Annotated in this window: 47 protein-coding genes and 2 tRNA genes (2 of these 49 only partly in view); 28 read left to right on the top strand and 21 right to left on the bottom strand. The window is 61.1% G+C overall.

Going from position 1 to position 57,671, the window contains the following annotated elements; all coding sequences use genetic code 11:
* The 5 genes from purL to ACWHXD_RS25425 all read left to right on the top strand — a co-directional run.
* A protein-coding gene (gene purL / locus ACWHXD_RS25445) for a phosphoribosylformylglycinamidine synthase (RefSeq protein WP_032895414.1) crosses the window boundary here: on the top strand, nucleotides 1–3,198 show its 3' portion. 699 nt of this gene lie to the left of the window's left edge; only the last 3,198 of its 3,897 coding nucleotides appear in the window; its start codon lies beyond the left edge, outside the window; its stop codon occupies nucleotides 3,196–3,198.
* 4 nt (nucleotides 3,199–3,202) lie between these two features.
* Nucleotides 3,203–3,514: a YqfO family protein gene (locus ACWHXD_RS25440; protein WP_044268045.1), complete on the top strand. Its 312-nt coding sequence runs from the start codon at nucleotides 3,203–3,205 to the stop codon at nucleotides 3,512–3,514.
* A 270-nt stretch (nucleotides 3,515–3,784) separates the two neighbouring features.
* Nucleotides 3,785–4,231 carry a hypothetical protein gene (locus tag ACWHXD_RS25435; RefSeq protein ID WP_032895416.1) on the top strand — a complete coding sequence of 149 codons (447 nt, stop codon included), beginning with the start codon at nucleotides 3,785–3,787 and terminating at the stop codon, nucleotides 4,229–4,231.
* A 1,017-nt stretch (nucleotides 4,232–5,248) separates the two neighbouring features.
* Complete coding sequence (locus tag ACWHXD_RS25430; protein ID WP_032895417.1) at nucleotides 5,249–5,512, top strand: DUF6124 family protein; 264 nt, start codon at nucleotides 5,249–5,251, stop codon at nucleotides 5,510–5,512.
* A gap of 277 nt (nucleotides 5,513–5,789) precedes the next feature.
* Nucleotides 5,790–6,074, top strand: a complete 285-nt coding sequence (locus ACWHXD_RS25425; protein ID WP_032895418.1) for a hypothetical protein — start codon at nucleotides 5,790–5,792, stop codon at nucleotides 6,072–6,074.
* A gap of 72 nt (nucleotides 6,075–6,146) precedes the next feature.
* Here the strand turns inward: ACWHXD_RS25425 and nagE are convergent, their stop codons facing one another.
* From nagE to ACWHXD_RS25390, 7 genes are all read right to left on the bottom strand, one after another.
* Nucleotides 6,147–7,844 carry an N-acetylglucosamine-specific PTS transporter subunit IIBC gene (gene nagE, locus ACWHXD_RS25420; RefSeq protein WP_138762246.1) on the bottom strand — a complete coding sequence of 566 codons (1,698 nt, stop codon included), beginning with the start codon at nucleotides 7,842–7,844 and terminating at the stop codon, nucleotides 6,147–6,149.
* 26 nt (nucleotides 7,845–7,870) lie between these two features.
* On the bottom strand, nucleotides 7,871–10,381 hold the full coding sequence (gene ptsP, locus ACWHXD_RS25415) for a phosphoenolpyruvate--protein phosphotransferase (protein ID WP_138762306.1): 2,511 nt from the start codon (nucleotides 10,379–10,381) through the stop codon (nucleotides 7,871–7,873).
* A gap of 30 nt (nucleotides 10,382–10,411) precedes the next feature.
* Nucleotides 10,412–11,434, bottom strand: a complete 1,023-nt coding sequence (locus ACWHXD_RS25410) for an SIS domain-containing protein (protein WP_138762247.1) — start codon at nucleotides 11,432–11,434, stop codon at nucleotides 10,412–10,414.
* Entirely contained in the window at nucleotides 11,415–12,521 is a 1,107-nt protein-coding gene (gene nagA, locus ACWHXD_RS25405; RefSeq protein ID WP_138762248.1) for an N-acetylglucosamine-6-phosphate deacetylase, read from the bottom strand. Before nagA ends, ACWHXD_RS25410 begins: the two co-directional genes overlap by 20 nt.
* A gap of 22 nt (nucleotides 12,522–12,543) precedes the next feature.
* The gene (locus ACWHXD_RS25400; protein ID WP_032895423.1) at nucleotides 12,544–13,290 is read right to left on the bottom strand and encodes a GntR family transcriptional regulator; all 747 of its coding nucleotides are present in this window, start codon (nucleotides 13,288–13,290) and stop codon (nucleotides 12,544–12,546) included.
* A 262-nt stretch (nucleotides 13,291–13,552) separates the two neighbouring features.
* A complete protein-coding gene (locus ACWHXD_RS25395; protein ID WP_138762249.1) occupies nucleotides 13,553–14,056 on the bottom strand; it encodes a L,D-transpeptidase family protein in 504 nt (167 codons plus the stop codon).
* Between the two features lie 36 nt (nucleotides 14,057–14,092).
* Nucleotides 14,093–14,641 carry an NUDIX hydrolase gene (locus tag ACWHXD_RS25390; RefSeq protein ID WP_057975073.1) on the bottom strand — a complete coding sequence of 183 codons (549 nt, stop codon included), beginning with the start codon at nucleotides 14,639–14,641 and terminating at the stop codon, nucleotides 14,093–14,095.
* Nucleotides 14,642–14,788: 147 nt separating this feature from the next.
* Here ACWHXD_RS25390 and ACWHXD_RS25385 point away from each other — a divergent pair, with 147 nt between their 5' ends.
* From ACWHXD_RS25385 to purT, 5 genes are all read left to right on the top strand, one after another.
* Nucleotides 14,789–15,391, top strand: a complete 603-nt coding sequence (locus ACWHXD_RS25385; RefSeq protein ID WP_098950462.1) for a CoA pyrophosphatase — start codon at nucleotides 14,789–14,791, stop codon at nucleotides 15,389–15,391.
* Nucleotides 15,392–15,427: 36 nt separating this feature from the next.
* The gene (locus tag ACWHXD_RS25380; RefSeq protein ID WP_032895426.1) at nucleotides 15,428–15,952 is read left to right on the top strand and encodes a gamma carbonic anhydrase family protein; all 525 of its coding nucleotides are present in this window, start codon (nucleotides 15,428–15,430) and stop codon (nucleotides 15,950–15,952) included.
* Nucleotides 15,949–16,164 carry a DUF1289 domain-containing protein gene (locus tag ACWHXD_RS25375; RefSeq protein ID WP_003193973.1) on the top strand — a complete coding sequence of 72 codons (216 nt, stop codon included), beginning with the start codon at nucleotides 15,949–15,951 and terminating at the stop codon, nucleotides 16,162–16,164. Before ACWHXD_RS25380 ends, ACWHXD_RS25375 begins: the two co-directional genes overlap by 4 nt.
* 125 nt (nucleotides 16,165–16,289) lie before the next feature.
* Complete coding sequence (locus ACWHXD_RS25370; protein WP_003193971.1) at nucleotides 16,290–16,757, top strand: preQ0 transporter; 468 nt, start codon at nucleotides 16,290–16,292, stop codon at nucleotides 16,755–16,757.
* 70 nt (nucleotides 16,758–16,827) lie between these two features.
* Nucleotides 16,828–18,009, top strand: coding sequence for a formate-dependent phosphoribosylglycinamide formyltransferase (gene purT, locus ACWHXD_RS25365; RefSeq protein ID WP_017139720.1), 1,182 nt, complete (start codon nucleotides 16,828–16,830; stop codon nucleotides 18,007–18,009).
* A gap of 45 nt (nucleotides 18,010–18,054) precedes the next feature.
* Here purT and ACWHXD_RS25360 read toward each other — a convergent pair whose 3' ends face one another.
* From ACWHXD_RS25360 to ACWHXD_RS25350, 3 genes are all read right to left on the bottom strand, one after another.
* Nucleotides 18,055–19,365, bottom strand: a complete 1,311-nt coding sequence (locus tag ACWHXD_RS25360; protein WP_138762250.1) for an MFS transporter — start codon at nucleotides 19,363–19,365, stop codon at nucleotides 18,055–18,057.
* Nucleotides 19,366–19,747: 382 nt separating this feature from the next.
* A complete protein-coding gene (locus ACWHXD_RS25355) occupies nucleotides 19,748–20,986 on the bottom strand; it encodes a transporter associated domain-containing protein (RefSeq protein WP_138762251.1) in 1,239 nt (412 codons plus the stop codon).
* Between the two features lie 12 nt (nucleotides 20,987–20,998).
* The gene (locus tag ACWHXD_RS25350) at nucleotides 20,999–21,811 is read right to left on the bottom strand and encodes a cytochrome C assembly family protein (protein ID WP_003193966.1); all 813 of its coding nucleotides are present in this window, start codon (nucleotides 21,809–21,811) and stop codon (nucleotides 20,999–21,001) included.
* A 232-nt stretch (nucleotides 21,812–22,043) separates the two neighbouring features.
* Here ACWHXD_RS25350 and ffh point away from each other — a divergent pair, with 232 nt between their 5' ends.
* The 6 genes from ffh (at nucleotide 22,044) to ACWHXD_RS25320 (ending at nucleotide 26,111) form a co-directional block, all read left to right on the top strand.
* Nucleotides 22,044–23,420: a signal recognition particle protein gene (gene ffh / locus ACWHXD_RS25345; RefSeq protein WP_003193965.1), complete on the top strand. Its 1,377-nt coding sequence runs from the start codon at nucleotides 22,044–22,046 to the stop codon at nucleotides 23,418–23,420.
* A 250-nt stretch (nucleotides 23,421–23,670) separates the two neighbouring features.
* Nucleotides 23,671–23,922 (top strand): 30S ribosomal protein S16, encoded by a 252-nt coding sequence (rpsP, locus tag ACWHXD_RS25340; protein ID WP_003175899.1) that lies wholly within the window; start codon nucleotides 23,671–23,673, stop codon nucleotides 23,920–23,922.
* A gap of 5 nt (nucleotides 23,923–23,927) precedes the next feature.
* Nucleotides 23,928–24,464, top strand: a complete 537-nt coding sequence (rimM, locus tag ACWHXD_RS25335) for a ribosome maturation factor RimM (protein ID WP_003175898.1) — start codon at nucleotides 23,928–23,930, stop codon at nucleotides 24,462–24,464.
* On the top strand, nucleotides 24,446–25,219 hold the full coding sequence (trmD, locus tag ACWHXD_RS25330) for a tRNA (guanosine(37)-N1)-methyltransferase TrmD (RefSeq protein WP_153475158.1): 774 nt from the start codon (nucleotides 24,446–24,448) through the stop codon (nucleotides 25,217–25,219). The genes rimM and trmD overlap by 19 nt, the downstream gene beginning before the upstream one ends.
* 45 nt (nucleotides 25,220–25,264) lie before the next feature.
* Entirely contained in the window at nucleotides 25,265–25,615 is a 351-nt protein-coding gene (rplS, locus tag ACWHXD_RS25325) for a 50S ribosomal protein L19 (RefSeq protein WP_003175895.1), read from the top strand.
* Nucleotides 25,616–25,697: 82 nt separating this feature from the next.
* A complete protein-coding gene (locus tag ACWHXD_RS25320; RefSeq protein ID WP_003193963.1) occupies nucleotides 25,698–26,111 on the top strand; it encodes an acyl-CoA thioesterase in 414 nt (137 codons plus the stop codon).
* On the opposite strand, the gene ACWHXD_RS25315 is transcribed toward ACWHXD_RS25320, so the two are convergent.
* Nucleotides 26,112–27,920, bottom strand: a complete 1,809-nt coding sequence (locus ACWHXD_RS25315) for a cation:proton antiporter (protein WP_032895429.1) — start codon at nucleotides 27,918–27,920, stop codon at nucleotides 26,112–26,114.
* A 107-nt stretch (nucleotides 27,921–28,027) separates the two neighbouring features.
* Here ACWHXD_RS25315 and xerD point away from each other — a divergent pair, with 107 nt between their 5' ends.
* From xerD to ACWHXD_RS25285, 6 genes are all read left to right on the top strand, one after another.
* The gene (gene xerD / locus ACWHXD_RS25310; RefSeq protein ID WP_098950464.1) at nucleotides 28,028–28,924 is read left to right on the top strand and encodes a site-specific tyrosine recombinase XerD; all 897 of its coding nucleotides are present in this window, start codon (nucleotides 28,028–28,030) and stop codon (nucleotides 28,922–28,924) included.
* Between the two features lie 148 nt (nucleotides 28,925–29,072).
* On the top strand, nucleotides 29,073–29,804 hold the full coding sequence (locus tag ACWHXD_RS25305; protein ID WP_005791088.1) for a thioredoxin fold domain-containing protein: 732 nt from the start codon (nucleotides 29,073–29,075) through the stop codon (nucleotides 29,802–29,804).
* 128 nt (nucleotides 29,805–29,932) lie between these two features.
* Nucleotides 29,933–31,237, top strand: a complete 1,305-nt coding sequence (locus ACWHXD_RS25300; protein WP_032895431.1) for a homoserine dehydrogenase — start codon at nucleotides 29,933–29,935, stop codon at nucleotides 31,235–31,237.
* Between the two features lie 67 nt (nucleotides 31,238–31,304).
* Nucleotides 31,305–32,714: a threonine synthase gene (gene thrC, locus ACWHXD_RS25295; RefSeq protein ID WP_032895432.1), complete on the top strand. Its 1,410-nt coding sequence runs from the start codon at nucleotides 31,305–31,307 to the stop codon at nucleotides 32,712–32,714.
* Between the two features lie 189 nt (nucleotides 32,715–32,903).
* Nucleotides 32,904–36,476 carry an ATP-binding protein gene (locus ACWHXD_RS25290; RefSeq protein WP_138762307.1) on the top strand — a complete coding sequence of 1,191 codons (3,573 nt, stop codon included), beginning with the start codon at nucleotides 32,904–32,906 and terminating at the stop codon, nucleotides 36,474–36,476.
* A 764-nt stretch (nucleotides 36,477–37,240) separates the two neighbouring features.
* Nucleotides 37,241–38,485: an EAL domain-containing response regulator gene (locus ACWHXD_RS25285; RefSeq protein ID WP_032895433.1), complete on the top strand. Its 1,245-nt coding sequence runs from the start codon at nucleotides 37,241–37,243 to the stop codon at nucleotides 38,483–38,485.
* On the opposite strand, the gene ACWHXD_RS25280 is transcribed toward ACWHXD_RS25285, so the two are convergent.
* Complete coding sequence (locus ACWHXD_RS25280; RefSeq protein ID WP_138762252.1) at nucleotides 38,454–39,116, bottom strand: response regulator; 663 nt, start codon at nucleotides 39,114–39,116, stop codon at nucleotides 38,454–38,456. The two genes, ACWHXD_RS25285 and ACWHXD_RS25280, sit on opposite strands and share 32 nt — an antisense overlap.
* A 207-nt stretch (nucleotides 39,117–39,323) precedes the next feature.
* Here ACWHXD_RS25280 and ACWHXD_RS25275 point away from each other — a divergent pair, with 207 nt between their 5' ends.
* Entirely contained in the window at nucleotides 39,324–39,608 is a 285-nt protein-coding gene (locus ACWHXD_RS25275; RefSeq protein ID WP_020301357.1) for a DUF3509 domain-containing protein, read from the top strand.
* A 170-nt stretch (nucleotides 39,609–39,778) separates the two neighbouring features.
* Here the strand turns inward: ACWHXD_RS25275 and ACWHXD_RS25270 are convergent, their stop codons facing one another.
* Entirely contained in the window at nucleotides 39,779–40,978 is a 1,200-nt protein-coding gene (locus ACWHXD_RS25270; protein WP_499084788.1) for a CaiB/BaiF CoA transferase family protein, read from the bottom strand.
* Nucleotides 40,979–41,115: 137 nt separating this feature from the next.
* Between ACWHXD_RS25270 and ACWHXD_RS25265 the strand changes: the two genes are divergently transcribed.
* Together ACWHXD_RS25265 and recJ are read left to right on the top strand one after the other, a co-directional pair.
* The gene (locus tag ACWHXD_RS25265) at nucleotides 41,116–41,658 is read left to right on the top strand and encodes a YaeQ family protein (RefSeq protein WP_003193952.1); all 543 of its coding nucleotides are present in this window, start codon (nucleotides 41,116–41,118) and stop codon (nucleotides 41,656–41,658) included.
* A gap of 146 nt (nucleotides 41,659–41,804) precedes the next feature.
* Complete coding sequence (gene recJ / locus ACWHXD_RS25260; protein WP_003193951.1) at nucleotides 41,805–43,514, top strand: single-stranded-DNA-specific exonuclease RecJ; 1,710 nt, start codon at nucleotides 41,805–41,807, stop codon at nucleotides 43,512–43,514.
* Between the two features lie 139 nt (nucleotides 43,515–43,653).
* Here the strand turns inward: recJ and ACWHXD_RS25255 are convergent, their stop codons facing one another.
* The 4 genes from ACWHXD_RS25255 to ACWHXD_RS25240 form a co-directional block, all read right to left on the bottom strand.
* Nucleotides 43,654–44,934, bottom strand: coding sequence for a virulence factor family protein (locus tag ACWHXD_RS25255; protein ID WP_138762253.1), 1,281 nt, complete (start codon nucleotides 44,932–44,934; stop codon nucleotides 43,654–43,656).
* Nucleotides 44,934–47,576, bottom strand: a complete 2,643-nt coding sequence (gene mprF, locus ACWHXD_RS25250) for a bifunctional lysylphosphatidylglycerol flippase/synthetase MprF (RefSeq protein WP_003193949.1) — start codon at nucleotides 47,574–47,576, stop codon at nucleotides 44,934–44,936. The genes ACWHXD_RS25255 and mprF overlap by 1 nt, the downstream gene beginning before the upstream one ends.
* Before the next feature lie 280 nt (nucleotides 47,577–47,856).
* Nucleotides 47,857–47,933: transfer RNA gene (locus ACWHXD_RS25245), tRNA-Met, on the bottom strand.
* 165 nt (nucleotides 47,934–48,098) lie between these two features.
* Nucleotides 48,099–48,175 (bottom strand) — tRNA-Met (locus ACWHXD_RS25240).
* Between the two features lie 278 nt (nucleotides 48,176–48,453).
* Between ACWHXD_RS25240 and dinB the strand changes: the two genes are divergently transcribed.
* Both dinB and ACWHXD_RS25230 read left to right on the top strand, forming a co-directional pair.
* Nucleotides 48,454–49,512, top strand: a complete 1,059-nt coding sequence (gene dinB, locus ACWHXD_RS25235; protein ID WP_138762254.1) for a DNA polymerase IV — start codon at nucleotides 48,454–48,456, stop codon at nucleotides 49,510–49,512.
* A 204-nt stretch (nucleotides 49,513–49,716) separates the two neighbouring features.
* A protein-coding gene (locus ACWHXD_RS25230; protein WP_192901687.1) for an IS3 family transposase occupies nucleotides 49,717–51,269 on the top strand; the annotation gives its coding sequence in 2 pieces (ribosomal slippage) (nucleotides 49,717–50,179 and nucleotides 50,179–51,269; 1,554 coding nt in all).
* A 571-nt stretch (nucleotides 51,270–51,840) separates the two neighbouring features.
* Here the strand turns inward: ACWHXD_RS25230 and ACWHXD_RS25225 are convergent.
* The 4 genes from ACWHXD_RS25225 to ACWHXD_RS25210 form a co-directional block, all read right to left on the bottom strand.
* Nucleotides 51,841–52,794 carry a hypothetical protein gene (locus tag ACWHXD_RS25225; protein WP_138762255.1) on the bottom strand — a complete coding sequence of 318 codons (954 nt, stop codon included), beginning with the start codon at nucleotides 52,792–52,794 and terminating at the stop codon, nucleotides 51,841–51,843.
* Between the two features lie 20 nt (nucleotides 52,795–52,814).
* Nucleotides 52,815–54,530 carry a proline--tRNA ligase gene (locus ACWHXD_RS25220; RefSeq protein WP_032895438.1) on the bottom strand — a complete coding sequence of 572 codons (1,716 nt, stop codon included), beginning with the start codon at nucleotides 54,528–54,530 and terminating at the stop codon, nucleotides 52,815–52,817.
* 214 nt (nucleotides 54,531–54,744) lie between these two features.
* Complete coding sequence (locus ACWHXD_RS25215) at nucleotides 54,745–56,286, bottom strand: AmpG family muropeptide MFS transporter (protein WP_138762256.1); 1,542 nt, start codon at nucleotides 56,284–56,286, stop codon at nucleotides 54,745–54,747.
* Nucleotides 56,287–56,329: 43 nt separating this feature from the next.
* Complete coding sequence (locus ACWHXD_RS25210; protein WP_192901644.1) at nucleotides 56,330–56,692, bottom strand: MGMT family protein; 363 nt, start codon at nucleotides 56,690–56,692, stop codon at nucleotides 56,330–56,332.
* Between the two features lie 144 nt (nucleotides 56,693–56,836).
* On the opposite strand from ACWHXD_RS25210, the gene ACWHXD_RS25205 reads away from it, so the two are divergent.
* Nucleotides 56,837–57,671: the 5' portion of a DUF481 domain-containing protein gene (locus ACWHXD_RS25205; protein WP_098950472.1), read on the top strand. The gene runs 173 nt beyond the window's last position; the window shows 835 of its 1,008 coding nt (coding positions 1–835); its start codon is at nucleotides 56,837–56,839; its stop codon lies off the right edge, out of view.

The following is a 57,671-nucleotide window of genomic DNA, read 5'->3' as shown; positions in this document are numbered from 1 at the left end:
AGTCTGTTCGGCATGATCAAGAACACCTACGTGATGCACAGCGAAGGTGTTCTGTCGGCTTATAAGGACAACGCCTCGGTGATCGTCGGCTCCGTCGCCGGCCGTTTCTTCCCCGACCCTGAAACCCGCCAGTACGGCGCGGTGCAGGAGCCGGTGCACATCCTGATGAAGGTTGAAACCCACAACCACCCGACCGCGATTGCCCCATTCCCGGGCGCTGCTACCGGTTCCGGTGGCGAAATCCGCGATGAAGGTGCCACCGGCCGTGGCGCCAAGCCCAAGGCGGGCCTCACCGGTTTCACCGTGTCCAACCTGCAGATCCCGGGCTTCGAACAGCCGTGGGAAGTGCCGTACGGCAAGCCTGAGCGCATCGTCACCGCGCTGGACATCATGATCGAAGGCCCGCTGGGCGGCGCCGCGTTCAACAACGAATTCGGGCGCCCGGCGCTCACCGGCTACTTCCGGACCTTCGAGCAGTCCATCACCACCCCGCGTGGCGATGAAGTGCGCGGTTACCACAAGCCGATCATGTTGGCCGGCGGCATGGGCAACATCCGTGAAGAACACGTCAAGAAAGGCGAGATTCTGGTTGGCTCCAAGCTGATCGTGCTCGGCGGCCCGGCGATGTTGATCGGCCTGGGCGGCGGTGCGGCTTCTTCCATGGCCACCGGCACCAGCTCGGCAGACCTGGATTTTGCTTCCGTACAGCGCGAAAACCCTGAGATGGAGCGCCGCTGCCAGGAAGTCATCGACCGTTGCTGGCAGTTGGGTGACAAGAACCCGATCAGCTTCATCCATGACGTCGGCGCCGGTGGTTTGTCCAACGCCTTCCCGGAACTGGTCAACGACGGCGACCGTGGTGGCCGTTTCGAACTGCGCAACATTCCAAACGACGAGCCGGGCATGGCCCCGCACGAAATCTGGAGCAACGAATCCCAGGAACGCTACGTACTGGCCGTCGGCCCTGAAGACTTCGCACGCTTCCAGGCCATCTGCGAACGCGAGCGTTGCCCGTTTGCCGTGGTCGGCGAAGCCACTGCCGAGCCACAACTGACGGTCACCGACAGCCACTTCGGCAACAGCCCGGTGGACATGCCGTTGGAAGTGCTGCTGGGCAAGGCTCCGCGCATGCACCGTTCGGCGGTACGTGAAAGCGAACTGGGCGATGACTTCGACCCAAGCACGCTGGACCTGGCCAACAGCATCGAACGCGTGCTGCACCACCCGGCCGTGGCGAGCAAAAGCTTTTTGATCACCATCGGCGACCGCACCATCACCGGCCTGGTTGCCCGTGACCAGATGGTCGGCCCATGGCAAGTGCCGGTGGCCGACGTTGCCGTCACCGCCACCAGCTTCGACGTATACACCGGTGAAGCCATGGCCATGGGCGAGCGCACACCGCTGGCCCTGCTGGACGCTCCGGCGTCGGGCCGCATGGCCATTGGTGAAACCCTCACCAACATCGCCGCCTCGCGCATCGGCAAGCTGTCCGACATCAAACTGTCGGCCAACTGGATGTCCGCTGCCGGCCATCCGGGTGAAGATGCGCGCCTGTACGACACGGTCAAAGCCGTGGGCATGGAGCTGTGCCCGGAGCTGGGTATCACCATTCCGGTGGGCAAGGACTCCATGTCCATGGCCACCCGTTGGAACGAAGACGGCACCGACAAGAGCGTCACCTCGCCGCTGTCGCTGATCGTCACCGGTTTCGCGCCGGTCACCGATATCCGCCAGACCCTGACCCCGCAACTGCGCATGGACAAGGGCACCACCGACCTGATCCTGATCGACCTGGGCCGTGGCCAGAACCGCATGGGCGCCTCGATCCTGGCGCAAACCCATGGCAAGCTCGGCAAGCAGGCCCCGGACGTCGATGACGCCGAAGACCTCAAAGCCTTCTTCGCCGTGATCCAGGGTCTCAACGCCGACGGCCACCTGCTGGCTTATCACGACCGTTCCGACGGTGGTTTGCTGACCAGCGTTGTCGAAATGGCCTTCGCCGGTCACTGCGGCCTGAACATCGTGCTCGACAGCGTTGCCGAGGATGCTGCCGAAATCAACGGCATCCTGTTCAACGAAGAGTTGGGTGCGGTGATCCAGGTGCGCCAGGACGCTACCCCAGACGTACTCGCGCAGTTCAGCGCCGCTGGCCTGGCCGAGTGCGTGGCGGTGATTGGCCAGCCGATCAACAACGGCGAAGTCAATATCTCGTTCAACGGCGACACGGTCTTTACCGGTCAGCGCCGCTTGCTGCAACGCCAGTGGGCCGAGACCAGCTACCAGATCCAACGTCTGCGCGACAACGCCGACTGCGCCGAGCAGGAATTCGACGTAATCCTGGAAGAAGACAACCCGGGCCTGAGCACCATGCTCAGCTTCGACGTCAACCAGGACATCGCCGCGCCTTACATCAAAAAAGGCATCCGCCCACAGGTTGCCGTACTGCGTGAGCAGGGCGTCAACGGCCAGGTGGAAATGGCGGCCGCGTTCGACCGCGCCGGCTTCAATGCGATCGACGTGCACATGAGCGATATCCTCGCCGGTCGTGTGGACCTCAACGAGTTCAAGGGCCTGGTGGCCTGCGGTGGTTTCTCCTACGGCGACGTGCTGGGTGCCGGTGAAGGCTGGGCCAAGTCGGCCCTGTTCAACAGCCGTGCCCGCGATGCGTTCCAGGGCTTCTTCGAACGCAACGACAGCTTCACCCTGGGTGTGTGCAACGGTTGCCAGATGATGTCCAACCTCAGCGAACTGATCCCGGGCAGCGAGTTCTGGCCGCACTTTGTGCGTAACCGTTCCGAGCAGTTCGAAGCCCGTGTTGCCATGGTGCAGGTGCAGGAATCCAACTCGATCTTCCTGCAGGGCATGGCCGGTTCGCGCATGCCAATCGCCATCGCCCACGGTGAAGGCCACGCCGAATTCAGCAGCGAAGAAGCGTTGCTTGAAGCCGACCTGTCCGGCACTGTGGCCCTGCGCTTTGTCGATAACCACGGCAAGGTCACCGAAAGCTACCCGGCCAACCCGAACGGCTCGCCACGCGGGATCACCGGCCTTACCAGCCGCGACGGCCGCGTGACCATCATGATGCCGCACCCGGAGCGCGTATTCCGCGCCGTGCAGAACTCGTGGCGCCCGGAAGAGTGGAACGAAGACGGCGCCTGGATGCGCATGTTCCGCAACGCCCGCGTGTGGGTGAACTAAGGCCGTGTACAAGCTCGCCTTCTTCGTGCCCGACAGCCATGTAGAGACGGTGAAAACCGCCGTCTTCACCGCTGGCGGCGGGCGCATCGGCGACTACGACAGCTGCGCCTGGCAAGTGCTGGGCCAGGGCCAATTCCGCGCGTTGGACGGCAGCCAGCCGTTTATCGGGCAGGTGGGCCAGGTTGAAGTGGTTGAAGAGTGGAAGGTTGAGCTGGTGGTGGCGGATGAGTTGATTGCGGCTGTCGTGGCTGCTTTGAAACTCAGTCACCCGTATGAGACACCGGCGTATGAGGTGTGGCAGTTGGCGGATTTTTGATCGGCTGGCTGCATAAACAAGAAACCCGCTGGGCCAGTTTGGTCAGCGGGTTTTTTCTTGTCTGTGAGGGCCTCATCGCGGGCAAGCCCGGCTCCCACAGTTTGAACGTGTTGTCCTGTCATGCATCAACCCACTGTGGGAGCTGGCTTGCCTGCGATGGCGGTGGTGCAGGCACCTCAGACTTTTCTGACAAGCCTTTCAGGTTGTCCCTCGGAACCTGTCTCAATAGCCTTCTTCGGTCGCTGTCGGTTCATTATTTGGAGGCTGCGGATGGCGAAGCCTTTTAACGGTCCAGTCCTCTCGTCCGCCTTGGACACACTGGTCAAAAGCCCTTTGAACCAGGCTGATGATGCTGCCCTGGTCAGTGCAGCGAAGGCTGTGTGGTATTCGGATACGAATCTTGTGGGCGAGGTGAGGGCGTTCATGGAGGAACACTCCAGTGAGTTGGAGCTTCGTCGCGCGGGTTATTTGCTTGAGCGATTCACGCGCTTTTCGTGCGCGACAGATAATCGGGTAAAGGAAGCGTTGAAGGCGCTTGAACTGTTTTCAGCTTCCAGGCAATACGTGAAACCACAAGGCGCTGTTGCGTTGCGCAGTCGCCGTGACGAGCTGGCAATGTCTTGGGGGTTGAGTGAGGGACTGGGTTTGAAGGTTCAGGCCTTGATGCCTTTTCAGACCCGCCATTACGAAGCGCAGCAACGCGCAGCGTCTGCCTAGGCGGACGTCAAATGACAAGTGTGTGAAACAAGAAACCCGCTGGGCCAGTTTGGCCGGCGGGTTTTTTGTTGTCTGCAAGGGCCTCATCGCGGCATAGGTATCTACACAACTTCGGGTATTGCGCCGAACCTGTGGCGAGGGAGCTTGCTCCCGTGGCGACCGGACAGCCGATGCTTATCTACCTGACGCCCCGCGATCAAACTGTGGGAGCGGGCTTGCTCGCGAAGGCGGCCTGACAGCCGACAGGGATGTGGGATTAGATTGAGTACATATCCGTTATTTAGGTAACGGCCACCTAGGGTTCCGCTCTGACAGCGGCTCACTTTTGAAAAGCGCAAAAGTAAGCAAAACGCTCTTGCCCCACCACTCGGCACCTCGCTTAGGCTCGGTGTGCCCGAACACAGGCTTGAATCCGTGGGCCGCCGCCACGCGCCATCCATGGCGCGGGGCGGCTAACCCGGCGTCCTGCCGGGTTACCCACGAATTCAAGCCTGCGTTCGGCCAGCGTGGTTTAACGGGGCGCCTGAGATCAAGATCACAAGCAGATCAAGATCAAGAGCGGCTCGCTTCGCATCGTGGTTACCGTTGGGGCGCTACAGAGTTGTGTAGATACCTATGCTCATCGCGGGCAAGCCCGGCTCCCACAGTTTGAACGTGTTGTCCTGTCATGCATCACCCCACTGTGGGAGCTGGCTTGCCTGCGATGGCGCCTGTGCAGGCGCCTCAGAACTTTCCGACAAACCTTTCAGGTTGTCCCTCGGAACGGGTACCACTAACCTTCGTCAGTCGCTGCCAATTCAGCGACCGGGACTGCAAGCCCGCCGAAATTATGTTGGAGCTCATAAGCGCCGCTATAATCGTGGCGCTTTTCATGGTCATCGCTTTATGGTGGCTGTGTGCGGGAGACCTTTGGGTCTACCCGGGATGCTCCTTCCTTGGTCTTGCAGGCCCGCACACAGCTGCCACCCATCATCTGCAAGTGATGTTGGTAGTTCCCATTTTTTGAGGAGCATTACCATGATCAAAGACAGTCCCAATCCCCCTTCCGATCAGTTATTCAGCGTACGACGCAGTATCGATAGCGAAACCTTGCTCGCCAATACCTCGCAGGACATCGCTTCGCTGCAGGCGCTAACCAGCCAGCTGGCGTTTGAAGTCGCTGGCGCGCAGCGTGATGTTGTCTTGGCGATTTGCCGGATGCTGGAGGGTATTCAGCTCATGGTGGATCGGGTGTTGGACTTGAACGAAGTGCCCGAGCTTAAACCTTCCGGCGCCAGTTAAAACCCATTCGCGAGCAAGCCCGCTCCCACATTTTGATCGGTGCCTGACTTGGCAACGCGGTCAAATGTGGGAGCGGGCTTGCTCGCGAATAGGCCAGAATAGCCACAACATCTCTAGAGCCTGGCACCGACCTCAACGCCAATGACCAACCGCTCCAACGCCTCGCCCAACCACTAAAGTGGCCCGAACCGCTCGTCGAAACTGTTATTTCTAACAGTTACCCCTGTTCGCCAATAATGGCTCACTGGCTCCTCACTTACGCAGATGGAGAATGACCATGGTTGTTTCTATTACCAGCGTTAAAACGGCAGGTGACGAAGAGATTCCAAGCGGCGGCAGTACGCCTCGTAGAACTTTGACCTTTACCGGTCGTGTCTCTGTTTCTGGGCTTGTTGATATCAAAGATGGCCCGCAAGGGCAGGTCTTAGAGAGTGCGCAAGCCACGGCTGGTACCCCCTTCGAAGTTACTGTGGACAATTTGGATGCCAAGAAATACGAGTTCGTGGCCGTTAATAGAGATACACAAGATAGCTCGGAACCATGGGTGATCACGGTTACTTAAGACGCTTGGTTGATCGTTCCCACGCTCTGCGTGGGAACGCATCCCGTGACGCTCTGCGTCACCCTAGCGCCGTCAGGCATTGATCGGGCGAGTCACCAACCGCTCCAACGCCTCACCCAACCCCGATGCCTTGTCACCCATCAACAGGTGCCAAACACCGCTCTCAAGCTGACTCACACCCTGGCAGCCCAGCGCAGTGAGCTGAGCCTCAGACAGCCGCGAATCATCCCCCAACTCCACCCGCAACCGGGTCATCGCTACCGCTTCCAGATGGCGCACATTCCCCCGGCCACCCAAGGCACTCAGCCACTTCTCAGCCTCCTGCACATTCACCGTCACCGGCTTATCCACAGGTGCAACCGCTACAGGCGTTACGGCGACAAACCCCGGCATCGCCAAGCGAATTTCATCGGCAATACTATCGGCCATCGGCCCAACCACCACCTGCAAACTCCCCCCATTCCCCGGCCGCACCACAGCCATGGCACCCAGCGCTTTGAGCTGCGCATCCACCGCCTTGTTGCGATCCACCATGTCCAAGCGCAGCCGCGTGGTACAAGCACCCACACTCAGCAAGTTCTCAGCCCCACCCAACGCCTGGATATAAGCCGTCGCCCGCTGGTTATCGCTCATCGCTTCAGCCTGCACCACCTGGATGTCTTCACGGCCCGGTGTCTTCAGCTTGAAGCGGCGGATGCAGTAGCTGAACACGCTGTAGTAGATCACCGCGTAGGCCAGGCCCACCGGCACCACCAGCCAGCCATTGGTGGACTTGCCCCAGCCCAGCACCATGTCGATAAACCCGCCGGAGAAGGTAAAGCCCAGGTGGATATTCAGCAGGTCGGTGACCGCCATCGACAGGCCGGTGAGCAGCGCGTGGATCAGGTACAGAAATGGCGCCAGGAACATGAAGGCAAATTCAATCGGTTCGGTCACGCCGGTGAGGAACGAGGTGAGCGCCATCGACAGGAAAATCCCGCCCATCACTTTGCGCCGCTCAGGCAACGCATTGCGGTACATCGCCAGGCACGCAGCAGGCAAGCCGAACAGCATCACCGGGAACATGCCGGTCATGAACTGGCCGCCTTTGGGGTCGCCGGCAAAGTAGCGGGTCAAGTCACCGGTGACCACCGCGCCGGTGACTGGATCGGTAAAGCTGCCGAACACGAACCAGGCCATGTTGTTAAGGATGTGATGCAAGCCGGTGACGATCAGCAGGCGGTTGAATACGCCAAACACGAACGCGCCCAGGCTGCCGCTTTCCATCAGCAGCACCCCGAAGCTGTTGATGCCGTGCTGGATCGGCGGCCAGATCAGGCCGAAAATCACGCCCAGGCCCACCGCGCTGAAGCCGGTGACAATCGGCACAAACCGTCGCCCGCCAAAGAACGCCAGGTATTCCGGCAACTTGATGTCCTTGAAGCGGTTGTACAGCCCACCGGCCATCAGGCCGCTGGCGATACCGGCGAGCATGCCCATGTTGATGGTGGTGTCCATCACCTTGAGCGTGGAGATCATCACCAGGTAACCAATCGCCCCGGCCAGGCCTGCGGTGCCGTTGTTGTCGCGGGCAAACCCCACGGCAATGCCGATGGCGAAGATCAGCGCCAGGTTGGCGAAGATTGCCTGCCCGGCATCGTGCATCACCGCAATGTTGAGCAAGTCGGTGTCGCCCAGGCGCAGCAACAGGCCGGCAATCGGCAGGATCGCGATCGGCAGCATCAAGGCACGGCCCAGGCGTTGCAGGCCTTCGATAAAGTGTTGGTACATGGCGTGTCTCCCTATTCTTGTTGTTTTCAGCTCAGCGGCCAGTGGTGTTGACAGGCTTGGCGAACGGCCTTGGCGCTGCTCAGGTTGAGCAGCTCCTGGCTCAGTTGCCGGCATTGCGCCGCGTCCAGGTGGCGAACGCGGTCCTTGATCTCTCCGATCTGCGGCGGGCTTACCGACAGCTCGGTGACGCCCAGGCCGACCAGTACCGGCGTGGCCAGCGGGTCAGAGGCCAAGGCGCCACACACACCAACCCAACGCCCATGCTTGGCTGCGCCGGCACAGGTTTGGGCGATCAGTCGCAACAATGCCGGGTGCAGCGCGTCGACACGGGCGGCCAGGCCTGCGTGGTCGCGGTCCATGGCCAGGGTGTACTGGGACAGGTCATTGGTGCCGATGGACAAAAAGTCCGCATGCTCGGCGAGTATTTCGGCCATCAGCGCGGCGGCGGGCACTTCGATCATCACCCCCAGTTCGGGGCGCTCGGTCAGTGCCAGCTCCACGCACAACTCATCCAGGCGCTGACGAATCTGCAGCAGTTCATCCACCTCGCTGACCATCGGCAGCAGGATGCGACAACGCCCCAGCGGCGCGACTTGCAGCAGGGCACGCAGTTGCTGGTCGAGCAGTTCCGGGCGCACCTGAGCCATGCGAATGCCGCGCAGGCCCAGCACCGGGTTGGCTTCGACGGGCAGCGGCAGGTAGTCCAGCTGCTTGTCGCCGCCCACATCGATGGTGCGGATGATCACCGACTTGTCGCCCATGGCATCCAGCACGGCCTGATAAGCCTGGCGTTGTTCCTGCTCGTCCGGCGCGGTGCGACGGTCGACAAACAGGAATTCGGTGCGCAGCAGGCCGACGCCATCGGCGCCGTTTGCAAACGCCAGTTGGGCCTCGCTGCTGGAGGCGACATTGGCGGCCACTTCGATGGTCACGCCATCGCGGGTACTCGCCGCTTGCTGGGCTTGGGCCTGCTGCTCTTTACGACGCAGTTTTTGTGTTTCGCGAATCTGGTGCACTTCGGCATGGCGCGCTTCGCTGGGGGCCAGTTCCAGGCGGCCGTTGGCGGCATCAAGCACCACCCGTTGGCCTTGGGGCACGTCGAGCACTTCATCGCCCAACGCCACCACACAGGGCAAGCCTTTGCCCCGCGCCAAAATGGCCACATGGGAAGTCGCGCCGCCTTCGGCCATGCAGATGCCCGCCGCGTTTTGCGTGCTCAGTTGCAGCAAGTCCGAGGGCGTCAGTTCATGGGCGCTGACAATCGCACCGGCCGGCAATTCGAAATGCCAGGCTTCACCCAACAAGGCACGCAATACGCGTTGTTGCAGGTCGCGCAGGTCGTTGGCGCGTTCGGCAAACAGCGGCTTGCCCAAGGCCAACAGCACGGCGCATTGGGCCTGGATCGCATCGCGCCAGGCGTGGGCGGCGGCGCTGCCCTGTGCGATGGCGGTGGTGGCTGCGTCGAGCAATGCAGGGTCTTCCAGCAGGGCGAGGTGGGCGGCGAAGATGTCTTCTTCCTCGACGTTCTTGCGTTGGCGAGCGTGGTCCAGGGTGCTGCGGATTTCACCGCGCACTTGCTCAAGGGCCATATCCAGCTGTTGCCGTTGCTCATCGATGTTGTGAGCGCCGGTGTCCTCCGGCAGCTCGATGCCCGTCAGGCGGAACAGCGGCCCGCATACCAGGCCCGGGGCCGCGCACACACCTTGCAGTACATTGGCTTCGGTATTCACGCGGCGGGGCGTGGCCACGACCGGCGCGTGATGTTCTTCGTGCACCACCACAGACAGCGCGGCGACCAATGCCTGCAACGCGGCTTCGCAATCGGCGCCACGGCAGGTCACCCGCACCTCGTCGCCTTCGCCAATGCCCAGCCCCATCAGGCCGATCAGGCTGTCGCATGGCGCCGATTTATCACCGCTGTGCAACTGCGATTGGCTGCTGAAACCCTGCGCCGTCTTGCGCACCAGCGCGGCAGGGCGCGCATGCAAGCCGCCACGGTGAGTGATGCGCACGCTGGCACTGGCTTCGGCGCTGGAGTTATCCACAGCTGTCTGAACGGCGGTGCCCGAACGCGGGGCCAACTGCATCAGCGGCTCGCCGGCCTTGACGCTTTTCACTGCCAGAGGCGTCAGCGCAAAACGCTCGCTGTTGGTGAGGATGATCAGGCTCACCAGGCTCTTGCACTGGCGCGCAATGCGGTCCAGGTCAAACTGCACCAGCGCCTGGCCCTGGCTCACCCGTGTGCCTTCCTTCACCAGCAAGGCAAAGCCTTCGCCATTGAGTTCAACAGTGTCGATGCCGATATGCATCAACACCTCGGCGCCATTGTCGGCGCGCAGGGTCAGGGCGTGCCCGGTGCGGGCGACATGGATGATCACGCCGTCACAGGGCGCCTGCAGGCAGTCGTTCAGCGGGTCGATAGCGAGACCGTCGCCCATGGCGCCGCTGGCGAACACTTCGTCGGGGACGCGGTTCAGGGCCAGCACCGGCCCACTCAAGGGGGCGCTAAGGGTCAATGGATTATTGTTGTTGGGCATGGGCACGGTACTCATCAGGAAAACGCCGCTTTAGTGCGTGCGGGTGACTTTGCTCAGGTGGCGCGGCTGGTCCGGGTCCATGCCACGTGCTTCGGCAAGGCCTGCGGCCATCACGTAGAAGCTCTGGATCGCCAGGATCGGGTCCAGGCTCGGGTGTTCGGCGCGGCTCAGGGTCAGGTCGCGTTCGGCGATGTCATCCGGTGCGGCCAGCAGCACGCGGGCACCGCGTTGGCGCATATCGGCGGCCAGGCTCAACAGGCCGGCCTGCTCGGCACCGCGTGGGGCGAACACCAGCAGGGGGTAGTTCTCGTCGATCAGCGCCATCGGCCCGTGGCGCACTTCGGCGCTGCTGAAGGCTTCGGCCTGGATCGCCGAGGTTTCCTTGAGTTTGAGCGCGGCTTCCTGGGCGATGGCAAACCCGGCGCCGCGGCCGATTACCATCAAGCGCTGGCTACCTTTAAGCGCGTCGATGGCCGTGTGCCAATCCTGTCTGGCGGCGTCACGCAGGCCTTCGGGCAAGGCCTGGCAGGCTTGCAGCAAGTCGGCTTCTTGATTCCAATGGCCGATCAGTTGCGCACTGGCGCTGAGGGTGGCGATAAAACTCTTGGTGGCGGCCACGCTGAGTTCCGGCCCGGCGCACAGCGGCACATGGAATTCGCAGGCGGCTTCCAGCGGCGAGTCTTCGGCGTTGACCAGTGAGATGCTCAGGGCGCCACGCTTGCGCAACAGGCGCAGGCTGTTGACCAAATCCGGGCTCTGCCCCGATTGGGAGAAACCAAACGCCACCTGGCCGCTGACTTTCATCGGCGCCTGCAACAGGGTCACCACCGACATCGGTAACGATGCCACCGGAATGCCCACATGCTGCATGGCCAGGTAGGCGAAGTAACTGGCGGCATGGTCGGAACTGCCACGGGCGATGGTCATCGCCACTTGCGGCGGCTGGCGGCGCAGGCGGCCGGCGATTTCTTCCAGCATCGGGTCCAGGCGCTGCAGTTGGGCCGCGACGGCGTCGCAGGAGGCCAGGGCCTCTTCAAGCATTTTTGAAGTCAATGGTGTCTCCTTCGACCATTACGTCGGTGAGTGTCAGGGAGCGGTCCAGGCGCACGCAGTCGGCAAAGCTGCCGGGTTGCAGGCGGCCGCGTTCTTCCAGGCCCAGGTAGTCCGCAGGAAATTGCGACAGGCGTTGTGAGGCTTCACTGATAGGCAGGCCGATTTTCACCAGGTTGCGCAGCGCCTGATCCATGGTCAGGGTGCTGCCGGCCAGGGTGCCGTCGGCCAGGCGCACGCCGCCCAGGCATTTGGTCACGGTGTGGCTGCCCAGCTTGTACTCGCCGTCGGGCATGCCGGCGGCGGCGGTGGAGTCGGTGACGCAGTACAGGCAGGGGATCGAGCGCAACGCCACACGCATGGCGCCGGGGTGCACATGCAGCAAGTCCGGGATCAGCTCGGCGTACTGGGCGTGGGCCAGCGCGGCGCCGACGATGCCGGGTTCGCGGTGATGCAGCGGGCTCATGGCGTTGTACAAGTGGGTGAAGCTGGTGGCGCCGGCGGCCAGGGCCGCAACGCCTTCTTCATAGCTGCCCAGGGTGTGGCCGATCTGCATGCGCACGCCGCGTTCGCTGAGGGCGCGGATCAGGCCGTCGTGGCCGGCGATTTCCGGGGCGATGGTGATCACCCGGATCGGCGCCAGGCGCAGGTAGGCTTCCACTTCCTGCATCAATGCGGTGTGGGCGAAGTTGGGTTGGGCGCCGAGTTTTCCCGGATTGATGTAGGGGCCTTCCAGGTGCACGCCGAGTACGCGGGCGCTGCCGGCTGGGCGCTGTTCGCAGAACGTGCCGAGCTCACCGAGTACGCGGGAGATTTCTTCCACCGGCGCCGTCATGGTGGTGGCCAGCAGCGAGGTAGTGCCAAAACGCACGTGGGTACGGGTAATGGTCTCGAAGGCGCGGGCGCCTTCCATGATGTCGGCACCGCCACCGCCATGCACATGCAGGTCGATAAAGCCCGGCAGCAGGTAGGGCAGGTCGTTGTCGGCCGGGTCGCACGGCGTGCCGTCAATGGCGACCACCTTGCCGTGTTCATGCACCAGGCGACCGCGCATCCAGCCGCTGGGCGTGAGGATATTGTCTTCAGTCATGGGCAGTTCTCTAAGTTCGCATTCAGGCGGAGTAGTCATGGCGGCGCAGCTCTGCGACAAAGTCGTAGTAATCGTTGCGGCAATAGGTGTCGGTGATTTCAATCGGCGTGTTGTCGGCGGTGTAGCCCACGCGGGTCATCAGCAGCATGGCGGTGCCGGGGGCGATGCCCACCAGTGCGGCGAACTCGTCCGAGGCATTGATCGCCTGGATATGCTGCAAGGCGCGCACGATGGGCTTGCCGATGCTTTCCAGGTATTCGTACAACGAATTGCCGATGGCCTGGGGATGGGGCAACACCGACGCCGGCATGGCGGTCATTTCGATCGCCATCACCGTGTCATCGGCTTTGCGCAGGCGCTTGAGGCGCGCCACTTTGTCGGTGGGCGACAGGCCCAGGCGGATCAGTTCTTCGTGGGTCGGCGGGGTGATGTCGCGTTCCAACCACTGGGACGTGGGCACAAACCCCTTGAGCCGCAGCATTTCGCTGAACCCCGACAGGCGGGACAAGGGTTGTTCCAGGCGCGGCGTAATGAAAGTGCCGGAGCCTTGGCTGCGACGGATCAGGCCTTGAGCCAGCAACACTTCCAGCGCTTTACGGGCGGTGACCCGCGAGATGCTCAACTGCTCGCTGAGGGCGCGTTCCGAAGGCAGGGCCTGTTCGGATTTCCACTGGCCGGCATGGATCGCTGCTTCAAGGCTGCGGGCCAGTTGCAGGTACAGCGGCGTGGATTGCTTGTCGTCGGGGCGCAGGGCCAGGATGGGGTTCATCTGTCAGGTTTCCGATGCGTTATTGGAGTGTTGTCGCCCGGTAATGGCCGAAAACTAATACCACTTAAATACCATGTCAATGCTACCAAAACGGTGCGAATCCCGGTTTCAGGGCGCTTTAATGGGGCTTGGTATCAAGTGGTATTAGAGAGGTCTTTGTGGCGCGCACAAGTGCAGGGTCCCGCGCGGTGAACTGGTATTCACCGGCAGGCGCTGCCTGGGGCAGGAATTATTTTCGAATTATTTTACGAACGGCGTGGGATTACGGCCGAATCTCGATGAGGGTGCCGTCTTTGACCAGGTTCCACACTTCGCGCATATCCACGTTGCGCATGCCGATGCAGCCGTCGGTCCAGTCCAGGGTGTGAAACCACTGTTCCGGGTAGTCTTCGGTGTCGGGGGTGCCGTGGATCATGATCATGCTGCCCGGCTTCACGCCGTCGCGGCGGGCGCGGGCGGCGTCGCTGATGTTGGGGTAGGAAATGTGCATGGCCAGGTTGAAGCGGTCGCTGGTCTTGCGCCAGTCGATCCAGTAGAGGCCTTCGGGGGTGCGGCGGTCGCCTTCGATCAGCTTGTGGCCCTTGGGGTTCTTGCCCAGGGAAATGCGATAGGTCTTGAGCGGCTTGCCGTCGTTGATCAACTGCAACTGGTGGGCGGACTTGAGTACCAGGACTTTCTCGACCGTTTTACCGCCAAGGGTTTGCACCGTGGAGGCCGGGGACAGCGTGGCGAACGACAGGCAGATCAGAGCAAGCAACCAACGCATTGAAACGGTATCCCTTTGGCGACATTGGCCGGCTTGTTATTGGGCGGGCTTGGACAGCGGTGGCACGGACTCGCTGCGCACCGGGTAGGCCTGTTGGCGACGGTCAGCGAAGAAGCATTCTAAGGTACGCCCGACCGTGCGGAAAGCCAGCTCGGACCAAGGGATATCGGCTTCGTCGAACAGCCTCACTTCCAGGCTTTCCTGGCCTGCGGCGAAGTCCAGGTCGATCAGTTCGGCGCGGTAGAAGATATGCACCTGGCTGATGTGCGGCACATTGATCAGGGTATAGAGGCTCAGGTTACGCACCCGGGCGCAGGCCTCTTCCAGGGTTTCGCGCATGGCGGCCTGTTCGACGGTCTCGCCATTTTCCATAAAGCCTGCGGGCAGGGTCCAGTAACCCAGGCGTGGCTCGATGGCGCGGCGGCACAGCAGCACTTGGTCGCCCCACACCGGCACGGTACCGGCGACGATATTGGGGTTCTGGTAATGAATGGTCGAGCAGTGGTCGCATACATAACGCAGGCGTGCGTCGCCTTCGGGAATGCGTTGGGTCACCGGTTTGCCGCACTGGCTGCAGAAATTCATGCTGGGGTTCCTGGACAATGGGCACATCTTGGCTCGGTGCCGGGCGTTCCTGCAAGTTGTCGTTTCGCGACAGCCCTGCGGTTTTGGGGTTGGGCGCTCGCACGCTTTGGTGCATGATGCAAGGTAGCCAACAGACCGAGATGACTCATGCTGGACGAGCTACTTCGCCGGGTAAGCAATCACACCCCCCACACCCTGGAAACCGACGGGCGTTTCCCCGAGGCGGCGGTGCTGGTGCCGATTACCCGCAGTGACGAACCCGAGCTGATCCTGACCCTGCGCGCCAGCGGGCTGTCGACCCACGGGGGCGAAGTGGCCTTTCCTGGCGGGCGCCGCGACCCCGAAGACCCGGACCTGATCTTTACCGCCTTGCGCGAAGCCGAAGAAGAAATCGGCCTGCCGCCGGGGCTGGTTGAAGTCATCGGCCCGTTGAGCCCGCTGATTTCCCTGCACGGCATCCGCGTAACCCCCTATGTGGGCGTGATCCCCGATTACGTCGAATACCTGGCCAACGACGCCGAGATTGCCGCCGTTTTCAGCGTGCCTTTGGACTTTTTCCGACAGGACCCACGCGAACATACCCACCGCATTGATTACCAGGGCCGCAGTTGGTATGTGCCCAGCTACCGGTTCGGCGAATACAAAATCTGGGGGCTGACAGCAATCATGATCGTCGAGCTGATCAACCTGCTCTATGACGATGCCCAGATCAGCCTGCACCAGCCGCCCAAGAGCTTCATCAATCTATAAGCCATCGTTCAAATGGCAAGCCGTGAGGAAAAAACCATGAAATACCGCCTGGGCGACGCCCGCGTCGAGACGCACCCCCACAGCTGGGTGGCGCCTAATGCCACTTTGGTGGGCAAGGTCAAGCTGGAGGAGGGCGCCAACGTCTGGTTTAACGCGGTGTTGCGTGGCGATAACGAGCTGATCCTGATCGGCAAGAACAGCAACGTGCAGGACGGCAGCGTGATGCACACCGACATGGGCTACCCGCTGACCCTCGGCACCGGCGTGACCATTGGTCATAACGCCATGCTGCACGGTTGCACCGTCGACGACTACAGCCTGATCGGCATCAACGCAGTGATCCTCAACGGCGCCAAGATCGGCAAGCACTGCATCATCGGCGCCAATTCGCTGATCGGTGAGGGCAAGGAAATCCCCGACGGCTCGCTCGTCATGGGCTCGCCAGGCAAAGTGGTGCGTGAGCTGACCGAGGCGCAAAAGCGCATGCTCGAAGCCAGCGCCGCGCACTATGTGCACAACTCGCAGCGTTATGCCCGTGACCTGGCTGAGCAGCAGGAATGAGCACAATTGAACGACCGGTCGCCTCGCCCTGCGTGAGCATTTGCGCGCTGGATGATGACGATATCTGCACCGGCTGCCAGCGCAATGTGGATGAGATCACGCGCTGGAGCCGCATGGACAACGCCGAGCGCCGGGTGGTGCTGGGGTTGTGCCATGAGCGGGCGGTGGCGAGTGGGATGATGTGGATGACCCCTGGGAAATCCGGCGCCTGACAGCCCCCGCCCTGTAGGAGCGAGCTTGCTCGCGAAAAACCCAAAAACACCGCGTATAGTCAGGTGCCCCGCGTCATCGTTAACGTTTTTCGCGAGCGAGCTCGCTCCTACAGGTTTTCTGCCCCATGTTTTTCCTGATCGCCTACATCAGCAGCGTCGTGCTGATCAACTTCGCCTTCTCCACCGCCCCGCACCTGGACGTTATCTGGTCCGCCTGGGGCGGCCTGGTATTTATCCTGCGCGACATGGTGCAAACCCGCTTCGGCCATGGCGCAATCATCGCCATGCTGGCGGCGCTGGTGCTGTCCTATATCACCTCCGACCCGTCCATCGCCCTGGCCAGTGCCACGGCGTTTGCAGTGTCCGAGTGCATCGACTGGCTGGTGTTCAGCATCACCAAGCGCCCGCTGCATGACCGCCTGTGGATAAGTTCGGCGCTGAGCATTCCCCTCGATACCTTTATCTTTTTCGGCCTGATCGGCGCACTGACGCCAGCGGTGGCGGGCACTGCACTGGTGTCCAAATTCGCCGGGGTCACCGTGGTCTGGCTGATCATGGCCTGGCGCATCCGCCGGCGGGCCGTCGCCAACTGAGGCCAATTTTTACAGTTCATGTAAAATGCCGGCCTTTCTCCCCCATGATCCGCTCCCCTGAGGACCTGAGATGACCCGAATCGGAACTCCATTGTCGCCAACCGCGACCCGCGTTTTGCTGTGTGGCTGCGGTGAGCTGGGCAAGGAAGTGGTAATCGAACTGCAGCGCCTGGGCGTTGAAGTGATTGCCGTGGATCGCTACGCCAACGCGCCGGCCATGCAGGTGGCGCACCGTAGCCATGTGATCAACATGCTCGACGGTGCCGCTTTGCGCGCTGTGATCGAGGCGGAAAAGCCGCACTTCATCGTGCCGGAAATCGAAGCCATTGCCACCGCGACATTGGTTGAGCTGGAGGCCGAAGGCTTCACCGTGATTCCCACCGCCCGCGCCACGTCGCTGACCATGAACCGTGAAGGCATCCGTCGCCTGGCCGCCGAAGAGCTGGACCTGCCGACCTCGCCATATCACTTCGCCGACACCTTCGAAGACTACAGCAAGGCCGTCCAGGACCTGGGCTTCCCGTGCGTGGTCAAGCCGGTGATGAGTTCGTCGGGCAAGGGCCAGAGCCTGCTGCGCAGCGCCGACGACGTGCAGAAAGCCTGGGACTACGCCCAAGAGGGCGGGCGTGCCGGCAAGGGCCGGGTGATCATCGAAGGTTTTATCGACTTCGACTACGAAATCACCCTGCTGACCGTGCGCCACATCGGCGGCACCACCTTCTGCGCGCCGGTGGGGCATCGCCAGGAGAAGGGCGATTATCAGGAATCCTGGCAGCCGCAGGCCATGAGCCCCATTGCCTTGGCGGAATCCGAGCGCGTTGCCAAGGCGGTAACCGAAGCCTTGGGCGGTCGTGGTCTGTTTGGTGTGGAATTGTTCATCAAGGGCGATCAGGTGTGGTTCAGCGAAGTGTCGCCGCGCCCCCATGACACTGGCCTGGTAACCCTGATTTCCCAGGACCTGTCGCAGTTCGCCTTGCACGCTCGCGCCATCCTCGGCCTGCCGATCCCGTTGATCCGTCAGTTCGGGCCTTCGGCGTCGGCGGTGATTCTGGTGGAAGGGCAGTCCACCCAGACCGCATTCGCCAACCTCGGCGCCGCGCTGAGCGAGCCGGATACAGCGTTGCGTCTGTTTGGCAAACCCGAAGTGAACGGCCAGCGCCGCATGGGCGTGGCGTTGGCGCGGGATGAGTCGATTGAAGCGGCTCGGGCTAAAGCGACCCGTGCTTCCAAGGCTGTCGTTGTAGAACTCTAAGCCGCCACGCTCGTTCCCACGCAGAGCGTGGGAACGAGCATGGGGTCAGGTGACCTTGTTCAAGTCATTATCCCGCGTCTCTTTCAGGCACAGCACCGCAATCAAACTCAGCAACGCTGCCGCCGACACATACCCCCCGACATAACTCAAACCACCCATCGCCACCAGCTTGGTCGCGAAGAAGGGTGCCGCCGATGCCCCCACGATCCCACCCAGGTTATACGCTGCCGAAGCGCCGGTATAACGCACACGCGTCGGGAACAATTCCGGCAGCAGGGCGCCCATTGGTGCGAAGGTCACGCCCATCAAAAACAGCTCCAGCGCCAGGAACAGCGCCACGGCCCAGGTCGAGCCATGGGTCAGCAGCGGCTCCATGGTAAAGCCCGACAGAATCGCCAGGACCGCACCGGCGATCAACACCGGCTTGCGCCCGTAGCGATCACTGGCCAAGGCGGCCAATGGCGTTGCCAGCCCCATGAACAACACCGCAAAGCACAAAAGGGCGAGGAAGGTTTCACGGCTGTAGCCCAAGGTGGAAACGCCGTAGCTCAACGAAAACGCCGTAGTGATATAGAACAGCGCGTAGCACACCACCATCGACGCGGCGCCCAGCAGTACCGGCAGCCAATGCTGGCTGAACAGTTCCACCAGCGGCACTTTCACCGGTTTTTCCTTGGCCACGGCATTGGCGAATACCGGCGTCTCATGCAGTTTGAGGCGCGCATACAGGCCCACCATCACCAGCGCGGCACTGAGAATGAACGGAATGCGCCAGCCCCAGCTGCGGAATTGTTCGTCATTCAGGCTCATGGCCAAGATCAGGAACAAGCCGTTGGCCGCCAGGAAGCCAATCGACGGGCCCAGTTGCGGGAACATGCCGAACCAGGCGCGCTTGCCCTTGGGCGCGTTCTCGGTCGCCAGCAAGGCCGCGCCACCCCATTCCCCACCCAGGCCCAGGCCTTGGCCGAAGCGCAAAACACACAAGAGAATCGGCGCCCAGGCGCCGATGCTGTCGTAGCCCGGCAGCAAGCCGATCAAGGTGGTACATACACCCATCAATAGCAGAGAAGCCACCAGGGTGGATTTACGGCCGATACGGTCGCCGAAGTGGCCGAACAACGCCGACCCCAACGGGCGGGCGATAAAGGCGATGCCGAAGGTCAGGAACGACGCCAGCATCTGCGCGGTGCCGGAGGTCTGGGGGAAGAACACCGGGCCGATCACCAAGGCGGCAGCCGTGGCGTAGATGTAGAAATCGTAGAACTCAATGGCGGTGCCGACGATGCTCGCCGTGGCGACGCGGGCGGTCGAGTTGGCTGGGGCGGCGCTCGCGGCCTCTTGGTAGGTGGTGCTCATGACGTTATCCCTGACGGTTATTGCGCGTTTGGACGCGGATTATTATTGGTCGAACACCCATGGATCAGGGCTGTGCGCGGGGCGGCTCGGGATGGGAGCAAACACCGGTCGGACATGGTAAGGCGGTGCCAGGACACGCTGGGTGCGGGTAGCACGCGGTCGGGCGGGGCTTGGGTAAGCCGCAGGGATTATAGGAAGGGGGCTAAGGATCCAACAAGGGGCTGGCGAGGATCTATGGCCTGGAACTGGATCAATGTGGGAGCTGGCTTGTGTGGGAGCCGGGCTTGCCCGCGATGCAGGCACTTAGGTGTGTCAGTCACACCGCAGTGATGCTATCGCAGGCAAGCCAGCTCCCACAGTGACCGGGTTCAGCCTGTTGGAGTCAGGCTGCGACTGGCACGTGGCTGGTATGCCAGATCAACACCTTGCTCACCCGGTTGTCCTCGGTCTCGAGGATTTCCAGGCGATAGCGGCCGACTTTCAGGCACACCGCGCAATCGGGAATGGTCTCCAGCGCCTCGGTGACCAGGCCGTTGAGGGTCTTGGGGCCGTCGCTGGGCAGGTGCCAGCCCAGGCTTTTGTTCAGTTCGCGGATCGAGGCGGCGCCGTCGATGATGTAGCGACCATCGGGCTGGGCTTCGATATGCGGGTTATCCACCGCCTGATCGCTTTCGAATTCGCCGACGATCTCTTCCAGAATATCTTCCAGGGTGACAATGCCCAGCACTTCACCGTACTCGTCCACCACCATGCCCAGGCGCCGCTGCTGTTTATGGAAGTTCAGCAGTTGCAGCTGCAACGGCGTGCTTTCCGGCACGAAGTAAGGCTCGTGGCAGGCGGCGAGCAGGGCCTCTTTGGTCAGGCTGGCGTCAGGCAGCAGGTGTTGGACCTGCCGGGTATTGAGCACGGCCTGCACCTGGTTGATGTCGCTGTGGAACACCGGCAGGCGGGTGCGCGGCGAGGTGCGCAACTGTTCGATGATGTCCTCTATCGGCTCATCCAGGTTGATGCCGTCCACTTCACTGCGCGGCACCAGGATGTCATTGACCGTGATGTTGTCCAGGGCATGGATGCCGGGCAGGCCGGGCGTGCGGTCGGCGTCGGTGTCGGGCTCTGGGTCGTCGTCATGGTCGGGCAGGGGCTCGTCGCTGTTTTTGACCACGCCGGATTTGCGTGCAAACGGGCGCAATAACAGCAGGCTGACGCCATTGAGCAGCCAGGCCAGGGGGTAGAGGATTTTCAGCGGCACGCCCAGCAATGTATTGCCAAAGCCCAGCACTGCTTGCGGATGACGGGTGGCCAGGGTGCGTGGCAGGTAATCGGCCAGTACCAGCAGCGCTGCGCAGGAAATCAGCCAGCCCAGCCAGGGCCCGTTCTCTGCCCAGGCATAGATCGCCAGCAGCGTGCAAAGAATCACCACGGCGGCGCGGCACAGGCTGTTGCACAGGATCAGGCTATGGCGCGGGAAGCTCAGGCGCGCAGCCGCCTTGTCGCCCTGGCGTGTGCCTGGGCGCAGGGCCAGCAGGTGTTGTTGTGCAGCTTCTATGGCAGTAAACAGCGCCGCCCACAAAATCAGCAGGGCAATTACGGCGAGCATCGGCCCTAAGGGCAAGTTGTCCATGATCACTGCCCGTCAGATATGCAGGATGTATTCGCGAACCAGCTTGCTGCCGAAATAGGCCAGCATCAACAGGCAGAAACCGGCCAGGGTCCAGCGAATGGCTTTGTGCCCACGCCAGCCGAGGCGGTTGCGCCCCCACAGCAGCACGCTGAACACCACCCACGCCAGGCACGCCAGCAAGGTTTTATGCACCAGGTGCTGGGCAAACAGGTTTTCGACGAACAGCCAGCCGGAGATCAGCGACAGCGACAGCAGGGTCCAGCCGGCCCACAGGAACCCGAACAGCAGGCTTTCCATGGTTTGCAGGGGCGGGAAGTTCTTGATCAGCCCGGACGGGTGCTTGTGCTTGAGCTGGTGATCCTGCAACAGCAGGAGCAGGGCCTGGAACACCGCGATGGTAAACATGCCGTAGGCAAGGATCGACAACAGGATGTGGGCGAGGATGCCCGGCTCCTCGTCGATCACCTGTACGGTGCCGGTGGGGGTGAACTGCGCCAGCAGCACCGTCAGCATTCCCAAGGGGAATAACAGCACCAGCAGGTTCTCCACTGGGATCCGGTAGCAGGCCAGCAGCGTCAGCGCGATGACGGCCGCGGCGATCAGGCTGGCGGCGCTGAAAAAGTCCAGGCCCAGGCCGACCGGGGTCATCAGGTGGGTGAACAGGCTGGCGGCATGGGCCAGCAGGGCCAGCACGCCAAGGCCGACGAGCAGACGTTTGTCCGCTTTGGCGCCTTGGGCCAGACGAGTGCCCTGGTAGAGGGTCGCAGCGGCATACAAAATGGCGGCGGCGAGGCTGGGTAGCAAACTGGGTGACAAAGGGAGCATAAATCCTGGTAGGCAAGCCCGAAAGGCGTTGAGTTTGGCACACACCTGCGTTGCACGAAAGACTCCCGGGCCAGACAGCGGGTGTGCATGGGCGCAGTCTTCGCTATAATCCGCGACCTGCCCACGCCGCAGGCTCGGCGAACGCTGTTTTTAATAGCGATTTCCCCCAGCCTGGGCCGCCATTACCTCGGTCTACCTGCATTTCGATGAGTAGGGCCTGAAAGGATCGCGCATGTTTGAAAACTTGACTGACCGTCTCTCGCAGACGCTGCGCCACGTTACCGGCAAGGCCAAGCTGACCGAGGACAATATTAAAGACACCCTGCGTGAAGTGCGCATGGCGTTGCTGGAAGCCGACGTGGCTTTGCCGGTGGTGAAGGACTTCGTCAACTCGGTCAAGGAACGTGCGGTCGGCACCGAAGTGTCCCGCAGCCTGACTCCGGGCCAGGCCTTTGTGAAGATCGTCCAGGCCGAGCTCGAAAGCCTGATGGGCGCGGCCAACGAAGACCTGAACCTCAGCGCCGTGCCGCCAGCCGTCGTGCTGATGGCGGGTTTGCAAGGTGCGGGTAAAACCACCACCGCCGGCAAACTGGCGCGCTTCCTTAAAGAGCGCAAGAAGAAATCCGTGATGGTGGTGTCGGCCGACGTGTACCGTCCGGCGGCCATCAAGCAGTTGGAAATGCTCGCGGGCGAAGTGGGTGTGACCTTCTTTCCGTCCGACCTGAGCCAGAAGCCGGTCGACATCGCCAACGCCGCTATTAAAGAAGCCAAACTCAAGTTCATTGACGTGGTCATCGTCGATACCGCGGGTCGCCTGCACATCGACGAAGAGATGATGGGCGAGATCAAGGCGCTGCATGCCGCGATCAACCCGGTCGAGACCCTGTTCGTGGTCGACGCCATGACCGGCCAGGATGCGGCCAACACCGCCAAGGCCTTTGGTGACGCACTGCCGCTGACCGGCGTGATCCTCACCAAGGTCGACGGCGACGCCCGTGGCGGTGCTGCGCTGTCGGTACGTGCCATCACTGGCAAGCCGATCAAGTTCATCGGTATGGGCGAGAAGAGCGAAGCGCTCGAGCCGTTCCACCCTGAGCGTATCGCCTCGCGCATCCTCGGCATGGGTGACGTGCTCAGCCTGATCGAGCAGGCCGAAGCCACGCTCGACAAGGACAAGGCCGACAAACTGGCCAAGAAGCTGAAGAAGGGCAAGGGCTTCGACCTCGAAGACTTCCGCGACCAGCTGCAACAGATGAAGAACATGGGCGGCCTCGGCGGCCTGATGGACAAACTGCCGAACATCGGCGGTGTGAACCTGGCGCAAATGGGCAACGCCCAGGGCGCGGCAGAGAAGCAGTTCAAGCAGATGGAAGCCATCATCAACTCCATGACCCCGGCCGAGCGCCGCGACCCTGAGCTGATCAGCGGTTCGCGCAAGCGCCGGATCGCCATGGGTTCCGGCACCCAGGTGCAGGACATCGGTCGCTTGATCAAGCAGCACAAGCAGATGCAGAAGATGATGAAGAAATTCTCCGCCAAGGGCGGTATGGCCAAGATGATGCGCGGCATGGGCGGTATGTTGCCCGGCGGCGGCATGCCGAAGATGTAAAGAATTCGAGCAAAAGCCTGCTTTTGCTCCGCCCCACAAGGATGTGGGATCTCCAGCAAACCCGCCGTTGGCGGGCGCTGACTCGCCGTTTTAACCGACGGCTCTATAGCAGATCTGAATGGCACGCTGATAGGCGCCAGAAAAAGACATTTGCAAAAGTCCGGATATTCCTTAGAATATGCGGCCTTTCGGGCACCTATGCCCGCTGTGCATTTAGATTTGCAGCACCGACTACAGGAACGATGTTCACATGCTAACAATCCGTCTTGCCCTTGGCGGCTCCAAAAAGCGCCCGTTTTACCACTTGACCGTAACCGACAGCCGCAACCCGCGTGACGGTTCGCACAAGGAACAGGTTGGTTTCTTCAACCCTGTTGCTCGTGGTCAAGAAGTTCGTCTGTCCGTGAACCAAGAGCGCGTAGCCTACTGGCTGAGCGTTGGCGCACAGCCATCCGAGCGCGTTGCAAAACTGTTGAAGGACTCGGCTAAGGCCGCAGCCTGAGCAATATGAACGCGACGCCAGCTGTTGCTGATGATTTGATCGTTATCGGCAAGATTTACTCTGTTCATGGCGTTCGCGGCGAAGTGAAGGTGTATTCCTTTACTGATCCGACTGAAAACCTGTTGCAGTACAAGACCTGGACGCTCAAGCGCGAGGGTAGTGTGAAGCAGGTTGAGCTGGTCAGTGGACGCGGGAGCGACAAGTTCCTGGTCGCAAAGCTCAAGGGTCTTGATGACCGTGAAGAAGCTCGTCTTCTGGCCGGTTATGAGATCTGCGTGCCGCGCAACCTGTTCCCTGAATTGACCGACGGCGAGTACTACTGGTACCAGCTGGAAGGTCTGAAGGTTATTGATCAACTCGGGCAATTGCTGGGGAAAATCGATCATCTTCTGGAAACCGGCGCCAATGATGTAATGGTGGTCAAGCCTTGCGCTGGCAGCCTGGATGACCGTGAACGCCTGTTGCCCTATACCGAGCAATGCGTGTTGGCCGTCGACCTGGCCGCAGGCGAGATGAAGGTGGAATGGGACGCGGACTTCTAAGCGTGGCTAATTTGCGCATTGAAGTGATCAGTTTGTTTCCCGAGATGTTTTCCGCCATCAGCGAGTACGGCATCACCAGTCGGGCGGTGAAACAGGGGCTGTTGCAGCTCACCTGTTGGAACCCGCGAGACTACACGACGGATCGACATCACACTGTGGACGATCGCCCATTTGGCGGTGGCCCGGGCATGGTGATGAAGATCAAGCCCCTGGAAGATGCGTTGGTTCAGGCCAAGGCAGCCGCCGGGGAGAAGGCGAAGGTAATTTACCTGTCCCCTCAAGGCCGTCAGCTGAAACAGGCGGCGGTACGCGAACTGGCGAATGAGGAAAGTTTGATCCTGATTGCCGGTCGCTATGAAGGCATTGACGAGCGTTTTATTGAAGCTCATGTCGATGAAGAGTGGTCGATTGGGGACTATGTCCTGTCTGGCGGCGAGCTGCCGGCGATGGTCCTGATAGATGCGGTTACACGACTGCTGCCCGGAGCTTTAGGGCATGCGGACTCCGCGGAGGAAGATTCCTTCACGGATGGTTTGCTGGATTGCCCGCACTACACCCGTCCGGAGGTGTATGTGGATCAGCGTGTTCCCGACGTATTGCTAAGTGGCAATCACGCACACATCCGGCGTTGGCGTTTACAGCAGTCCCTTGGTCGGACCTATGAACGACGCGCCGATCTTCTGGAAAGCCGCTCGCTTTCTGGAGAAGAGAAGAAGCTGCTCGAGGAATACATCCTCGCGCGGGACGATAGTTAACAACGTATCGATGGTAGGTCCATTGACTTACCTTAGGAGCACAGCATGACTAACAAAATCATCCTTGCACTCGAAGCAGAGCAGATGACCAAAGAGATCCCTACCTTTGCCCCGGGCGACACTATTGTCGTTCAGGTGAAAGTGAAGGAAGGCGACCGTTCGCGTCTGCAAGCGTTCGAAGGCGTGGTAATCGCCAAGCGTAACCGTGGTGTGAACAGTGCTTTCACTGTTCGTAAAATCTCCAACGGTGTTGGCGTAGAGCGTACTTTCCAGACCTACAGCCCGCAAATCGACAGCATGGCCGTTAAGCGTCGCGGTGACGTACGTAAAGCCAAGCTGTACTACCTGCGTGACCTGTCCGGTAAAGCAGCTCGCATCAAGGAAAAACTGGCTTAAGTCCAGCTTCCCGATGCAGAAAAAAGCAGCCTACGGGCTGCTTTTTTGTGCCTGAAATTTGCCTATCTGTTGGTATTGACCCATGACCACCCGCCTCGAAGAAATCCAGCGCCGCACCGACCTGTCCGTTACCCACGTGACCAAGGCCGTGTTCCCGCCCACCACCAACCACCACAACACCCTGTTCGGCGGCACCGCCTTGGCATGGATGGACGAAGTGTCGTTCATCACCGCCACGCGTTTCTGCCGCTTGCCTTTGGTGACGGTCTCCACCGACCGTATCGACTTCAACCACGCGATCCCGGCCGGCTCTATCGTTGAGCTGATCGGTCGGGTGATCAAAGTCGGCAACACCAGCCTCAAGGTCGAAGTGGAGGTGTTCGTGGAGAGCATGAGCGCTGATGGCCGTGAAAAGGCGATCCAGGGCGTGTTCAGCTTCGTCGCGATTGACGCAGATAAACGCCCTGTCCCGGTACTGCCTGGCTTTGTTGACTGATTACTCGGCGGTGCTGGCCTGCGGTTGAATCACCGCCAGCAAGGTCCAGCCCGCTACAGGCTTCAAGTTACTCTCGGGCGAGACCACGTGCACCCAGCCGCTGGTGTCCCGGGCAAACAGCAAGGTGGCGCGCTCCCCGTGCAACGCCTGGTACTGCTCCCAGCCAAAGCCGTCGGTGAGGCTAGTGCTGTACAACTCGGCGCCTTGGCCCAGCAGGCTGGCCAATTTGGTGTAGCTCAAGGGTTGGCTGCCCAGCAAGTGGCCACGGTGTTCATGGCTGGCCTTGTGCTTGTCGGTGCGGCGGCTTTCTTGGCTGCTGGCCAGGGCGAACAGGCGATGGCCGAAGTCATGGCGAAAACGCATGGTGGCCAAGGCATTCAGTTCGCCGGAAGGCGAGAGCGCAAGCAGATGACCCAGGCCGACCAGGTCCAGATGGGACTCGGCATGCTGGGAGGCCGGGTTGCCGAAGTACGTAGGCAAGCCTTCCATACGACTGGCGCGGATGTTTTCCCAGCTTGAGTCGGTCAGCAGTACGCGGCTGCCCAACTGCTGCAACGCCTTGCCGAGCGCCCGCGCTGGGCCGTTCGCACCTACGATCAGGAAGCCGCTGGGCGCCGGCTCAGCGACTTTCAGCAGGCGGGCCAAGGGGCGCGCCGTGGCGCTTTGCAGCACCACGGTGCCGATGATCACCGCAAAGGTCAGCGGCACCAGCAACAACGCACCTTCGTGGCCGGCCTCATCCAGGCGGATCGCAAAGATCGCTGACACCGCCGCCGCCACGATACCCCGTGGTGCGATCCAGGCCAGCAGCGCGCGCTCGCGCCAGTTCAAGCCCGAGCCAAAGGTCGAAAGCGCCACGTTCAATGGGCGTGCAATGAATTGGATGATCAACAGCAGGATCAACACGAACGGGCCCAGGGCGATCATGGCGTTCAGGTCCAGGCGTGCCGCCAGCAGGATGAACAGCCCGGAAATCAGCAACACACTGAGGTTTTCCTTGAAGTGCAGGATGTGCCGTACATCCACGCCTTTCATGTTCGCCATCCACATGCCCATCAGCGTGACCGCCAGCAGGCCGGACTCATGCATCACCTGGTTGGAGGCGATGAAGATGCCCAGCACGCCCGCTAGTGTCGCCAGGTTATGCAGGTATTCCGGCAACCACTGGCGGCGCATGATCTGCCCCAGTACCCAGCCACCGGCGATGCCGAACAGGCTGCCGCAAAGGATAACGCCGCCGAAGGTCAGCAGGCTGTGGCTCAAGCCGTCGCCTGATGCGCTGGCGATGATGAAGCTATACACCACTACCGCCAGCAGCGCGCCAATCGGGTCGATGACGATGCCTTCCCAGCGCAGGATGTTGGCGATGGAGGCTTTAGGGCGCACCACACGCAGCATGGGCACGATCACCGTCGGGCCGGTGACCAGTGTCAGCGTGCCGAACAGCAGCGCCAGCATCCAGTCAAAACCCAGCAGCCAGTGGGTGGCCAGAGTGATCACCGCCCAGGTCGAGAGTGCGCCGACGGTGACCAGCCGGTGGACGACGCTGCCGATTTCCTTCCATTCCGACAGGTGCAGGGTCAGGCTGCCCTCAAACAGGATCAGCGCCACGGCCAACGACACCAATGGCATCAACAGAGGGCCGAACATTTCCTGCGGGTCGAGCCATCCGAGTATCGGCCCTGCCAGAATCCCGCTCAGCAGAAGAAACAGAATCGCTGGCAGTTTCAGGCGCCAGGCCAGCCACTGGCAGCCGAGTGCGGCCACGCCAATACCGCCAAAAGCCAACAAAATCTGTTGTTCGTTCATTAAAGCTTCCTGTTCCTTGAATTAGCGGGCTATGAAAGACTAATGGCTCTTGCCACAGTTCACTAAATAATTCGCGTATTGCCTTGTGCTGCGTTGCTTGAGTGCCCATGCCTGCCATTGACCATCCCCTGATCGACCGCTTCCTCGACGCCCTCTGGTTAGAAAAAGGCCTGTCGGACAACACACGCCAGGCGTACCGCAGTGACCTGGCGCTGTTCAACGGCTGGCTGCAGGAGAAAAACCTTGAGCTGATCAATGCCGGGCGCGAGCTGATCCTCGATCACCTGGCCTGGCGCCTGGAACAGAACTACAAACCGCGCTCTACTGCGCGATTCCTCTCCGGTGTGCGTGGCTTTTATCGCTATCTGTTGCGGGAAAAACTCATCGCGACCGATCCAACTCTACAAGTCGATATGCCGCAATTAGGTAGGCCTCTTCCTAAGTCTTTGTCGGAAACCGATGTGGAGGCCCTGTTGGCCGCGCCGGATCTCAGTGAAGCCATCGGCCAACGCGACCGCGCCATGCTGGAAGTGCTCTACGCCTGCGGCCTGCGCGTCACCGAACTGATCAGCCTGACCCTGGAGCAGGTCAACCTGCGCCAGGGCGTATTGCGCGTGATGGGCAAGGGCAGCAAGGAGCGGCTGGTGCCCATGGGCGAGGAGGCGATTGTGTGGGTCGAGCGGTACATGCGCGATGCGCGCCACGAACTGCTCGGTGGGCGCCCCAGCGACGTGCTGTTTCCCAGCCTGCGCGGCGAGCAGATGACCCGCCAGACCTTCTGGCACCGCATCAAGCACCAGGCCAAAGTGGCCGGGATCGGCAAGGCGCTGTCGCCCCACACCCTGCGCCATGCGTTCGCCACCCACTTGCTCAACCACGGCGCGGATTTGCGCGTGGTGCAAATGCTGCTGGGGCACAGCGACTTATCCACAACCCAGATCTACACCCATGTGGCACGCGCACGTTTGCAGGACATGCACGCCAAGCATCACCCTCGCGGATAAAACCGTCAGAAATGGCCCATTTTACCTGTCGCGGGCTGCCCTCCCGCCCAACTGTGGTAGGCTTTGCCGGTTCGCAAAGGGGACGGCATCCATTGTGGTCCAGATCAGTATTCTGCTCCCGTCCCTGCCTCTGCCTTCAGGAGTTCCCATGCGCTTGACCCAGATTATTGCCGCCGCAGCCATTGCGTTGGTTTCCACCTTTGCGGTCGCCGATGATGCGGCCGAGCAGACCATCCGCAAGAGCCTGGCCAACCTGGCGCTCGACACGCCTATCGAAAGCATCAGCGCCAGCCCTATGGCCGGCCTGTACGAAGTCAAGCTCAAGGGCAGCCGCGTGCTGTACGCCAGTGCCGATGGCCAGTACATCGTCCAGGGCTACCTGTTCCAACTCAAGGATGGCAAGCCGGTCAACCTGACCGAGAAGGCCGAGCGCCTGGGCGTGTCCAAGCTGATCAACGGCATCCCGGTGGCTGAAACCGTGGTTTACCCCGCCATTGGCGAAACCAAGACCCACATCACCGTGTTCACCGACACCACCTGCCCGTACTGCCACAAGCTGCACGCCGAGATCCCGGCGCTGAACAAGCTGGGCGTGGAAGTGCGCTACGTTGCTTTCCCGCGCCAGGGCCTGGGTTCGCCGGGTGACGAGCAGTTGCAGGCAGTGTGGTGCTCGGCCGACAAGAAAGCGGCCATGGACAAGATGGTCGATGGCAAGGAAATCAAGTCGGCCAAATGCGCCAACCCGGTTTCCAAGCAGTTCGCCCTGGGCCAGTCCATTGGTGTAAACGGTACACCGGCCATCGTTTTGGCCGACGGCCAGGTGATTCCGGGCTACCAGCCGGCGCCGCAAGTTGCCAAACTGGCACTGGGTGCCAAGTAAGCATTTATCGTTGAGCCTTTGACGATCATGGCCCGCCGAACCGTCGGCGGGTCATTAATTGAGAGCCGCAGTTGTGCGGCTGTTTTCACGGCCGACCTAGCGTCGGCCGTTTCATGGGGAGTTCTTCAGTGAAACCGGTCAAAGTAGGCATCTGTGGGTTAGGGACCGTCGGTGGCGGTACCTTCAACGTACTTCAGCGTAACGCTGAAGAAATTTCCCGCCGCGCAGGTCGCGGGATTGAAGTGGCGCAGATTGCCACGCGTTCGCCAAAGCCTCAGTTCGAAACGACCGGTATTGCGATTACCAACGATGTGTTCGCCGTGGCCACCAACCCTGAGATCGATATCGTTATCGAGCTGGTAGGCGGCTACACCGTGGCCCGCGAGCTGGTGCTCAAAGCCATCGAAAATGGCAAGCACGTGGTCACCGCCAACAAGGCGCTGATCGCCGTGCACGGCAACGAGATCTTCGCCAAGGCCCGCGAGAAGGGCGTGATCGTGGCGTTCGAAGCCGCGGTGGCCGGTGGTATCCCGGTGATCAAGGCGATCCGTGAAGGCCTGTCCGCCAACCGCATCAACTGGGTGGCCGGCATCATCAACGGCACCGGTAACTTCATCCTCACCGAAATGCGCGAGAAGGGCCGTACCTTCGAAGACGTGCTGGCCGAAGCCCAGGCCCTGGGTTACGCAGAAGCCGACCCGACCTTCGACGTGGAAGGCATCGACGCGGCCCACAAGCTGACCATCCTGGCCTCCATCGCCTTTGGTATCCCGCTGCAGTTCGACAAGGCCTACACCGAAGGCATCACCAAGCTGACCACCGCCGACGTCAACTACGCTGAAGCCCTGGGCTACCGCATCAAGCACCTGGGCGTGGCGCGCAGCACCGCGGCGGGTATCGAGTTGCGTGTGCACCCGACGCTGATCCCGGCCGACCGCCTGATCGCCAACGTCAATGGCGTGATGAACGCGGTGATGGTCAACGGCGACGCCGCCGGTTCCACCCTGTTCTACGGCGCCGGTGCCGGCATGGAGCCGACGGCTTCGTCGGTGATCGCCGACCTGGTGGACGTGGTTCGCGCCATGACCAGCGACCCGGAAAACCGCGTGCCGCACCTGGCCTTCCAGCCGGATTCGCTGTCGGCCCACCCGATTCTGCCGATCGAAGCCTGTGAAAGTGCCTACTACCTGCGCATCCAGGCCCAGGACCATCCAGGCGTGTTGGCCCAGGTGGCCAGCATCCTGTCGGAGCGCGGTATCAACATCGAGTCGATCATGCAGAAGGAAGTCGAGGAGCAAAACGGCCAGGTGCCGATGATCCTGCTGACCCACCGCGTGCTCGAACAGCACATCAACGATGCCATCCATGCCCTGGAAGCCTTGCAAGGCGTAGTGGGCCCGGTGGTGCGGATTCGCGTCGAACACTTGAACTAACCGATTTGTTCCAGGGGCCCCGTCCATTCGGCGGCCCCTGTTCGAGAATGTTTTAGAGGAGCCAGTCATGCGTTATATCAGCACCCGCGGCCAGGCACCGGCCCTGAATTTCGAAGACGTTCTGCTGGCAGGCCTTGCCACCGACGGCGGCCTGTATGTGCCGGAAAACCTGCCACGCTTCACCCAGGAAGAAATCGCCTCCTGGGCCGGCCTGCCGTATCACGAGCTGGCTTTCCGAGTGATGCGCCCGTTCGTGACCGGCAGCATTCCGGATGCGGACTTCAAAAAGATTCTGGAAGAAACCTACGGCGTGTTTTCCCACAACGCCATCGCGCCCCTGCGTCAACTGAACGGCAATGAGTGGGTGCTGGAGCTGTTCCACGGCCCGACCCTGGCGTTCAAGGACTTCGCCCTGCAACTGCTGGGCCGCCTGCTCGACTACGTGCTGGAAAAACGCGGCGAGCGCGTGGTGATCATCGGCGCCACCTCCGGCGATACCGGCTCGGCGGCCATCGAAGGGTGCAAGCACTGCGAAAACGTCGACATCTTCATCCTGCACCCGCACAAGCGTGTTTCCGAAGTGCAGCGTCGCCAGATGACCACCATCTTCGGCGAGAACATCCACAACATCGCCATCGAAGGCAACTTCGATGACTGCCAGGAAATGGTCAAGAACAGCTTCGCTGACCAGAGCTTCCTCAAGGGCACGCGCCTGGTGGCGGTGAACTCGATCAACTGGGCGCGGATCATGGCCCAGATCGTCTACTACTTCCACGCCTCGCTGCAGTTGGGCGGCCCGGCGCGTTCGGTGTCGTTCTCGGTGCCGACCGGTAACTTCGGTGATATTTTTGCCGGTTACCTGGCGCGCAACATGGGCCTGCCGATCAACCAGTTGATCGTCGCCACCAACCGTAACGACATCCTGCATCGCTTCATGAGCGGCAACCAGTACGTGAAGGAAACCCTGCACGCCACGCTGTCGCCGTCCATGGACATCATGGTGTCGTCGAACTTCGAACGCCTGCTGTTCGACATGCACGGTCGCAACGGCGCAGCCCTGGCCGAGCTGATGAGCAGCTTCAAGCAAGGTGGCGGTTTCAGCGTCGAACAAGAGCGCTGGACCGAAACCCGCAAGCTGTTCGATTCCCTGGCCGTGGACGACGCGCAAACCTGCGAAACCATCGCGCAGGTCTATGCCGAGACCGGCGAAGTACTCGACCCGCACACGGCCATCGGCGTGAAAGCCGCCCGCGAGTGCCGCCGCAGCCTGGATATTCCAATGGTGATCCTCGGTACCGCGCACCCGGTCAAGTTCCCGGAAGCGGTGGAGAAGGCCGGCATTGGCAAGGCGCTGGAACTGCCGGAACATTTGACCGACCTGTTCGAGCGTGAAGAACGCTGCACCGTGTTGGCCAACGACCTGAAGGCGGTGCAGGCGTTCGTCAGCCAGCATGGCAATCGGGGCAAGCCGCTCTGATCGACAGGGCTGCCTGACGGCCGAGGGGCATCTTTGTGCTGCCCCACATTCAAGCTGATTTCATCCACCCAAGACATGGTGGGGCAACAGTCAGCTTTTTTTGCAGTCGGCCAAGCCCGTCCTCGTGACGGGCTTTTTCATTCTGGCGAGCCATACTTGCCCATTCGCCCAATCAAGGAAACCCAACCGGTGCAGGTGTTGATCCAATGGACGTTGAAGCTGGTGTGCCTGTTGTGGCTCACCCAGGTACCCATGAGCCTGGCCGCCGTCAGCCTGCCGTTCAAACTGGTGCCGGCGTTTATCGCGCTTGAACCTATGCCCCTGGCGCCGACCGAGCAGCAGTGGTTGGCGGCGCATCGGACGTTGAAGGTGGGCATTTCGATAGATGACTACCAGCCGATCGACATCACCCGCGACCGCAATCGCTACCAGGGCATCAGCGCCGATTACTTGAGCCTGGTCGGCGCGCGGCTGGGCGTGCCCATGCAAGTGCTGGGCTTCTCCGAGCGCGCCCAGGCGGTTGAAGCGCTGCGCAACGGCACCATCGATATTCTCACCAGTGCCAATGGCTACGAGCGAGATGTGCCCGGCCTGCAGTTCACCCCGGACTACATGCCCGACCGTTCAGTGGTGGTGCTGCGCCGCGATGATACCCAAGGCGACGACCTGGCCGGCAAGAAGCTGGTGTTACTCGACGGCTACGCCAACGTGCAGAAGGTTCACGCGGCGTATCCGGACAGCCACATCATGCTCGCGCCCAACCTCTACAGCGGCCTCGAAGCCTTGAAGCAGGGCGACGTCGATGCGTTTATCGGCAATGAAGTGATCGTGCGCGCCTATAAATCGCTGCGGCCTTACCTGGGGTTGCAGATCAAGGAGCAAAGCCGGCTGGCGCCCATCGGTTTTGCCTTTGCCACCCGCCAGGCCGATCCGTTGTTGGGGGCCATGATGAACCGCGCGCTGGCAAGCCTCGACGAGTCGGTGCAGCGCGAAATCCTCGCACGCTGGACCACCGGTCTGGGTGTCGGCATCAGTGGTGAGCGCATTGCGTTGTCGACATCGGAACGGGCCTGGGTGCGCGAGCATCCCCATGTCGTGGTGGTGGCCCAGCAAATGTCGCCTTATATCTTCAGGGACAAGGACGGCCACTGGGTTGGCTTGAATGTCGACCTGTTGAATCGCATCTCGCGCATGACCGGTTTGCAGTTTATCTATGAAGAGGTGGGTTCTACCGCACAAACCCTGGAATGGCTGGAAACCGGCCGGGCGCAGATGAACACCACCCTGGCAGTGAATCAGGAGCGCAGTGCGCTGCTCAACTTCAGCCATGATTTTGGCGGGTCCGGCTGGGTGTTTATCGAACGTGCCGATGCCGCGCCCCTGATGGGCTTGAACCAGTTGGACGGCAAGGTGCTGGCATTGCCGGCGCGCCACGTCATGGAGAGCCAGATTCGCCATGACCATCCGCGCATCAAGTTGCGCCTGGTAGACAATTACACCCAGGCCCGTGAGCTGGTACGACGGGGCGAGGCCGCCGCCACCCTACAGACTGAAGTGGAAGTGCAGAGTTACGCAGAGGATGGCTTGCGCATGGGCCGCAGTGTCGACGGGCGGTGGTCGTCCAACTGCCTGTCGGTGCGCAAGGACCAGCCTGAATTGCTGAACATTCTGAATAAAGCCCTGGAGGCGTTGCCGGTGGCTGAGTTGAGTGCCCTGCGCCTGCGTTGGATCGGTGCCGTGGTGATCCCGCCGCCCGTCTGGCAGCGTGTACCGCCCTGGGCCTATTGGACGATGGCCACGGCGCTGCTGTTTGTGTTGGTGTCGCTGGTGTGGAACAGCCGGCTCAAGCGCCAGATTCGCCAACGGCTGGAGGCCGAGCAACGGCTCAATGACCAGCTGGCGTTCAAGCGCGCATTGCTCGACGGTATGCCCAACCCGCTGTTCGTCCGCGACCTGGACGGGCGCCTGGTAACCTGCAACAAAAGCTATGAACAGCAACTGGCGACCCGGCTGGAGCTGATCCAGGGCCTGACGCTGATGGAAAGCAAGGTGGTGCCCGACGCCACAGCGGCGCGCCTGCACGAAGGGCACATGGAGCAATTGGCCACGCAGCAGCCGTTGTTTGTCGACCGGCAATTGGAACTCAACGGCGGCACTTATCACGTCTATCAGTGGACCGTGCCCTTTTTCGATGCTCAGGGCCGCTTGCAGGGGTTGTTGGGCGGCTGGATCGATATCAACGAACGCAAAGACCTGGAGCGCCAGTTGATGGACGCCCGCCAGGCCGCCGATGAAGCGAACTACGCCAAAAGTGCATTTCTCTCGGCCTTGAGCCATGAGATTCGCACCCCCATGACCGCCATCATTGGCTTGCTCGAACTGGAGCAAGAGCGTTGCCTGGCAAGCGGCCAACCGGTTTCCGAGGCGCTGCAAGTGGCCCATCGTTCGGCGCGCGAGCTGATTGCGCTGATGGGCGACAGCCTGGACTTGGCCAAGATCGAGGCCGGCCACCTGCAACTGGCGCCACAGACCACTGAGCTCAAGAGTTTTTTCGAGGGTATCCAGAGTCTGTTCGAAGCCACCGCGCAACAGAAGGGCCTGCATCTGACCCTGGCGTTTGATCCGGCCGCTCAGGGCTATTACTGGTTCGATCCGCTGCGGTTGCGCCAGGTGATGCACAACCTGTTGGGCAATGCGCTCAAATTCACCGAGCGGGGCGGGGTTCACCTCAGCGTGACCTGCCAGCGGGATGAGCGCGATACCGAATACCTGCACCTGTGCGTCAAGGACAGCGGCCCGGGCATCAGCGCCGAGCAACAGCCGCGGGTGTTCAAGCCGTTTACCCAGGTAAGCGCCTTGACCGCTGCGCAGCACGGCGGCACCGGGCTGGGCCTGAGTATCTGCAAGCAACTGGTGGAATTGATGGGCGGGAGCATTCACCTCGACAGTGTGGTGGGCGAGGGGACGGTGGTGTGCATTGACCTGCGCCTGGATCGGATCAGCACCGACGATGTGCCGGCAACGCCTGCCGCGACGTTGTCATCGACGGGGCGTAGCCTGTCGGTGCTGGTGGTGGACGATTTGGCGGCCAACCGCCTGGTGCTGGCGCAGCAGTTGCAGTTCCTCGGTCACCAGGTGGTCGCCCTGGAGTCAGCCGAGGCCGCGCTGCAACGCTGGCGTGAGCAGCGTTTTGACGTGTTGGTCACCGATTGCCAGATGCCCGGCATGTCCGGTTATGCCCTGAGTGCGGCGATCCGGCGCCTGGAAGCAGAGGAGCAACGGCCCCGGAGTGCGCTGGTGGGTTGCACCGCCAACGCCATGAAAGATGAACAACGCCGCTGCGAGGACGCTGGTATGGACGAACTGCTGGTCAAGCCCGTGACCTTGGAACACTGGACCCAAGTGCTGGCCCGCGTGGCGCCCCAGCGTTCGTTCGATATCCAGGCCCTGCGCATCATGACCCAGGCCGACGGGCCGGTGCTGCAGAGCATGTTGCAGGAGCTGGCCAAGAGCCTGGACCACGAACACGAGGTATTGGCGGGCGCCCTGGCCGAGCGTGACATGGCACGCTTGAATGCGTCGCTGCACCGGCTCAAGGGCATTTGCTCCTTGGTGGATGCACTGCCACTCGCCAAGGCCTGCGTCGCCCTTGAGCAGTGCGCCCGTGAGCAGCGCGGCGCCGAGCTTGAAGCACCCTGGTTGCGCTTGTCCGAGGTGCTCAAGGCGTTTCGTCGCGATCTGCAACCCTATCTGGATGCCTGACACCCTAATGCCGGTCAGCTAAGCGAGCGCGATGCTCAAGGCAACGAAGATTCCCTGTGGGAGCTGGCTCCCGTGACGGCCCTGCAGCCGACGCTGATCTAACTGACGCGCCGAGATCTGAATGTGGGAGCTGGCTTGCCTGCGATGACGACCGGATAGCTGACATCCATCTACCTGGCACCCCGCGATCAACCTGTGGGAGCGGGCTTGCTCGCGAAGGCGGCCTGACAGTCAACACAGTTGGACCGGGTATATATCCGTTATTTAGGTAACGGCCACTTAGGGTTCCGCCCTGACGGCGGCTCACTTTTGAAAAGCGCAAAAGTAAGCAAAACGCTCTTGCCCCACCACTCGGCACCTCGCTTAGGCTCGGTGTGCCCGTAATCCGCCAGTGATTTGGGGGGTAAACCGGCATCCCTGCCGGTTTACCCCCCAAATCCCTGTCGAATTCCGGCCAGCGTGGTTTAACGGGGCGCTTAAGATCAAGATCAAAAGCAGATCAAGAGCAGATCAAGAGCGGCTCGCTTCGCATCGTGGTTACCGTCTGCTGCTACAGCCCACAAAGTTGTGTAGATACCTATGCTGCGATAGCGGTAGTGCAGTAACAGATGTAGCGACTGACACACCGTCTTCGCAGGCAAGCCAGCTCCCACAGGGGATCTGCCCCTCCCACATTTAAGGACGCTTTTAGGACACGTCCTATGGGGCACACCGCAGCATATGACTACTGTGCAGGACTTTCCCTGTACCGACACCACTTACCCATGCGATCCCTGAACGTCCTGATCCTCGAAGACAACCCGTTTCAACTGATGGCCCTGCACCAGATGCTCAATGCCAACGGCGTGTTCAATGTACGCGCCGCGGAAACGGTCGAAACCGCACGTCAGTCCCTGGACAGCAAAGGCCCGGTGGACATCGCCATCTGCGATCTGTACCTGGAGCAGGGCGATGGCCTGGCGTTGATCCGTGAGTTGGCCGAGCGCCGTCTGGCCCAGGTGTTGATCCTGCTCAGCAACGCCGAGCCCGACGTGCTGGAAGGCGTGGCGAACATGGCTCGGCAATTGGGGCTCAAGGTCTTGGCGTGCTTGCCCAAGCCGGCCTCGGCCAAGCTGATCGGGCAGGTGCTGAGCGACTGTCAGGAGCACTTGCGCCCGGGGCCACCGGTGCTGTCCTGGGAGCGCGTGCGCCAACTGTTGGGCTTGAGCGAGCAGGAACAACTGCCGCCCTCGGCGGATGTCAGCCAGGCCACTATCGCGGCGTGTGGCAGGGTCTGGTACCAGCCCATCGTCAGTCAGGCCGGGGTGTTGCAAGGGGTGGAGGCGCTGGCGCGTTGGCAGTTGCAGGACGGTGAACTGTTGCTGCCTGACGAGTTCCTGCCGGTGCTGGAGTTTGCCGGCATGGAAGAGGCGTTTACCTGGCATGTGCTGGAGCAGGCGCTTGGCTTGGCGAACCAGGTGATGGGCGAAAGCGGCCAGGTGCTGCCGGTAGCGGTGAACATCCCCGGGCGCATGCTGGAGCGCGAGCACTTCCCCCAAGTACTGCAAGGTTTGCTGCAACTGCACGGCGTGCCCGCCCATAGCCTGACCCTGGAGCTGGTGGAAACCTCGACGCTGAAAACCGACAGCGCCCATGTCACCGGGTTGCTGCGCTTGCGCATGTTGGGTTGCCAGTTGTCCATCGGCGACTTCGGCATGGGCGGCACCAGCCTGCAGCATTTGCTGGAGCTACCTTTTACCGAACTGAAAATCCCCCCGGCGTTTGCCTGTGGGATGGCCAATGATGACCGCAAGGCCGCGGTGGTGGCGGGCGCCATGAGCATGGCGGCGCGTCTGGACGTCGCCGTGGTGGTCACCGGTGTGGAAACCGCCGCCGACTATCACGCCGTGGGCGAACTGGGCGCGGCGTGGCTGCAAGGCTGTTTTATCGCCCGGCCGATGGAGGCCGAGGCGCTCAAGCAATGGATCGCGTTCCAGGCTAGGCCAGCCCGTGTTCCTGCACGTAAATAAACAGGGCGGCATCGTTGACCAGCCCGAGCTTGCGCATGGCGCTGACTTTTTGCGCGCTGACGGTCTGCTTGCTACGGTGCAGGTGCGCGGCGATCTCGCCCACAGTCATGCCACTGGCCAACAGGCGAATCACCTCCAGCTCCCGGGGTGACAGGTGTTCCTGGGAATGCAGGCGATCAGCGCCGACTTCCCCGGCCAGGCTCAGCGCCTGGCGGATGGTCTGGGCCACGTAGGTGCGTTGCTGGCGCACCTGGCGGATCGCCTGGGGCAGCTCATCGGCGAGGCTGGCCTTGCTCAGCAAACCCATCACACCCAATGCCAGGATGGAATGAAACAAGCCGGCATTGTTGAGCATGGTCACCACCACAATGGGCAGGTGCGGATAGTGCCGGCGCAGTTGCTCGATCAAGCGCAGCCCGTCGGCCTGGGGCTCGACGGGCATCATGAAGTCGGTCACCACCACATCGCAGGCACAGTGTTGCAACACTGCATTGAGGGCCTGAGGGGAATTGGCCTCACCGACGATGCTGATCTGCGGGTCCCGTTCGAGCACGGCGCGCAGGCCGATCAGGAAAATCGGGTGATCGTCGGCAATCACGATACGCAAAGGCGGTTCAGACGCAGCTCTCAAGTCAGGCTCCCGGGATAATCCAGGGATTCTAGCCTGTGCGCCGTTGTTTTTTCTCTGTCATCTTTTCCGTGCATGCTCGTTTTCCTCAAGCAGTGGATTACACAAAAGGTAGAACTTTCTGCTTTGAGCACGGGTCACTTGAATGTCAGCCTCTTCGTGACATTTTTGTTTTTCGAACCTTTTTCGAATGATTGAGTGGTGATCGAGATGGAAAGTATCAACCTATTGCTCAGCCAAGCACTGAGCCCTTATCAGGTTACGCTGACCTCTGCCGGTATGCGCGACGACTGCCTGGTAACCGTGAAGAACCCCGGTGGCGCCATCGTGGTTGAACGTGAAGTCGATCGTGCGCAATTGAGCGACAAGCGCGCGCTGGTGGATGTGGTGGATTGCCTGCTTCGCGACCTGAAAATCGCCGAAGGGCGCCTGGAACCTTCAGTCATCGCTGCCTTGCGCAACGCCTCCCAGACCCGTGGCGGCGCACTGGCATGAAACATTATTTTTCTTCGGAACCTTCCTACAAGGTGTTCAGTCAGAGTTTGTAACAGCAAGAGCAGGCATTGTGCTCCGGTGTCTGTAGCTTGCTGTACTGGTCTTTGTAGGCCACGTTTAACCCCGAGTTGTCTCCCCACTGCTCGGGGTTTCTTTTTGCCTGCAATTTGTCAGATCGCGCCATCCTCGCGCAGGCGAGTGATAGCCGCCGCGTCGTAGCCCAGGGCATTGAGCACCACGCCGTTGTGTTCACCCAATTGCGGCCCAACCCATTCGCAACTGCCCGGTGTGTCCGACAGCTTGGGCACGATGCCGGGCATCTTGAAGTCTTTGCCGCCTGGCAACTGCGCCTTGAGGAACATTTCCCGGGCCAGGAATTGCGGGTCGCCCAGCATGTCTTCGGCGCTGTAGATACGGCTGGCGGGCACCTCGGCTTTATTCAGTTGCTCAATCACCTGGTCGAGCGACAGCGAATTGACCCAGCGATCAATCACGCCGTAGAGCTCGTCGCGGCGAGTGTCACGCCCGTCATTGCTGGCCAGTGCCGGGTCGTTCGCCAAGTCGTCACGGCCGATCACCTGCATGAAGCGCTTGAAGATCGCATCGCCATTGGCGCCGATCTGCACATGCTTGCCGTCTGCGGTGGTGTGGATCGAGGACGGGGTGATACCGGGCATGATGTTGCCGGTGCGCTCACGGATAAACCCGAACACATCGAACTCGGGGATCATGCTTTCCATCATGGCGAAGATGGCTTCATACAGCGCCACATCCACCACTTGGCCGAGGCCGCCGTTGACCTCGCGATGGCGCAGCGCCATTAGCGCGCCGATCACCGCCCACAACGCGGCGATCGAGTCGCCGATGGAAATGCCGGTGCGCACCGGCGGGCGGTCCTCGAAGCCGGTGATATAGCGCAAGCCGCCCATAGACTCGCCCACCGCGCCAAACGCCGGCTGGTCCTTCATCGGCCCGGTCTGGCCGAAGCCCGAGAGGCGCACCATCACCAGCTTGGGGTTGAGGGCGTGCAGGGTTTCCCAGCTCAGGCCGAGTTTCTCCAGCACGCCTGGGCGGAAGTTTTCGATGAGGATGTCGGCGTCGGCCAACAGTTGCTTGAGGATCGCCAGCCCCTCAGGGTGCTTGAGGTTGAGTGTCAGCGACTGCTTGTTGCGGGCCTGTACGAACCACCACAGCGAAGTGCCTTCATACAGCTTGCGCCATTTGCGCAGTGGGTCGCCGCCGTCCGGGGATTCGACCTTGATCACCTCGGCGCCGAATTCGGCGCAGATGCGTGAGGCAAACGGGCCGGCGATCAGAGTGCCCAGTTCGATGACTTTCAGGCCGGCAAGTGGTTTGGCAGTGAGCGACATGGGGATCCTTACAAGCGCGGGACGATGATGTACTGCTTTTTAACATAGGCGAGCGGCGCGGATGCAGCGCAGTATTCGTTCAATGCCCTCGCCATCGGTTAGACTGGCCGCCTTTCCTTGTCTTTAGAAGCCCGTTCATGGCCCAGCCGTCCACGACCTACAAATTCGAACTCAACCTCACCGACCTCGACCGCTCGGTGTACGAGAGCGTCAAACAGACCATCGCCCGCCACCCTTCGGAAACCGAAGAGCGCATGACCGTGCGCCTGCTGGCCTACGCCCTCTGGTACAACGAGCAATTGGCGTTCGGGCGTGGCCTGTCGGATGTGGACGAACCGGCCCTGTGGGAAAAAAGCCTGGATGATCGGGTTTTGCACTGGATCGAAGTCGGCCAGCCGGATGCCGACCGCCTCACCTGGTGCTCGCGCCGCACCGAACGCACCAGCCTGCTGGCCTATGGCAGCTTGCGCGTGTGGGAAGGCAAGGTGGTACCGGTGGCCAACAACCTGAAAAACGTGCACATCGCTGCGGTGCCTCAGGAAGTCTTGGAGACCCTGGCCAAGGACATGCCGCGAGTGATCAAGTGGGACGTGATGATCAGCGAAGGCACGATTTTTGTGACCGATGACCGTGGCCAGCATGAAGTGCAACTGCAATGGCTGGTCGGCGAACGCGGTTGAATCTTGGCTGAGCCCGGCTCCCTGTAGGAGCGAGCTTGCTCGCGAAAAACTCCAGGGCACCGCGATCACCCAGGCACATGTGTCATCGTTAACCATTTTCGCGAGCAAGCTCGCTCCTACAATTAAAGAGAAGTTATCACCACCGTATGCGTATCGATCCCCGCCCATTGCCCGCCGTCCTGCCTTTTCTCGGTGAACTGCCGCCGTTGTTGACCCGCCTTTACGCCGCACGCGGGGTGCAATCGGAAGCCGAGCTGGACAAGAGCCTGGCGCGGTTGATTCCCTATCAGCAGCTCAAGGGCATCGACGCGGCGGTGGACTTGCTGGTGACGGCCCTGGAGCAGCGTCAGCGCATCCTGATCGTGGGTGACTTCGACGCCGATGGCGCCACGGCGAGCACCGTGGGCACCCTGGGCCTGCGTTTGCTCGGCGCGGCCCACGTCGACTACCTGGTGCCCAACCGCTTCGAATACGGCTATGGCCTGACCCCGGAAATCGTTGCGGTGGCCCTGCAGCGCGAGCCGCAGTTGCTGATCACCGTGGACAACGGCATCTCCAGTGTCGAAGGCGTGGCGGCGGCGAAGGCGGCGGGGTTGCAGGTGCTGGTCACCGACCACCACTTGCCCGGCGATGAACTGCCGGCCGCCGACGCCATCGTCAATCCGAACCAGCCGGGCTGCGGGTTCCCCAGCAAGGCCCTGGCTGGCGTTGGCGTGATCTTCTACGTGTTGATGGCCCTGCGTGCGCGGTTGCGCAGCCTGGGTTGGTACGACAACAAGCCCCAGCCGAATATCGGTGAACTGCTCGACCTCGTGGCCCTGGGCAGCGTCGCTGACGTGGTGCCGCTGGACGCCAACAACCGCATCCTCGTGCACCAGGGCCTGGAGCGTATTCGGGCCGGCCGGGCGCGGCCGGGGATCAAGGCGATTCTGGAAGTGGCCAAGCGTGATCATGCGCGTATCACCTCCACCGACCTGGGTTTTATCCTCGGCCCGCGCCTGAATGCCGCCGGACGCCTGGATGACATGAGCCTGGGCATCGAATGCCTGCTCACCACCGACTTCGCCGCCGCACGGGAAATGGCCGCGCAACTGGACGGCATGAACCAGGACCGTAAATCCATCGAACAAGGCATGCAGCGCGAGGCCCTGGCCCAGCTCAAGGACTTGCCGGTGGAGTCGATGCCGTACGGCTTATGCCTGTTCGACCCGGAGTGGCACCAAGGGGTGATCGGTATCCTGGCGTCGCGTATGAAGGAACGGTACTTTCGCCCGACCATCGCCTTCGCCGATGCCGGCGATGGCCTGCTCAAGGGCTCTGGACGCTCGGTGCAGGGCTTTCATATCCGCGATGCGCTGGCGGTCGTCGCCAGCCAGCACCCCAACCTGATCACCAAATACGGCGGCCACGCCATGGCGGCGGGGCTGACCTTGCCTGAAGCCAACTTCCCGTTGTTCGCCGAAGCCTTTGATGCCGAAGTGCGTCGTCAACTGCGCGAAGAAGACCTCACTGGCCGCCTGCTTTCAGACGGTACCCTGGCGGTGGAAGAGTTCCACCTGGAACTGGCCCGCGCCCTGCGCCATGCCGGCCCGTGGGGGCAGCATTTTCCCGAGCCGTTGTTTCACGGGGTATTTCAGTTGGTGGAGCAGCGGGTGGTGGGCGAGCGGCATTTGAAAGTGGTGCTCAAGAGCGAATGCGGGTCGGTGAAGCTCGATGGCATTGCCTTTGGCGTGGACCGCGAAGTGTGGCCGAACCCGACGGTGCGTTGGGTGGAATTGGCCTACAAGCTGGATGTGAATGAATTTCGTGGCAATGAGACGGTGCAACTGATGATTGCGCACATCGAACCGCGCTGATTATTAGCAACACCACACATCAAAAATGTGGGAGCGGGCTTGCTCGCGAAAGCGGTGGATCAGTCAATACGGCTGTGACTGATCCACCGCTTTCGCGAGCAAGCCCGCTCCCACATTTTGTTTTGTGTGTGGCGCGGGATTACTCGGCTTTGGCCTGATGCTTGACGATAATCTCCACCAGACGCTTGGCCAGCGCCGGGTAGTTCTCATCGAAGTGATGCCCGCCCGGCAGCTTCATGGCTTCGCCCACGGCGGTCTTGTCGGTGCAGCCGCTCTCGTCGACTTCTTCGGCACCGTAGATGCACACGACTTTCTCAGGCGGCAGCTTGGCCATTTCCGGGCCGGTGGCGGCTTCTTTGCCGGCGTTGCCCAGCCAGCCTTCCACTTCGATTTCAAAGCTGCCGGTGCGGGCGAAGGCCAGCAGGATGATCGCGTCTACCCGTTGCTGTTCGTTCTCTGGCATACGGTTGTAGATCGCCGGCAATACGTCGGCGCCGAACGAGTAACCGGTCAACACGAAGCGCTTGGTGCCCCACTTTTGCCGGTAGTGTTGCATCAGCTCGGTGAGGTCCTTGGCGCTTTGCTCAGGCGTTTTGTGCTGCCAGTAGTAGCGCAGGGTGTCGATGCCCACCACCGGGTAGCCGATCTTCGCCATCTCGCCCGCCACGTCGCGGTCCAGGTCGCGCCAGCCGCCGTCACCGGAGAGGAACAGGGTCACGGTGTCCTTGGCTTGGCCGGCGGGAACTTCTACCACCGGAATCGCCAGGCCGCCGTTGTCCGAACCGACCAGTTGCTTGCGCAGTTCGTTGTTCAGCACCTGTGGGTAATGAATGTCGTAGTCGCTGATACTGGTGGTGGCGCGCGGTGTGTCACGTACGAAACTGGCGCTTTCATCGTCGGGGTTATCGTTCCACGCCACCAGCCAGTTGCCATGGGCGGCGGTTTTCGGCAGCGGGTCGTTGCAGCCTTCCTGTTTCAGGGCGAAGCCTACAGAGATGGCGTTAGCCTTGTCGTCGTTCTGGGTGGCCAGCCAGCGCCAGGCGAGTGCGGCGCCAGGGCCGATGCCGCTGACCAGGGTCGCCGGGCCTTTGAGCTGGGCCAGGGCGCCTTGCAGGGCTTTTTCCTGCAATGCGCAGTCATCTTTGGGCAGCACCACCTGAACCAGTTGCGCAGCACCGCCCTGGCTCAGGGCCATCAGTTGGCTGTCGGTCAAGGTTTCGTCGGCCATCACCGCCACGGCCACGCGGGCTTTTGCGTTGCTGGCCGGGGTTACGCGGGTCATTACCGAACCGTCGGCCTGGGGCAAATGCTCCAGGGTCGGCTGCGGGGCAGGGCGGTTCCAGTACCAGAAGCCACCCGCCGCGATCAGCGCAAGCAGCACCACTAAAGCCAATACATACCGCCAGGAGCGTCGAATCATCAGCGTTTCACCAATCCAGTCAAGCCGCCCGCGATCAGGGCGGCGGTATCGGCCAATGCCACCAGCGGATCCAGTCCTGCGGGCACGGCCATGTAACGGGGTTCCCAGTCGGGCTGGAACTTGTCTTTGAAGCGGCGCAAACCTTGGAAGTTATACAGTTGCTCGCCACGGCGGAACACCATCGAGCCCAGGCGCTGGGTCAGCGGTGCGCCACGGCGCGGTTGCAAGCCCGACAACGGCACCATGCCGAGGCTGAAGCGCGCGTAGTCGTGGCTCTTATAATGTTGAATCAGGCCCACCATCATAAATTCCATGGTCAATTTGGGCGCGTCCGGGTGGGCACGCATCAGGTCGAGGCTGGCCAGGTCATGGTTGTAGGTTTCGAGCAAATTGGCGAAGGCCACCGGGCGCCCTTCGAAGCGAATGATCGCGATACGAAAGTGCTTGAGGTAGTCATCGCTGAAACGGCCCAGGGAGAAGCCCTTTTCCCGCACATTCTTACCTGTAAGCCAGGCATCGGAGATGACTTTTAATTCATCCATCGGCGCCTTGCCTGGTTCGCAGATCTCCAGGGACAGGCCGTCCCGGGTGCCACGGTTCCAGGTGTAGCGCAAATCCTTCATTTCTTTGCCCTTGGCTTCCAGGTCAAAGCGTTTCAGGTCGACGCGGGCTTCTTCACCCAGCTTGATCGCGGTGAGGCCGATATCCATGTAATACGGCAGGTTCTCGGCGCGTACCTGGTAGAACACCGGGCGGGCGTGGTGGATGTCGCACAGGTCGCGGAACTGCCAGATCATCTCGGCGCGCGGTTGGGTTGGGCCGATGGGGTCATACAGCGCCACCAGGCTACGCCCGCGACGGGCATACATCAGGAAAGCTTCATCGTTAGGGTGAAACAGCAGCGCCTTGTCGCCAGTGAGCGCCAGGCCGCCGTCGGGTTGGGACGAGGCCATCAGGATCTTGCTGGCGCGCTCCAGTTCTTCCGGGGTCGGCAGGTGGATGACCGGGCGTGCCGTGCGCAGCAGCCAGGTCAGCGACACGATCACCAGCAACACGGCGGCGCCGAGCAGCGAACGCAAGCCACGCGGGGCGTTGGCATCGAGGGTGAACTGCCACCAGAGTTGATGGCTGTAGGGCACGTCCTGATAGGCAAACAGCAGCAGCCAGATCGAGGCACCGAGCACACAGACACTGGCCACCAGGTACAGCGGCGAAAACGGCAACTCGGTCAGGCGACTGGCGCGGTAGAACGAGCGGCGGAAGATCGCCAGCAGCACTGCGGTCATGGTCATCAGGCTGGCTTCTTCCCAGTCGAAGCCTTTAAGCAGAGAGAGCAGGGCGCCGACCAGCAGCAGCACCATGGTCAGCATCCAGGCCGCCGACAACCGCCGACGCAGGCCCTGGGCGAGCAACAGGCACAACACGCCGATCAGGCTGGCACCGAAGTGCGACGCGTCAATCAGACGATGGGGGATCAGGAAGCCGATGTTTTCCAGGCGTGAGTCGATCTCTGGCGTGGCGCCGGAAAACAGCAGGACCACGCCGGACAAAAAAACCAGGACGGCCAATACTGGCGCTGCCAGCCCTGATGCCACCCGCAGGCTTTGCTGGGTCTGGAACAGGCGCTGGGCCTCGTTGACCAGCAGGAATACACAGGCGATCAGCAGCGGCAGCACCACGTAGATCATGCGGTACAGCAGCAAAGCCGCGGCCAGGGGCGCGGCACCGAGCTTGTCGGCAAAGGCCGCCAGCAGGATCGCTTCGAATACACCCACGCCGCCCGGCACATGGCTGAGTACACCCGCGGCCAGCGCCAGCAGGTACACCAACAGGAACGGGCCGAAGGGCGGCGCTTCCGGCAACAGCAGATACAGCACGGTAGCGGCTGCGGCGACGTCCAGTGCGGTGATGATCAGTTGCAGGAACGTCAGGCGTCGGCCTGGCAGGCGCAGGGTACGGCGCCCGGCCTTGACCAGCAGGTTGTCGGGGTAGGGCTGCTCCGGCAGGCGGCGGCGATAGATGCCGATGCACAGCAGCACCGACAACAGCAGCACGGCGCCGGCAATGCCACCGAGCAGGCTTTGCGATAAATGCAGGTAAGTGGAAGCGGCCGGCAAGTTGCTCAACGTGGCCAGCGCGGCCAGCGGCGGCAGGGCACAGCCCAGGGCCAGGCTGGCGAATACGGTCATGTGCGCCACTTCCGAGGCGCCGATGCCATGCCGTGCATATAAACGGTAGCGCACCGAACCGCCCGAGAGCATCGACAAACCAATGGCGTTGCCAATGGCAAAGGCGGTGAAACCACCCAGGGCCAGGGTTTTGGCGGGCAATTGCACGCCAGCATACCGCGCGCCGGAGAACTCATAGCCGAGCAGGATAATGAAGCCGGCAACCGCTGCCGCAAAGGCACCCAACAGGGCGGGCTTGGGCACTTCCAGGATCGAATCGTGCAGGGCGTAGAGGTCCAGCTCCAGCAGCAGGTGCCGGCAGGCGATCAGGGCGATTGCAAACAGCAGGAGCGTCACGGCCAGGCCGATGGGCTGGCGGTACTTGCTCAACAGGTCCAGCCACCGCAAACGGGTGGGAGTGATCGGTTGTTCTGCTGTGACGGTGTCTTGTGGTTCAGACGAGTTGGCGCGCATCAATCACCTCGTGGATTGTGCGCGACAGGATGGAGGTATCCAGCCAAGTTACCAATCCCTATGGACAAAATAATTACAAATATTAACGCGGATCACCGGGCGCGGCGACTGCGGCCATTGGTCGTAGAGGGGTAGCGCTTGAGCATTGAGCCTAGCGTGCAATGAGATGGACTGTGCAAACCGTCTACGGTTTCATGAAAGATGCCATGCCATTGTTTCAGAAGAACTTTTTCGCCAGATACAAAAAAGGCCACTCTTTCGAGTAGCCTTTTTTGATGTTTGGTTGCGGGAGCCGGATTTGAACCGACGACCTTCGGGTTATGAGCCCGACGAGCTACCAGACTGCTCCATCCCGCGTCTGTGGGCGGCATTCTACAGCCCAACGGCGGGGTGTCAACCGTTAATGAGCCGATCGCTGAAATAAGCGCTAATTATTCTGAAATCAAGGTGTTGGCTGCATTGTGCAGGCAAAACAAGCGCGCACAAAAAAGGCCACTCTTTCGAGTAGCCTTTTTTGATGTTTGGTTGCGGGAGCCGGATTTGAACCGACGACCTTCGGGTTATGAGCCCGACGAGCTACCAGACTGCTCCATCCCGCGTCTGTGTGTCGGCATTCTACAGAGGAACGCGAGTGTGTCAACCCGTAAACTGAAGAAAAGCGCTTGTGCTTCAATCGGTTAGCGCTTAAAAGGGCGGTTTGAGAGGGTTCCAGGCCAGGCAGGACAAGGCTTTCAGCTCTATTGGGATGCTAGATTCGATTGAGAAAATATATTCATCTATGAAATTTCCTACCGCTGAGGCGGAAGATTCAAACTACTGGTGCTATATACAGGGGTGAGTGCGATACTGGCCACCCGTTGGTTAACACCCCGTTTATATGACGCAGCGCAAAATCATCCACGTCGACTGTGATTGCTTCTACGCCGCCATCGAGATGCGCGACGACCCGAGCCTGGCGCAAAAGCCCTTGGCCGTCGGTGGCTCGGCAGATCGGCGCGGCGTGATCGCCACCTGCAACTACGAGGCGCGGGCGTATGGGGTGCGTTCGGCGATGTCGTCACGTCATGCCTTGAAGCTGTGCCCGGACTTGACCATCGTCAAGCCGCGCATGGATGCCTATAAAGAAGCATCAAAAGAAATCCAGCTGATTTTTCGCGACTACACCGACTTGATCGAGCCGTTGTCGCTGGATGAGGCTTACCTCGACGTATCCGACAGCCCGCATTTTGGCGGCAGCGCCACGCGTATTGCCCAGGACATTCGGCGCCGTGTTTCCAACCAGTTGCATATCACCGTGTCTGCCGGCGTAGCGCCCAACAAGTTTTTGGCTAAGATCGCCAGCGACTGGAAGAAGCCCAATGGGTTGTTTGTGATCACGCCGAATCAGGTCGAAGACTTTGTTTCGCAGTTGCGTGTCAGCAAGCTGCATGGCGTGGGCAAGGTCACCGCCGACAAGCTGGCGCGCCTGGGCATCGAGGACTGCCTGCAATTGCGTGACTGGAACAAACTGGCACTGGTGCGCGAATTCGGCAGTTTCGGCGAGCGCCTCTGGAGCCTGGCCCGTGGGATTGATGACCGCGTGGTGCAAAACGACAGCCGGCGGCAGTCCATCAGTGTGGAAAATACCTTCGACGTGGACCTGCCAGACCTTCCGAGTTGCCTGGCGAAACTGCCGCAACTGATGGAAACCCTGGCCGGGCGCATGGCGCGTATCGACAGCAGCTACCGGGCGGGCAAGCCGTTCGTCAAAGTGAAGTTTCATGACTTTACCCAGACGACGCTGGAACAGGCCGGGGCAGGGCGGGATCTGGAGAGTTATGAGCAGTTGATGACCCAGGCGTTCAATCGCGGGGGCAAGCCGGTGCGGTTGCTGGGGATAGGCGTACGGTTGCTGGACCTGAGTGGCGGCAACGAACAGCTCGAGTTTTCCTGGTAAAAACCACGAAGCAAATGTGGGAGCTGGCTTGCCTGCGATGGCGGAGTGTCAGTCACGAATGTTGTAACTGATACACCGCTATCGCAGCATAGGTATCTACACAACTTTGTGGGTTCTAACGGTAGACGGTAACCCCCGGTGTCAGGGTAGTTGTCGTGTCCCCCGCTTTTTGAAAAGCATTCCGGGGGCGGCAAGAGTATGGTCATGCCTTTCTATTCAGAAGAACGTAAAGCTGCGCTGCTGAAAATGATGCTTCCGCCCCTGAGCCTCTCGGCGGCGGAGGTCGCTCGGCGCGAAGGTTGCAGCGATATGTCTCTCCATTATTGGCGCAAACAAGCTGCCGCCAGAGGAACGCAATTGTCCGATGCCAAGCAACCGGCCGAAAATTGGTCAGCCGAATCCAAGCTGGCGATCATCATAGAAACAGGTTCGCTATCGGAACTGGAAATCGGTGAGTACTGCCGACGAAAAGGTATTTTTCCCGAGCAAATAACCGATTGGCGCAACGCTTTTATCGCCGGCAGCACGAAACAGTCAACCGCGAAAACTGCAAGCTCCGGACAGTCACGGGATGATAAAAATCGTATCCGTGAACTTGAACGTGAGTTGCGCCGCAAAGATGCAGCCCTGGCTGAAACAGCGGCTTTACTGGTACTACGAAAAAAGCTCAATGCCTACTGGGGGAGCGACGACGAGGCCACCTGACCTTGTTGCCAGAACGGTATTTACTCGTTGATTGGCTTAATGAAGCCATTCTGGCGGGCGCCCGCAGGGCGCCTGCTTGTCAGGAGGTAGGCATTTCACTGAGGACGCTGCAACGCTGGAGCTTGCCGCAAGAACTCTTGGCAGATGGACGCACGACGACGCTCAGGCCGATACCGAACAACGCGCTCAGTGAGCTTGAGCGACAAGGCATCGTGACGCTGTGCAACAGCAAAGCTTACGCGCACCTCCCGCCAAGCCAGATCGTGCCGCAATTGGCCGATGAAGGAAGATATGTAGCCTCGGAGGCGACTTTTTATCGTGTGCTGCATGCGGCAGGTCAGCAGCATCACCGATCCAGAGCCAAGCGACCGCATCGCCATGAGGCACCGACCACTTACGCAGCGACTTCAGCTAATCAGGTGTGGTCATGGGACATCACCTACCTGCCGTCCCCGGTTCGCGGGAAATTTTACTATCTCTATCTGATCGAAGACATCTACAGCCGAAAAGCCGTGGGCTGGGAAGTTTATGAAGCCGAGAGCGGGGAAAAGGCGGCAGCGTTGCTGCAACGAAGCGTGACTCAGGAGAAGTGTTGGCGCCAGCCGCTGGTGCTTCACTCGGACAATGGTGCACCAATGAAATCGGTGACGTTACTGACCAAGATGTATGACCTGGGCATCACGCCGTCTCGCAGTCGACCACGGGTTAGCAACGACAACCCGTACTCGGAATCACTGTTCAGGACACTGAAATACTGCCCGCAGTGGCCACAGGCAGGGTTTACCAGCCTGGATGATGCGCGTATCTGGGTGAGGAATTTTATGACCTGGTACAACACCGTGCACCGTCATAGCCGGATCCGCTTCGTAACACCGGCTCAACGTCATGAAGGAAAAGACCGAGAAATCTTGGCTAGTCGAGATGCGATATACCGGCAGGCCAGAGAGAAAAGACCGGAACGATGGTCAGGAGAGACACGCAACTGGAACCCTATCGGGACGGTGTATCTGAACCCCGAAAGGGAGCTGACCGTGGTAATAAAAATCGCGTAGCGCGACGGTGGACGCGACAACTACCTTGAAAAACGCCGGTAACCACGATGCGAAGCGAGTCGTTCTTGATCTTGATCTTGCTTTTGATCTTAGGCGCCCCGTTAAACCACGCTGGCCGGAATTCGACAGGGATTTGGGGGGTAAACCGGCAGGGATGCCGGTTTAGCCGCCCCGCGCCATGGATGGCGCGTGGCGGCGGCCCCCCAAATCACTGGCGGATTACGGGCACACCGAGCCTAGGCGAGGTGCCGAGTGGTGGGGCAAGAGCGTTTTGCTTACTTTTGCGCTTTTCAAAAGTGAGCCGCCGTCAGGGCGGAACCCTAAGTGGCCGTTACCTAAATAACGGATATGTACCCGGTCCAACTGTATTGCCTGTCAGGCCGTCTTCGCAGGCAAGCCAGCTCCCACATTTGGATCGCGGTGCGTCAGTTAGAAAAGCGTTGGCTATCCGGTCGTCACGGGAGCAAGCTCCCTCGCCACAGGTCCAGCGTCGCACCAAGGTTGTGTAGATACCTATGGCTATCGCAGGCAAGCCAGCTCCAACCGTTTGATCTTCACAAGCATTGAGCGATCAGCGTGCGCCAGGGTCTGCCACCAACCGCCCCGCATCCTTGGTCAACGCCTGCACAAACTCCTGCTGCAGCTCCGGGTCATTGCGCGTCAGTTCGATCAGGCTTTGTTCCAGCTCGCTGGCTTCTTCTTCCAGCCCCAGCTCCGACAGGCGTTTGACTCGGTGTACCCACTGGTTCACTTCGTCATCTTCCAGATCGTCGTAGATCAGGGCATGGGCTTCGAGCAGCTTGCTGCGCAACGTGTTGCTGACCGCCAGGGTCGAGTCGGTATGCACGTCGTCCTGGCCATCCTCCACACTGATCTTCAAAGTGGTGACGCGGTTCAGGTCTTGCTCGGCAAAGGGGCTGTCCAACAGGTTCAGGCGCAGGATGCCGTTGCGGTCGGTGGTCAGTTCGTGGGTCTGCTTGCCGGCGGTGACTTGTACCGGGCGCTCGCTCCAGGGCAGGCTCGAATACTCCAGGCGTTTGTCACGCTGGACTTCATCGATAGCCGCCAGGTTCTGTTGCGCACGGCCGTGGGATTGCACGTTCATGAACGGGTTGATGCCGTCCACGCCGTAGCTCAACCAGTCATGGGTCACACTCGTGGGCAGGTTGCCGAGGGCGAAGATATTCACCACGTTGGCACCCACGCCCGCCACCAGCGCCGCGGCACCCAGCGGTATCTCATAGAGTTTGCGCCAGGGTTGGTAGGGCGTGTAGCGGTCATAACGACGGGTGACTTCGAATTCGGTGACCTCGAAGGTCTTCTGCTCATGAATGCGAACCCGGCGTTGCGGCAGCTCCAGCACTTTAGGCTCGCCTACATCGATCTGCAGGCTGTGGTCGAGCAACTTACGCTCGACCCGCTCCTCGTGTTCGCTGCGTTGCGACATCTGATTGGCGCAGCCGCTGACCAGCAGGGCGCCGCACAAGGCGGCGCCCCCCAGGGCTCTGGTGTTTCGCTTGAACATGACTTCTCTTGATCTGGTTTTCAGCGACGAATACGCGCCTGGAGGAAAGACAGCACGTCAGCCACCGGCAACGGTTGGGCTTCGGCTTCGGTCCGGCTCTTGTATTCCAGATTGCCATCAGCCAGGCCGCGGTCACTGACCACGATCCGGTGCGGGATGCCAATCAGTTCCATGTCGGCGAACTTGATGCCCGGGCTGGTTTTCTTGTCCCGGTCATCGAGCAGCACTTCAAAACCGGCAGCGGTGAGTTCCGCGTACAGTTTGTCGGTGGCTTCGCGTACTTGCTCGGTTTCATAGCGCAACGGCACCAGGGCCACCTGGAACGGCGCCAGGGTGTCACTCCAGATGATGCCTTTCTCGTCGTTGTTCTGCTCGATGGCAGCAGCCACCACGCGGGACACGCCGATGCCGTAGCAGCCCATGTCCAGGGTGATCGGCTTGCCGTTCTCACCCAGTACTTCGCACTTCATCGCCTTGCTGTACTTGTTGCCCAGCTGGAAGATGTGCCCGACTTCGATGCCGCGCTTGATCTCCAGGGTGCCCTTGCCATCCGGGCTCGGGTCGCCGGCCACGACATTGCGCAGGTCGGCCACGGTCGGAACCGGCAGGTCGCGCTCCCAGTTCACGCCGAAGTAGTGCTTGTCGTCGATGTTGGCGCCGATACCGAAGTCGCTCATCAGCTCCACCGAGCGGTCGATGATGATCGGCAGCGGCAGGTTCAGCGGGCCCAGGGAGCCGGCACCGGCGCCAATGGCGTCGCGCAGTTCGGCATCGGTGGCCATGACCAGCGGGCTGGCGACGCCAGGCTGGTTGGCGGCCTTGATTTCGTTGAGCTCGTGGTCGCCACGGATCACCAGGGCGATCAGCTTGCCTTCTTCTTCGGCGCGCACGATCAGGGTCTTGATGGTCTTTTCAATCGGCAGATTGAATTTCTCCACCAGGGCCGCGATGGTCTTGGTGTCTGGCGTGTCGACCAGGCGCAGCTCCTCGGTGGGAGCAGGGCGCGAGGTTTCACGTGGTATGGCTTCGGCCTTCTCGATGTTCGCCGCGTAGTCGGAACCGTTGCTGAACACGATATCGTCTTCGCCGGACTCGGCCAGCACGTGGAATTCGTGGGAGCCGGCACCGCCGATGGAGCCGTTGTCCGCTTCAACCGGGCGGAACTTCAGGCCCAGGCGCGTGAACACGTTGCAGTAGGCCTGGTGCATGCGGTCGTAGGTCGCTTGCAGGGAAGCCTGGTCGGCGTGGAACGAATACGCGTCCTTCATGATGAATTCGCGGCCACGCATCAAGCCGAAGCGTGGGCGGATTTCATCACGGAACTTGGTCTGGATCTGATACAGGTTGAGCGGCAACTGCTTATAGCTGCTCAGCTCATTGCGCATCAGGTCGGTGATGACTTCTTCGTGGGTCGGGCCGGCGCAGAAATCGCGGCCATGACGGTCTTTAAAACGCAGCAACTCAGGGCCGTACTCTTCCCAGCGCCCGGATTCCTGCCACAACTCAGCCGGTTGGGTGCTCGGCATCAACACTTCCAGAGAGCCGGCAGCGTTCATTTCTTCACGAACGATGGCTTCGACCTTGCGCATCACCTTCAAGCCCATGGGCAACCAGGTGTACAGGCCCGAGGCCAGTTTGCGGATCATACCGGCGCGCAGCATCAGCTGATGGCTGATCACAACCGCGTCGGAAGGCGTTTCTTTCTGTGTGGCGAGCAAATATTGACTGGTACGCATGGTAGGCCGTTGTCGGTTGCTTGGACTTGAAATGACTTGGGATTGTACGGGCGCTTGTCGCCGGAGTACAGGCGTGACGTTGCGGGGGATCTGACTGTAGCGTGACTGGCCCTGATGCCTGTAGGAGCGAGCTTGCTCGCGAAAAACTCACAGGCTCCGCGTTCATTCAGGAAGCCCGCTTTATCGTTGACGTTTTTCGCGAGCAAGCTCGCTCCTACAAGGGGTCCGTTTCTTCAGGGGGATTCAGCCGGGCGCGGCGGTTCTCCTGGAACCAATGCAGCGCAATCAGGAACAGCGTCGGCACACCCATCAGGCAGGTGATCATAAAGAAGTTGTGGTAACCGAACTTCTCCACCATCACCCCCGAATACCCACCGATCAAACGTGGCAGCAACAGCATGATCGAGCTGAGCAGCGCATATTGGGTGGCGGAGAACTTGAGGTTGGTGAGGCTCGACAGGTAAGCCACGAACGCTGAAGTGGCCATGCCCGAACTGAAGTTGTCCAGGGAGATGGTGACAATCAGCATCTGCAGGTCGGGGCCCATGTCGGCGAGCATCACGAACAGCAGGTTGGTGCCGGCCGAGGCTATGCCGCCGATGAGCAGGATCGGCAATATCCCGAACCGCACGATCAACAGCCCGCCCATGCCGGCACCGAGCAGGGTCATGATCAGGCCGAAGATCTTGCTCACCCCGGCGATCTGGTCCTTGGTGAAACCCTGGTCGATATAAAACACGTTGGCCATGACGCCCATCACTGTGTCGGACATGCGATAGGTGGCAATCAGCCCGAGCAGCAGCAGCGCCTGCCAGCGGTAGCGCAGGATAAAGTCGTTGACCGGCGTGAGCACGGGCGCCAGGCCCCGGCGGCCCATGGCCGAAAGGCACAGGGCAGTGAGCGTTATATAGAGGATGGCACGCAGGAAGGCGCGGTCTTCCATCAGCAGTTCCCACAGGCTCACGCCCTGGAACAGCACGCTGGCAAAGTCGGTGTTGTACAGCTGGGTGAACATCGCCGGCACCGAGACCAACAGCACGATCAGGACAAACACCGACACCAACTGGTGCATGAAACTGTAGCGCCCGGCCTGCAGTTGGGTGCGCAGTGGCACATCGGGTTCACGCATAAACAACGTGGTGAGCAGCGCCGGCACCATCAACACGCCGAACAGCACATAGGTGCCGGTCCAGGCCGAGTGTTTATAGTTGAAGCCGGTGGAGCCGAAGCCTTCGGCAAAGAACAGCGCACCGGCCGTGGCCAGCAGGGCGGCGATGCGATAACCAGACATGTAGCTTGCCGCCAGGGCGGCCTGACGGCTGTCGTCGGCGATTTCCAGGCGGTAGGCATCCACGGCGATGTCTTGGGTGGCCGACGCGAAGGCGACGACCACCGCAATGGCGATCAACCAGGACAGATGTTTTTGCGGGTCACAAAAACCCATGCCGATCAATCCGAGGATCACCAACGATTGGGCCAGCACCAGCCACGAGCGACGGCGCCCCAGTTTGCCCAGCAACGGCAGGCGCCATTGGTCGAGCAGCGGCGACCAGACCCATTTGAAGGCGTAGGCCAGACCGATCAGGCTCGCATAGCCAATGGTCTCGCGGGCCACACCGGCTTCACGCAGCCACACTGAAAGCGTCGAAAACACCAACATGTAAGGCATGCCGGCGGCGAAACCGAGCAACAACAGCACTAACGTCGAAGGGCTGGCATAGGCGGCGAGCGCGGCGCGCCAGGTTTTACGGGGCATGGGCTGGAGTCTGCCTCAGATTTGCGGAAACAAAGCGCGCACTCTAACCGCTGTGCTCTACCGGGCGCCAGCCATGACGCTGAATATCAACACGATTGTTCAGGATAGTGACGCCTTCGCTACGTAAACGCGCACGTTGTTCGTCACCCGAGGCACTGCCCACCGGCAGACTTATCCGACCACCGGCACCCAGCACTCGATGCCAGGGCAATCGCGTGTCCTGCGGCAGGTGGCTCAGGGTGCGCCCGACCCAGCGGGCAGCACGCCCCAAACCCGCCAGGTGTGCCAGCTCGCCGTAACTCACCACGCAGCCTTCGGGCACCTGCGACAGCGTCAGGTACAGGGCAGTGCGGCGCATCTCGGCGGGGCTTTGTGGCGTATCGGCGGGTGAGATCACTGTGGGCATATCCGTTGAGATCGTCGTTGTTTTGTCAGAAACGTCTGTAAACATGGCGATGAGTATTGAACTCAATATAAATCCTTGAGTCAGTTCTAGCCATGTAACACTATAACGCCCCTTTTTTGCCTACCCTGAGCCCCGTACTTGCTTATGTTGTCCAGAACCCTGTTGTGCCTTGCTGTTTTCAGTGCTTCCACGCCCTTGCTTGCCGATACCGTCTGGTTGAAAAACGGTGACCGGCTCACCGGCAAGATCAAAGTCTTCGACGGTGGCAAGTTGCTGATCCAAACCTCCTACGCAGGCTCCATCCCGGTGGACTGGAAGCAGGTTAAAACCCTGGAAAGTGACCAGGAACTGCTGGTCAAGCAGGACGCCTACACCGGTGAAAAGGCCAAGTCCTTGCAGGCAGCGGATGACGGCAAGGTGGTGCTGGCCAATGGCGAGGCGCCCAAGACGGTGGAACTGGCAAGTATCCAACAGATCATGAAGCCCAAGCCGGTGATCGAAGACTTGGTGTGGAAGGGCAACGTCGACCTGGCGCTGGACTACAAGCGCGCCGACAAAGACACCAACGACTACGACATCGACTTCAAGACCTCGGCCCGTCACGGCCAGTGGCGTCATACGGGCAAGGGCGAATACAACCGCGAGTTCCAGGACGACGTCACCACCACCGACAACTGGGCCCTGGAATACGACCTGGACCGCTTCATTACAGAACACTGGTTCTGGCAGGGTCGCCTGACCTACAAGCGCGACAAGGTCGAAGACCTGGCGCGCCAGCGCACCGTGGGTACCGGCCCGGGCTACCAGTTCTGGGACGATGAGTTGGGCGCGTTCTCCCTTGGTTCGCTGGTCAACCGCACCGATTACGAATATGCCGACGGCGGCAAGGACAACTTCTATTCCCTGGCCATGAAGTGGAACTACAACCGCTACCTGGTGGGCAAGACCGTGGAGTTCTTCACCAACGGCGAATTGGGCA

This window comes from Pseudomonas fjordensis (genome assembly GCF_976987115.1).
This window is presented reverse-complemented; position numbering and strand designations above follow the sequence as displayed.

Coding starts and splice junctions, on each gene's coding strand:
- ACWHXD_RS25435 (WP_032895416.1), top strand. CDS start 3,785: ATGGCGAAGCCTTTTAACGGTCCAGTCCTCTCGTCCGCCTTGGACACA.
- ACWHXD_RS25430 (WP_032895417.1), top strand. CDS start 5,249: ATGATCAAAGACAGTCCCAATCCCCCTTCCGATCAGTTATTCAGCGTA.
- ACWHXD_RS25425 (WP_032895418.1), top strand. CDS start 5,790: ATGGTTGTTTCTATTACCAGCGTTAAAACGGCAGGTGACGAAGAGATT.
- nagE (WP_138762246.1), bottom strand. CDS start 7,844: ATGTACCAACACTTTATCGAAGGCCTGCAACGCCTGGGCCGTGCCTTG.
- ptsP (WP_138762306.1), bottom strand. CDS start 10,381: ATGCCCAACAACAATAATCCATTGACCCTTAGCGCCCCCTTGAGTGGG.
- nagA (WP_138762248.1), bottom strand. CDS start 12,521: ATGACTGAAGACAATATCCTCACGCCCAGCGGCTGGATGCGCGGTCGC.
- ACWHXD_RS25400 (WP_032895423.1), bottom strand. CDS start 13,290: ATGAACCCCATCCTGGCCCTGCGCCCCGACGACAAGCAATCCACGCCG.
- ACWHXD_RS25395 (WP_138762249.1), bottom strand. CDS start 14,056: ATGCGTTGGTTGCTTGCTCTGATCTGCCTGTCGTTCGCCACGCTGTCC.
- ACWHXD_RS25390 (WP_057975073.1), bottom strand. CDS start 14,641: ATGAATTTCTGCAGCCAGTGCGGCAAACCGGTGACCCAACGCATTCCC.
- ACWHXD_RS25385 (WP_098950462.1), top strand. CDS start 14,789: ATGCTGGACGAGCTACTTCGCCGGGTAAGCAATCACACCCCCCACACC.
- ACWHXD_RS25380 (WP_032895426.1), top strand. CDS start 15,428: ATGAAATACCGCCTGGGCGACGCCCGCGTCGAGACGCACCCCCACAGC.
- ACWHXD_RS25375 (WP_003193973.1), top strand. CDS start 15,949: ATGAGCACAATTGAACGACCGGTCGCCTCGCCCTGCGTGAGCATTTGC.
- ACWHXD_RS25370 (WP_003193971.1), top strand. CDS start 16,290: ATGTTTTTCCTGATCGCCTACATCAGCAGCGTCGTGCTGATCAACTTC.
- purT (WP_017139720.1), top strand. CDS start 16,828: ATGACCCGAATCGGAACTCCATTGTCGCCAACCGCGACCCGCGTTTTG.
- ACWHXD_RS25360 (WP_138762250.1), bottom strand. CDS start 19,365: ATGAGCACCACCTACCAAGAGGCCGCGAGCGCCGCCCCAGCCAACTCG.
- ACWHXD_RS25355 (WP_138762251.1), bottom strand. CDS start 20,986: ATGGACAACTTGCCCTTAGGGCCGATGCTCGCCGTAATTGCCCTGCTG.
- ACWHXD_RS25350 (WP_003193966.1), bottom strand. CDS start 21,811: ATGCTCCCTTTGTCACCCAGTTTGCTACCCAGCCTCGCCGCCGCCATT.
- ffh (WP_003193965.1), top strand. CDS start 22,044: ATGTTTGAAAACTTGACTGACCGTCTCTCGCAGACGCTGCGCCACGTT.
- rpsP (WP_003175899.1), top strand. CDS start 23,671: ATGCTAACAATCCGTCTTGCCCTTGGCGGCTCCAAAAAGCGCCCGTTT.
- rimM (WP_003175898.1), top strand. CDS start 23,928: ATGAACGCGACGCCAGCTGTTGCTGATGATTTGATCGTTATCGGCAAG.
- trmD (WP_153475158.1), top strand. CDS start 24,446: ATGGGACGCGGACTTCTAAGCGTGGCTAATTTGCGCATTGAAGTGATC.
- rplS (WP_003175895.1), top strand. CDS start 25,265: ATGACTAACAAAATCATCCTTGCACTCGAAGCAGAGCAGATGACCAAA.
- ACWHXD_RS25320 (WP_003193963.1), top strand. CDS start 25,698: ATGACCACCCGCCTCGAAGAAATCCAGCGCCGCACCGACCTGTCCGTT.
- ACWHXD_RS25315 (WP_032895429.1), bottom strand. CDS start 27,920: ATGAACGAACAACAGATTTTGTTGGCTTTTGGCGGTATTGGCGTGGCC.
- xerD (WP_098950464.1), top strand. CDS start 28,028: ATGCCTGCCATTGACCATCCCCTGATCGACCGCTTCCTCGACGCCCTC.
- ACWHXD_RS25305 (WP_005791088.1), top strand. CDS start 29,073: ATGCGCTTGACCCAGATTATTGCCGCCGCAGCCATTGCGTTGGTTTCC.
- thrC (WP_032895432.1), top strand. CDS start 31,305: ATGCGTTATATCAGCACCCGCGGCCAGGCACCGGCCCTGAATTTCGAA.
- ACWHXD_RS25285 (WP_032895433.1), top strand. CDS start 37,241: ATGCGATCCCTGAACGTCCTGATCCTCGAAGACAACCCGTTTCAACTG.
- ACWHXD_RS25275 (WP_020301357.1), top strand. CDS start 39,324: ATGGAAAGTATCAACCTATTGCTCAGCCAAGCACTGAGCCCTTATCAG.
- ACWHXD_RS25270 (WP_499084788.1), bottom strand. CDS start 40,978: ATGTCGCTCACTGCCAAACCACTTGCCGGCCTGAAAGTCATCGAACTG.
- ACWHXD_RS25265 (WP_003193952.1), top strand. CDS start 41,116: ATGGCCCAGCCGTCCACGACCTACAAATTCGAACTCAACCTCACCGAC.
- recJ (WP_003193951.1), top strand. CDS start 41,805: ATGCGTATCGATCCCCGCCCATTGCCCGCCGTCCTGCCTTTTCTCGGT.
- ACWHXD_RS25255 (WP_138762253.1), bottom strand. CDS start 44,934: ATGATTCGACGCTCCTGGCGGTATGTATTGGCTTTAGTGGTGCTGCTT.
- mprF (WP_003193949.1), bottom strand. CDS start 47,576: ATGCGCGCCAACTCGTCTGAACCACAAGACACCGTCACAGCAGAACAA.
- dinB (WP_138762254.1), top strand. CDS start 48,454: ATGACGCAGCGCAAAATCATCCACGTCGACTGTGATTGCTTCTACGCC.
- ACWHXD_RS25225 (WP_138762255.1), bottom strand. CDS start 52,794: ATGTTCAAGCGAAACACCAGAGCCCTGGGGGGCGCCGCCTTGTGCGGC.
- ACWHXD_RS25220 (WP_032895438.1), bottom strand. CDS start 54,530: ATGCGTACCAGTCAATATTTGCTCGCCACACAGAAAGAAACGCCTTCC.
- ACWHXD_RS25215 (WP_138762256.1), bottom strand. CDS start 56,286: ATGCCCCGTAAAACCTGGCGCGCCGCGCTCGCCGCCTATGCCAGCCCT.
- ACWHXD_RS25210 (WP_192901644.1), bottom strand. CDS start 56,692: ATGCCCACAGTGATCTCACCCGCCGATACGCCACAAAGCCCCGCCGAG.